Here is a 56,639-nt window from a genome sequence, read left to right as displayed (position 1 = left end):
CCTGGTCGTCGTGCCCGCCCTCTACCTGATGACGAAGACCGCCGGGGACAACCTCAGGTCCTACGTCGAACAGGGCGGCACCCTCGTCGTGTCGTACTTCTCCGGCATCGTCGACGAGCACGACGCCGTCCACGAAGGCGCCTACCCCGGTGTGCTGAGGGACGTCCTGGGTCTGACTGTCGAGGAGTTCTCGCCGCTGCTCCCGGGCGAGCGGGTGCGCCTGAACGGGCCCGACGGCTCCGAGCTGAACGGCGACGTGTGGACCGAGTTCGTGGTGCCGCGCGGCGCCGAGACCGTGTGGACGTACGCCGACGGCCTCACCGCGGGCCGCCCCGCCGTCACCCGCCACGCGCTCGGCCGGGGCACCGCCTGGTACGTCTCCACCCGCCTCGACGGGGAGGCGCTGGATGCCGTCCTCGGCCGGGCCGCCGCCGACGCCGGTGTCGCCCCGCTCGTCGAGCTGCCCCGCGACGTCGAGGTCGTACGCCGCGCCGGTGAGCAGGGCAGTTACCTGTTCGCCGTCAACCACACCGCCGGGGAGGCCAAGGTGCCGCTGGACGCGACCGGCACCGAGCTGCTGACCGGCGAACCCGTCGAGGGCCGCCTCACCGTGCCCGCCGGAGCCGTACGGGTCGTCCGGCTCGACGGCTGAGCCGACTCCCTGCCGCCCGTGCGAGCCGCAGGAGCCGCGGGCGGAGGGGCCGGCTCCGCCCAGGGACGCTCAACGGCCGCGGTCTCGGCGTTATCTACTGGGAGGCCACCTGGACCGCGGTCACCGGCAACGGCTGGGACCCGACCGACGCCTCCTCCGGCAACGCCTGTGAGAACCAGGCCCTCTTCGGCTACGACGACAAGGCGTTGTCGTCGTAGCCGAAGAGGGCCTGGTTCAGCCACCGCTGAGCTCCGACAGGACGGGCCCGGCCACCCGCCCGGTGGCCGGGCCTTCGCCATACCCCCGGCCCGACGGTGTGGCCGTACCGCCGAAGGCCAGGTCAGGGCGCGCGTCGGGCGGGCGGTGGGACAGCCGTGCGCCGGCGCACGGAGCGTGTTTCAACCGCACGGCAGTTCGATCCGGACAAAGGCGGCGAAGTGGGGGACATGGCGGCGTGCGCGGCCCCAGAGTGGGAACGCGCCGTACGAGCGCCCGTGAGGGGGACGTGATGTTGAGGACTCCCACCAGCGAACTGCGTCTGGAAATCCTGGAGTTGATGAAGGATCCGGCCGCCCATTTCCCGCCCGGACGGCTCGGCGGCACCGCCGAGGACGGGGTCACCGCGGAGGCCGTCGCCGTCCTGCTCGGCCTGCGCAGCGAGGCCGCCGCGACCCACCTCCGCTTCCTCGCCGACCTGGGGCTGCTGCGCGCCCGGCGGGTCCGGCGCAGCGTCCACTACCGGCGGGACGAGATACGGATCGCCGAGGTGGCGCGGATGTTCGAGAAAGGCTGGTAGGGCCCTCGGCCCCGGAGCGCTGCCGTCGGGCCTGATTCGTGCGGTGCGGGCGCCGTTCGGCTGCGAGGATGAGCCACCTTCCGACTCCCCGAAGGGCAGGAGCCGATGATCCCTCCCACGGTACTGGTACCGCGTCGACTGATCGCAATCGGCGGCCGCGGCCCCGAGGACGTCGTGGCCGACGCTCGCGGACGCGTCCTGACCGGCGTGGAGGACGGCCGGATCCTGCGCCTGGAGGGACTGGCGGAGCCCGACAGGCCCCGTGTCCAGGTGCTCGCCGAGACCGGCGGCCGTCCCCTCGGCCTGCAACTCCTCTCCGACGAAACGCTGTTGGTCTGTGACGCCGAACGCGGCCTGCTCCGCGTCGACCTCGGCTCCGGCGTCGTCCGCGTGCTGGCCGACTCGGTGGCGGGGGAGCGGCTGCGGTTCTGCAGCAACGTCGTCGCCCTGTCCGACGGCACGGTCTACTGCACGGTCTCGACGACCCGCTACCCCCTCGCCCGGTGGATCGGCGACATCGTCGAACACACCGGCACCGGACGCCTGCTGCGCCTCGCGCCGGACGCGGAGGAACCCGAACTCGTCGTGGACGGACTCCAGTTCGCCAACGGTCTCGTGGCCGCCGCCGACGAGTCCTTCCTCGTCGTGGCCGAGACGGGCGCCCGCCGTCTGACCCGGGTGGCGCTGAGCGGGCCGCGCGCCGGGCACACCGAGCCGTTCGCCGAGAACCTGCCGGGCATGCCCGACAACATGTGGCGCGACGCCCCGGACGTTCCGATCTGGGTGGCCCTCGCCGGCCCTCGCGTCCCACCGCTGGACCTCCTGCACCGCGCGGCCCCCGCCGTCCGCCGCACCGCGGCCGGGGCCGCGGTCCGCGCGCCCTTCCGCCCCACCGGCATGATCGGCGCCCTCGCCTACGACGACCACGGCACGGTCGTCCACCACCTCGCCGCGCGCCACTCCCGCTACCGCATGGCCACGAGCGTCTGCGAGACCGGCGGCCAGCTGGTGCTGGGCAGTCTCTGGGAACGGGGAGTGGCGCTCTGCGCGCGCCCCGCCGGGTGACCCGCCCGGCCCTGTGACCACCGCGCCGGGTGACCTGCCCGGCCGGTGACCACCGCGCCTGGTGACCTGCCCCGCCCAGTGACCCACCGCGCCCGGTGACGTATCCGCCAGGTGCCCTCGCCCACGCCCCGGCGATACGCTGGAGCCCGTTCGCGATCAAGCCCGCCGGGGAGAAACGTACGACCATGACAGCCCAGGAGACGGGGAGCGCCGCCGCCGTGCGGTCGGCCCGTCGGCGCGGTCAGGCACCCGTCGTCGCGGTGGTCGCCGTCGGCGGCGCGATCGGCGCCGCCCTCCGCTACGCGGCCTCCCTGCTGTGGCCCGCGCACAGCGGCGGCTTCCCCTGGACCACGTTCTGGGTGAACGTCTCCGGCTGTGCCGTGATCGGCGTGTTCATGGTGCTGGTCACCGAGGCGCGAACGGTGCACCGGCTGGTGCGGCCGTTCTTCGGCACGGGCGTGCTCGGCGGGTTCACCACGTTCTCGACCTACGCCGTGGACATCCAGCGGCTGCTCGACCACGGCCGGCCCGGCACCGCGCTGGCCTACCTGGCCGCGACCCTGCTCGCCGCGCTCACCGCGGTGTGGCTGGCGTCCACGGCCGCCCGGCGCCTCCTGCTGCGGAGCCCCCGATGACCGGCCCCGCCGGCAGGGCGCTGCGCCTGACCGTGTTCGTCGGCGAGGACGACACCTGGCACCACCGCCCCCTCTATTCCGAGATCGTCCACCGCGCCCATGAGGCCGGGCTCGCGGGAGCCTCCGTCTTCCGCGGCATCGAGGGCTTCGGCGCGGCCTCCCTGATCCACACCTCGCGCCTGCTCTCGATGAGCGAGGACCTCCCGGTGGCCGTGGTCATCGTCGACGCCGAGGAAGCCGTACGGGCCTTCCTGCCGCGGCTCGCCGACCTGGTCGGTGAAGCACTGGTGACCCTCGACGAGGTGGAGGTCGTCCGGTTCGCCGATCCCGGGAACGCCGGGGGAGGGGAAGGGGCGTGAACTGGCTCCTGGTCGTCGTCGGCGGCATGATCGGCGCGCCGCTGCGCTATCTGACCGACCGCGCGGTGCAGTCACGGCACGACTCGGTCCTGCCGTGGGGCACGTTCGTGGTGAACATCAGCGGTTCCCTGATCCTCGGGCTGCTCACCGGCGCGGCCGTGGCGGGCGCCGCCGGCTCCCACCTCCAGCTCCTGCTGGGCACCGGGCTGTGCGGGGCCCTGACCACGTACTCGACCTTCTCCTACGAGACCCTCCGTCTGACCGAGGACGGCGCCCGCGGATACGCCCTGGCCAACGCGGCCGGTAGCGTGCTCGTGGGCCTCGGCGCGGCCTTCGCGGGGGTGGCCCTGGCCCGCGCGGTGTGGGGTTAGCGGTCCGTTTCCCGCCGTCGGCCGGGCTGGTTCCCGCTGTCGGCCGGCTGTTTCCCCGCCGTCGGCCGGTGACTGATCCCGCGGGTCCGCTCCCAGGCCCTGCCCGAGGCCGCGGGAGCCCCGCCTTGACATCACCATCCACCCACGCGGAACATTTCTCCCGTGAACCTGTCAGACAGCCAGACAGGTGGAGCGGCCCCGCGGCGTGTCAGCGCCATGGAAGCGGTGCTCGCCCACCTCCGCGGCGCCATCGAGCGCGGCGAGTACGCGATCGGGGACAAACTCCCCTCAGAGGCGGAGCTGTGCCGGACCCTGGAGGTCTCCCGGCCCGTCCTGCGCGAGGCGCTGCGCGCGCTGCAGACCATGGGCCTCACGGTGTCCAGGACCGGCAAGGGCACCTTCGTCGTGGCCAACGCCGTCGAGGACCCTACCTTCGGCGACTACGCCGCCAGCGACCTGCTGGAGGTACGCCGCCACGTCGAGATCCCGGTCGCCGGGTACGCGGCCGTGCGCCGCACCCCGGAGAACCTCGACCACCTCGCGCACCTCATGGAGCGCATGGAGCGGGAGACGGACACCACCGCCTGGGTCGCGATGGACACCCTCTTCCACCTGGCCGTCGCCGAAGCCGCGCAGAACCCGGTCTTCCGCCGGGTCATCGAGGAGATCCGCGACGCCCTGGCACGTCAGTCGGCCTTCCTCAACGAGCTGGGCGGACGTCGTGAACAGTCCAACCGCGAGCACCGCGCCATCGTCGAGGCGCTGGTCGACGGCTCCGAGCACGACGCGGTCGCGGCCATGAGCCACCACCTCGACCGGGTCGAGACAAGCCTCACCGACATCGTGCGTGCCTCTCGCGCCGACGGCTCCGCCGAAGCCGACAGCTCTTCCGCCGAAGCCGACAGCTCCTCCGAAGCGGGAACCGCCGGAACCGAAGCCGCCGGAACCGCCGGAACCGAAGCCGCCGTAACCGAAGCCGCCGGAACCGAAGCCGGAACCGGGGTCGAGACCGAAGCCGGAGTCGGGGCGTGAACACCGAACGGGCCACCGCCCACCCACTCACGAACCAGGCAGTGATGAACAGCAACACCCTCGTGGACGCCCCCGTGATCCGGGAACCCCTCCACGCCCCCGTCGCCCACCTCGTCCGCGCCGGCGTCGTCGAGGGCATCCACTACGGCTCCGTCGTCGTCCTCGGCGCCGACGGCCGCGTCGAGTTCCAGCTCGGCGACATCGAGGCCGCGTTCTACCCGCGCTCGGCGCTCAAGCCCGTGCAGGCCGTCGCCATGGTGCGCGCCGGGCTGCCGCTCGACGGTGAGCTGCTGTCCCTCGCCGCGGCCAGCCACTCCGGCGAGGAACGCCACCTCGACGGCACCCGCCGCATCCTCGCCCTCGCCGGGCTGACCGAGGCCGATCTGCGCAACACCCCGGACCTGCCGTACGGCCCCGCCGTGCGCGACGCCTGGGTCCGCGAAGGCCGCCCGGCCTCCCGCCTCGCCCAGAACTGCTCCGGCAAGCACGCCGCCATGCTCTACACCTGCGAGCTCAACGGCTGGTCCCGGCACGACTACCTCGACCCGGCGCACCCCCTCCAGCGGGCCGTCGCCGAGATCGTCGAGGACATCACCGACCAGCGGATCGCCCAGGTGACCGTCGACGGGTGCGGCGCCCCGCTGTTCTCCGTCTCCCTGCACGGGCTGGCACGGGCCGTGGCGCGCATCGCCTCGTCCCCGCCCGGCACCCCCGAGGCGTGTGTCGCGGACGCCATGCGCGACCACGCCGAGATGGCCTCCGGCGCGGACCGGGACGTGGCCGCGCTGATGCGGGCCGTGCCCGGACTGCTCGCCAAGGACGGCTTCGAGGGCGTCGAGGTGGCCGCACTGCCGGACGGCCGGGCCGTCGCCGTCAAGATCGCCGACGGGGCGAACCGCGCGCGGATACCGGTCACCGCCGCCGCGCTGGCCCGGGCCGGCGTCGACCCCGAACTGCTCACCGCGTTCGCGGGGGAGCCGCTGCTCGGTGGCGGGCAGCCGGTGGGATCCGTGCGGGCCGTGCGCGCGCTGGACCGGCTTCCGCTGGAGTCCGCGGCGTAGCGGGGCGCGGCCGACCGAATGCGGCCCGCCGCGGGGCGGGGCCGCCCCCTGACCGCGATCTGCGGCCTGCGCGTCCACCGCCTGCGGCCTGAGTCTGCGATCCGCGACGCGCGATGCCGCCGCCCTCGCCAACGAGGAACTCGGGCTGCTCGCGCCCGAGAAGGCCGCCGAGATCCTCGCCGCGTGCCGGGGCCAGTCGACCAATGACGTGTATCCCCCGGCAGTCAAGATCGCGACGGAGCGTGGAGAACTCCATCGGCCCGGTCACCGCTCCCAGCCCGCACATCGGGTACACAGCCGCGACCGACATCGCCAAGGAGGCCCTGGCCGCCGGCCGAGGTGTCGCCGAACTCGTGCCGGAGAAGGGTCTGCTCCCCGCCGACCGGCTCGCCGCACTGCTGCGCCCCGAGGTCGTCGCGGGCAGCGCCGCCCCCGCCGTCTGGCCGCCGACCCACCGACACCGCACCCCGCCGTGGGCGGATCGCAGGCCCGCGGTGGGCCGACCGTCGTCCGGTCGGCGGGTGCGCGCCCGGACCGGCCCGGAGGCAGAATGGTGATCATGTCCGTCGCGTCATCGTCCCTGACCTACCAGCCGGTCCTGGAGCGCATCGCCGAGGAGATCGAGCACACCCCCGGCCGCGGTCGCCCCGCCGACTACATCCCGGCGCTCGCGGCCTGCGACCCGCGCCGCTTCGGCATGGCCGTCGCGGAGGTCGACGGCACGGCGTACGGCGTCGGGGACTGGCGCGAGCCCTTTTCCACCCAGTCCATCACCAAGGTCTTCACCCTCGCCCTGGACCTCGCCCGCGAGGGCGCCGAACTATGGGAGCACGTGGGCCGGGAGCCCTCGGGCAACGCCTTCAACTCCCTGGTCCAGCTGGAGTACGAGAACGGCATCCCGCGCAACCCCTTCATCAACGCGGGCGCGCTCGTCGTCACCGACCGGCTGCACACCCGTACCGGCGCGGCGGCCGAGGAACTGCGGTCCTTCCTGTGCGCCGAGAGCGGCAACCCCGACCTGGCCTTCGACGAGGAGGTCGCCGCGTCCGAGGCCGCGCACGGTGACCGCAACGCCGCGCTCGCCCACTTCATGGCCGCCTACGGCAACATCGACAACCCGGTCCCGGAGCTGCTGGAGCAGTACTTCCGCCAGTGCTCCCTGCGCGCCTCCTGCGCCGACCTCGCCCTCGCCGCCGCCTTCCTCGCCCGCCACGGCGTCCGCGCCGACGGCAGCCGTCTGCTCACCCGCAGCCAGGCCAAGCAGGTCAACGCCGTCATGCTCACCTGCGGCACCTACGACGCCGCGGGCGACTTCGCCTACCGCGTCGGCCTCCCCGGCAAGAGCGGGGTGGGCGGCGGCATCATCGCGGTGGTCCCGGGCCGCTGCGCCCTGTGCGTGTGGAGTCCGGGCCTGGACGAGCGCGGAAACTCGGTCGCGGGTGTGGCCGCCCTGGACAGGTTCACCACCCTGACCGGCCTGTCGGTCTTCTGAATCGTCGGCCCACTGGCCTCACCATCGGCCCACTGGCCTCACCATCGGCCCACTGGCCTCACCATCGGCCCACTGGCCTCACCATCGGCCCACTGGCCTCACCACCGGCCCACCGGCCCACCGACCCGGCCCACCCCGTCCGCCTCCCTTGCCCGGGAATCCGATCACGCTCCCGTCACGAACAAGCGACCGCGCCAACAGCCCCCCGTCGCTTTCCGGCCACCGGAAATTGACACGCTGCCGCAGTGTTGGCCATCACTCACCCAGTCGACCTACGCCGCTGCCAGGCCCTCGGCCTCACCGGAACCGCGTTTCTCGCAGCGGGCGGCGAGACGGCCGGAGCCCTTCCCATCAGGGAGTTGCTGACCCCGGCCGCACCCGGCGCGGCCCTCGGCCTGGTCGTCGTCTACTTCGGAGTCGTCCTGCTGATCGCGGCCTGGACCCTGCTGGGCCGGCTGGTCCACGGCTCCGAACCGCCCTCGCCGCGCGCCCTCCTGCTGGTGCTGGCCCTGTGGGCGACACCTCTGCTGCTCGCCCCGCCGCTGTTCAGCCGTGACGTCTACAGCTACCTCGCCCAGGGCGCGATGGTCGACGCGCACATCGACGTCTACTCCTACGGCCCCTCGCACCTCGGCGGCCCCCTCGCCGACGAGGTCGCCCCGGTCTGGCAGCACACCGCGGCGCCCTACGGCCCCGTCTTCCTCGCCACCGCCTCCGCGCTGTCCGCGCTGACCAGCGGCGAACTCCCCGCCGGACTCATGGGCATGCGCCTGGTCGCCCTGCTCGGCGTGGCGCTGATGGCCGCCGCGCTGCCCCGCCTCGCCCGGCACTGCGGCGCCGACCCCGCCGCCGCGCTGTGGCTCGGCGCCCTCAACCCGCTGGTGCTGCTGCACCTGGTGGCCGGCGCCCACAACGACGCGCTGATGCTGGGCCTGCTCGGCGTCGGCCTGGTCGCGGCCCTGGGCCGCAGGCCCGCCCTGGGCGTCGTACTGGTCACCCTCGCGGCCCTGGTCAAGGCACCCGCCCTGCTCGGGCTCGCCGCGATCGTCGTCCTTCAGATCCGCGCGGGCCGTACCCCGGCGAGGGCGGTGTTCACGACCGCGACGGCCGCCGCCGGTACGACCGTGGCGGCCACGGCCGTCGCGGGCACCGGCTACGGCTGGATCGGCGCGCTCGACACCCCCGTCTCCCCGCACAACTGGGCCCTCACCAGCCTCCTCGGCCGCGCCACCGGCGCCCTCCTGGAGCGCCTCGGCAGCGACCTCGCCCCGCTCGCCGTGCCCGTCTGGCACACGGCGGGCCTCGCGTTCACCGCCGTGGCCCTGCTCGTCATATGGGTACGCCTACGGCCCCGGCCGGTCTACGCGCTCGGCCTCAGCCTCGCCGCCGTCGCCGCCTTCGGTCCGGCGATCCGTCCCTGGTACGCGCTGTGGGGCCTGTTCCTGATGGCGGCCGCCGCCCCCAGCACCTCCGTACGCCACCGGGTCGCGGCGGTGACCGGGGTGCTCGCCCTGTCCGTGATGCCCAGCGGTGGCCCCGCGGACGTCGGACAGCTCGTGCTCGCCGTCTCCGGGGGTGTGCTGGGCGTCGTCGTGCTGTGGCAGGCCCACCAGGCCGCGCAGGCCCCGGCCCTCGGGCGCGCGGCGTGAGCGCCCCGCGCACGGACGACCGCGTCCGCCCATCGCTCCCGGCCGCGCCCCGCAGCGACCGCGGCCGTCTGCTGCTCGTCCTCGCGCTCGTCGCCGTCGTGACGGTCTTCAGCGCGACCGTGCCGCTGCTGCGCGACTGGTTCGACCTGCGCGTCTACCACGGGGCGCTGCACAGCTGGATCCAGGACGGCGACCGACTCTACGACTACCGGGTGCCGGGCACGACGTACGGCTTCACCTACCCGCCGTTCGCGGCCCTCGCCATGCTGCCCATGGCCTGGCTGCCGCTCACCGCGGCGATCGTGATCGCGCTGCTGCTCAACCTGGCGGCGCTCGCCCTGGTGCTGCGCCTGCTGACCGGCCGGGCCTGGCGGCGCTACGGCTGGTACGGCTGCGCCCTCGCCGCCTGTGCGCTGGCGCTGTTCGAGCCGTTGCGGGACACCTTCAGCTTCGGCCAGGTCAACGTGCTGCTGCTGGCCCTGGTCGTCGTCGACGGCCGGCTCCTCGCCACCGGTCGCGGCCGCTGGGCGGGCATCGGCATCGGTCTCGCCGCGGCGATCAAGCTGACCCCGGCGATCTTCATCGGACTGCTGCTGCTCATGGGGCGGCGGAGGGCGGCGGCCTCGGCCACGGCCGTGGCGGGCGCCGCGACGGCACTGGCGGCTGTGGCCGCCCCGGGCGCGTCGCACTTCTACTGGACGTACGCCCTGTGGGACACCGACCGCATCGGCCGCCTCGACTATGTGTCCAACCAGTCCCTCCAGGGCATCCTCGCCCGGCTCGGCGAGCCCGGCCGTACCGCCTGGGCGGCGGCCGCGCTGGTGGTCCTCGCCGTGTGGGCGGTCCGCACGCGCCGGGCCGCCGCGGACGGCGACGGGCAGGCCGCGTTCGCGCTGACCGGGCTGACCGCCTGCCTCGTCAGCCCGATCACCTGGGTGCACCATCTGGTCTGGCTGCTGCCGTCGTTCGTCGTCCTCGTCCGGTCCGGCCGGGCGCCCCTGGCGGCCTGTCTGTACGCGGTGATGTGCACCAGCGTGGTGTGGCTGTGGTTCGACGACGCGTCCGGCATCGGCGGCTTCCTCGGCGCCAACGCCTACGCCTGGATCACCCTCGGCCTGCTGCTGTGGCTGCCGGCCGGTCAGACCCCGGCCGTGGGGCGACGGCTCGCCAGCCGGATCACCAGCGCCACGATCCCGGCGCCGAGGGCGCCGGCCCCCGCGATCGCCAGCCCCACCGGCCAGCCCCGCGCGGACTTCGGCTCGTCGGCGACCGCGGGCGCCACGGCCGCCGGGCCCGGCGCGGGCGCGGCCTGCGGCCCGGCGACCGTCCGTGCCTTGAACGCGTCCAGCGAGCCCACCGCCTCGACACGGTCGGCCGCCTCGAAACCCCAGTCGAGCAGCGAGCGTGCCTCCTCGTAGACCGTGAAGGGGCCGCCCGCCTGAGGGTTCATCACCGTGACGACGAGGGTGCGTCCGCCCCGGCGGGCGGCGGTGACGAGTGTGTGGCCCGCGTTCGTTGTGTAGCCGTTCTTCACGCCGATCAGCCCCGGATAGCGCTCCACACCGTCGGAGCCGCTCAGCAGCCGGTTGGTGTTGCGGATCCCGTACGACGATCCGTCGCGCCCCGGGAACTCGGCGTCGACCGTGGCGCAGTACCGGGCGAAGTCGGCGTTGCGCAGCCCCGCGCGACCGAACACGGCGAGGTCGTACGCCGACGACACCTGGCCCGCGGTGTCGTACCCGTCGGGCGAGCGCACATACGTGTCCCGGGCCCCCAGCGCGCGGGCCCTGGCCTGCATCCGCGTGGCCGTCGTACGCCACCCCCCGCCGAGCGAGGCCAGCACCCGCACCGCGTCGTTTCCGGAGCTGAGGAACACACCGCGCCACAGATCGGACACCCGGTACGTCTGGTCCTCGGCCACCCCGACCAGGCTGCTGCCGGCGCCGATCCCCGCGAGCTCCTCGTCCCGCACCTGATGGCGCAGCCCCGCGGGCAGCAGCGGCAGGACGGTGAGCGCGAACAGCGTCTTCAGCGTGCTCGCCGGGGGCAGCTTGCGGTGCGCGGCGTGCGCGGCCAGCACGGCACCGCTGCCCGCGTCGGCCACCACCCACGACAGGGCCGACACGTCGGGCACCCTCGGCGCCCCGGCACGGGGCCGCACCTGCGTGCCCGAGCGGTACAGCAGCGAGGTCGACGGCGGCGCGGCCCGCGGCCCACCCGGGTCCGCACCGCCGGGGGCGGCGGCCGCGACCGGGGCGAGCGCGAGCAGGCCGGTCATCCCGAAGGCGCAGGTCGATACGGCCATCCGGGAGCTGCGGAAGGAAAATCCGATCGTCATACAGTCAACCTAGAAACGCCGCTCCCTTGTACCGCGCTGCCCTCGCCGACAGCGGCACGCGAGCACCCGGATGCCCTAAGGACCGACGCGACCCGGGACGGCACGAAACACCGAGACCGGTCCGGCCGTCCCCAGCGCCCCGACAGGCGACGCTCGCCCCGTCGCGCGGACGGTGCCTGCCGGGCACTAGTCCGACGGCAGCGTCGGCTGGATCCGGCGCAGGAACGTCGCGTTGTCCGGCGACTCCCGCATGCGCCCGAGCAGGGTCTCCAGGTGGGTGTGCCCGTCGCGCGTGGTGACGGCCCGGCGCAGGGCGCGCACGGCGGCCGACTCGGCCGGGGTCAGCAGCAGTTCCTCGCGGCGGGTGCCGGACTGCTGGATGCCGACGGCGGGGAAGACCCGGCGGGAGGCGGGCTCACGGTCGAGGCGGAGCTCCATGTTGCCGGTGCTCTTGAGCTCCTCGAAGAAGTAGTCGTCCGCGCGGGAGCCGGTCTCCACCAGCGCCGTGGCGAGGATCGTCAGCGAGCCGCCCTCCTCCGCCAGACGGGCGGCGCCGAAGAACCGCTTGGGTCCGAGCAGCGCGGCCGCGTCCACGCCACCGCTGAGGGTGCGGCCGCCGGAGGCGGCGGCGTTGTTGTGGGCCCGGCACAGCCGGGTCAGCGAGTCGAGGAGGATCACCACGTCCTCGCCGGCCTCCACGAGCCGCTTGGCACGCTCGACGACCAGCTCGGCCAGCGCGATGTGCTGCCGGGGCGTGCGGTCGAACGTCGAGGCGTACACCTCGCCGCGTACCGAACGCCGCATGTCGGTGACCTCCTCGGGGCGTTCGTCGAGCAGCACGACCATCAGCCGGCACTCGGGGTGGTTGCCCGCGACCGCGGCCGCGAGCTGCTGGAGCAGCACGGTCTTGCCGGTCTTGGGCGGTGCCACGATCAGCCCGCGCTGCCCCTTGCCGACCGGGGCGATCAGATCGACGACCCGGCCCGCCAGGCCGGAGGCGGGGTGTTCCAGCCGCAGCCGCTGACGCGGGTGCAGCGGGGTGAGGTCACCGAAACGCGGCCTGCCGCGCAGCTCCTTGGGCCTACGGCCGTTCACCAGGCCGACCTCGGCCAGGGCGCGCCGGTCGCCGAGCAGGCCCTCGACGACATCGCCCTTGCGTAGGGCGTGACGCCGGATCAGGGCCGCGGAGACCTGCGGGTCGGCGGGGGCAGGCAGGCAGTCCAGGCTGCGCAGATACCCCTTCCCGTCGCCGTCGATGTCCAGGACACCGGCGGCCGGCCGTACCGGGGGCTGCTGCACAGGGGGGTGTTCGAGTGTGGTGGTCATGAGAGGTGGTCCTTTCGAGGACGGCACGACGAGGCATGAGCATGAGGAGGGGAGATGCCGCGCGAGAACGTCATGCGGGCGCGGCGGACGACATCACCTCGGATACGGCGGAAACGCCCTGCTCACGAGGTGGTGCGGGGAAGCCGGTGTGCCTGGTCCGAGAGAGATCCGGCGGACGGGCGTACGGCGAAGGAGAAACGGAACACGCACCGGCGCCCCGGACGGGGCGTGCACAGATGCTGTTCGGACGATAGCACAGACGGTGCGCGGTGGTGGATCAGCGCGTCGCCGACAGGGCGTACATCAGCGGGATGCGCGGCTCCGGGAGCCGCCACCAGCCGGACGGGGTCGGCTCCATGTGCGGCCAGCGCGGCCAGGGCAATTCGTCGGTCTCGCGGAGCGTGCGCACGGCCAGTCCCACCCTGGTCAACGCCGTGACGACCTCCCCTATTCCGTGCATCCACTCATAGCTGTCGGTGGCCCCCTCGACTTCCGGCCCGTCGGTGTAGGTGCGGCGCGCGTCGCGGTGCACGGGCCCCGCCCCGGCCAGGTAGTCGTGGCGCAGCAGCAGCTCGGGGCCCTCGCCCGGCCCGGGCGTCGGGCCGAGGGCGTTGAGCAGGGGATGGAACTCCATGACGTAGAGCACCCCGCCCGGCCGCAGCAGCCGTGCCACGACGTCCGCCCAGGCGTCCAGGTCGGGCAGGTAGCACAGGGCGCCCTTGCCGGTGTAGACGACGTCGAACCGCCCCTCGCCGACGGTCTCCACGGCGTCGTACACATTGGCCCGCACATACGCGACCTCGACGCCCGCACGGGCCGCGATGCCCCGGGCGGCCTCGACCGAGGCGGCGGAGAAGTCCAGGCCGACGGTCCGGGCCCCGCGCCGGGCGAAGGCGACCGTCTCGGTGCCGAGATGACACTGCAGATGCAGCACGTCCCGGCCTGCGAGCTCGCCCAGGTCCTCCCACTCGAACGGCGCGAACCAGCGGGCCGGGTCCAGGTCCTGGTCGATGCCGTAGAAGCGGCTCGCGACGTGGACCGGCGTACGGGCGTCCCAGTTGGCCTGGTTGGCCCGCATCGGCCCGGCGTGCTCGTCGAGGGTCATGGGACCATCCTGGCCCAGCCGGCGAGCCGGTGGGTACGGATCGAGCCATCGGACACCCCGACGGGTGTTTCCCCGAGTCCGCCGAACGGGCAGAATCGAACGCCGCCCGGCGCAAAGCCCTCTCACCTCGCAGGAGTTCACCGGTGACCACCCCGCCCCATCGCCTGGACCCGGCCGGCGGCTGCCCGCACGCGGACAACGCGCGGCTGCTCGCCGACGGCGCCGTGGCACAGGTACTGCTGCCCGGCGGGATCGAGGGCGTGGCCGTGCTCGGCCACGAGGCGCTGAAGGAGTTCCTGGCCCACCCCGATGTCGCCAAGGACGCCCGGCACTTCACCGCGCTGCGCGAGGGCCGCATACCCGAGGGCTGGCCACTGGCGACCTTCGCCACCGTACGCGGCATGACCACCGCCGACGGCGACGACCACCGGCGGCTGCGCTCCCTGGTGAGCCGCGCCTTCACCGCCCGGCGCGTCGCCGAACTGAGGCCCAGGGTAGAGGAGTTGACCGAATCCCTGCTCGACGACCTGGCCCGCGCGGCCGTCGGCGACGGGGGAGTCGCCGATCTGCGCCGGCACTTCGCGCTGCCGCTGCCGATGAGCGTGATCAGTGAACTGCTTGGCGTGGCACCGGAGTTCCGGGACCGGCTGCACCATCTGTCCAGCCAGGTCGTCGCCACCGACATCGGCCCCGCCCGGGCCGTTGCCGCAAACCGGGAACTGGTGGCAGTCCTCGGCGCGATCACCGCCGCCAAGGCCGAGTCGCCCGGCGAAGACCTCACCAGCGCCCTGATCGCCGCCCGCGACGAGGACGGCGACCGGCTGGCCCACGAGGAACTGATCGGCACCCTTGTGCTGATGATCATCGCCGGGCACGAGACCACCCTGAACCTGATCACCAACGCCGTACGCGCCCTGTGCCGCCACCGCGACCAGCTCGACCTGGTCCGCGAGGGCGAGGCCGACTGGGGCGACGTGGTGGACGAGACCCTGCGCTGGGACGCGCCGGTCAGCTACTTCCCGTTCCGCTACCCGCTGCGCGACCTCACCGTCGACGGCACGGTCGTCCCGGCGGGCACGCCCGTGCTGGCGGGCTACTCGGCCGCGGGGCGGGACGCCGCCGCGCACGGCCCGGACGCCGGCCGCTTCGACGTCACCCGGCCGCGCCGCGTCGACGCCGTACGCCACCTCTCCCTCGGCCACGGCGCCCACTACTGCCTCGGGGCGCCGCTCGCCCGGCTTGAGGCGGGCATCGCGCTGGAGCGGCTGTTCACCCGCTTCCCGGACCTCGACCTCGCGGTCACGGAGAACGACCTCGTGCGGCACGCCAGCTTCGTCGGCAACAGCGTGCGGGCGCTGCCGGTGCGGCTCCACGCGTAGCGGCGGGTCTACGCTGACGAGGATGTTCAGTCCCGAAGGCCCCACCCTGCGCGAGCTGGCCGTACAGGCCCTGTCCTCCGTCGAGCGCGGCTACGACCTGCTCGCCCCGAAGTTCGACCACACCTCGTTCCGTACACCCGACTCCGTGCTGCGGGCGGTCGCCGCAGAGCTGCGCCGCGACGGACCGTACGAGGACGGGCTCGACCTGTGCTGTGGCACGGGTGCCGGGGTGGGCGCGCTCGCCGGGGTGTGCCGGCGCAGTGTCACCGGGGTGGACTTCAGCGCCGGGATGCTCGACGTGGCCCGACGGCGTGTCCGGGCCGGCGGGCCACGCCACGCCGACGGGCGACCGGACGCACCGGTGCCCGGATCAGGCACCGGGGCGTCGGTGCCACGCGCCACCCGGGCACCGGCGCCCGCGCCCCGGCTCGCCTGGGTCCGCGCCGACGCGCGGGCCCTGCCCTTCGGCCGGGACGCCTTCGACCTGGTGGTCAGCTTCGGGGCGTTCGGGCACTTCCTGCCCCGCGAGCTGCCCGGCCTCTTCGCCGGGGTGCACGCCGCGCTGCGGCCGGGCGGGTGCTTCGCCTTCCCCCTGGTCGCCCCGCCCCGCCCGCTCTCGGCCGCGTACTGGATGCTGCTGGGCTTCGACGTCGTGATGCGGGTGCGCAACGCCCTGTGGCGGCCGCCGTTCGTGATGTACTACCGGACCTTCCGGCTCGCCGACGTGACGAGCGAACTGGAACGGGCCGGATTCCTGGTCGAGTTGCGGGCGCTCGACGAGTTCGGGCGGCGCCGCGACGGCAGCCCCCGGGTCCGGGCGGTGCTCGCCCGGCGTCCCGCGGCCGGGGCTCAGCCGGCCGCGGGAACGGTGAACTCGTAGACCAGGGCGTCCTGTCGGGCGTCCACCAGCAGGTCGGTGATCTCCAGCGGCCGCGCGAACTGGTCGTGCACCAGCCGCGTCACCCGGACCGACGGCGTGTCCGGCAGAGGCGTGATGCTGTCGCGGTGGTGCAGGGTCAGTCCGGCCCGGCGCATCCAGTCGTAGGCGCGGCGCAGTTGGGCCGAGGCGGTGCCGTCCGCGCGGTAGCGGTAGCGGGCCAGCTCCTCGACCTCGGCGAGCGCCACCGCCGAGAAGGACGACACGGCGGTGCGGCGCCCGTGTCCGTCGGCGGTGGCCGACTCGTAGCGGTGGACCAGCGTCGGCCGCCGTGGGGCGAGTCCCAGGGCCTCGGCGTGTTCCGGCGGCGGGGTCTCCCAGGTGACGGTGGCCCGGTCGAGGTCCCCCGGGCCGCGGGAGCCGACCGGGAAGGCCAGCGCCGACGGCGGTTCGACCGGCGCGACGGGCAGGACGGCGTGGCTGCCGCGCCGGTCGGTGGAGACCTCCGTCGCGCCGCAGTACCTCCAGCGCCTGCCGTACGGTCTCCCGGCTGACGCCGAAGTGCTCCGCCAACCGCCTTTCTCCGGGCAGGCGTTCACCCGGCGGGATGGTGCCGTCGCGCAGCTCGCCGAGCAGTTCCGCGGCGATCCGCCGGTAGAGAGGATGTTCTGCGTCGACTCCTGCCGAGGGAAGAGGATCTTGGTCTTGCGGGGTGGTGCGGGCCATGCCGCGCCTCCTGTTGGTGACGTGCCGTAGCCGTGCGGGCTCATTGCGCCACCAGATCTAGCATTGGTCTAAACCAATAGGGAAGAGCGGTCTGATGGTTCGTCCGAAACCGTATGCCTCGCGCGGCCCTCACAGCGCGGTGTAAAGGGCCTCCACCAGGGCGGATTTACGCGGATCGTCGGCGAGGCGGGTGCCCATGCGGTTCATCACATAGCCCAGTGAGACCCCGGCCTCCGGGTCCGCAAGCCCGCACGAGGGTCCTCCCGGCGCGCGGCCGTCCGGCAACCGCTCACATGCGCACGGTCGGCCGTCATGCCGCCGTCATGCGGCCGTCAGGCGTACGTCCGACCGCCGTCATACGGCCGTCAGACGTACGTCCGCACCCAGCGCAGCTTGGCCGCGTCGTGGTACGGGCCGCCGCCCTCATGGTCGTTGAAGTCGTACACCTCGATGGCCTTGTCGGTGCCGCCCCAGGCGTTGAACGCGGCGAACACCGTCGACGGCGGGCAGGTCTGGTCCTCCAGGGCCGCGGAGAACAGGGCGGGCGCCCTGCCGCGGGCGGCGAAGTGGACGCCGTCGAAGTAGGACAGCGTGCGCAGCGCGTCCTCGGTGCGGCCGCGGTGCGTCTTGAGGTACAGGCCGACCTCACGGTACGGGTGCCGGTCCGTCAGCGTCGTGGCGCGCGGGAAGTCGCACAGGAACGGCACGTCCGGCGCGACCGCCACCAGGTCGGGCACCAGGCCCCCGACGGCGAGCGTGATGCCGCCGCCCTGGCTCGCGCCGAGCGCCACGGTCCGCGAGGCGTCAGTCAGGGGGTGCGAGCGGGCCGCCTCCACCGCGCGCACGGCGTCGGTGAACACCCGGCGGTAGTAGTAGTTCTCGGGGGCGTCCATGCCCCGCGTCATGAAGCCCGGGTACGCGGGCGCACCGCCCACCGGGTCGGCGGTGTCGCCGCCCCCGCCCCAGGCGCTGCCCTGGCCCCGGGTGTCCATCGTGAAGTGCGCCCGGCCGCTGGACGCCCACAGCAGGTTCTCGTGGGGCAGCCCGCGCCCGCCGCCGTAGCCGACGAACTCCACGATCAGCGGCAGCGGTCCGGTCGCGTCCGCCGGCAGCCGCAGCCAGCCCTTCACCGGGTGGCCGCCGAACCCGGCGAACGTCACGTCGTACACCCGCACCGTGGACAGCCCGGCGTCGACCGGCTCGAACCGGGCGTCCAGGTCGAACCCGCGCGCCTCCTGAAGGGTCCTGGCCCAGAACGAGTCGAAGTCCTCCGGGGCGGCGGACGCGCTGTGGTACTCGCGGAGTTCGTCGAGGGGGAGATCGAACAGGGCCATGCGGGACCGCCTTCGGCAGGGACGCGGATGATCGACCACACCGTACGTGGGAACGTGCACAGGGACCAGGCCCCGTGTCCGTCCCGCCGCAGGCCCGCGCCGTTCGTCCCCTCGTCCGTCCTCGCCTCAGCCGCCGCGGCCCGTCCACCGAGGCTCGACGCGCGCCCAGTCACGCCCCCACTCGGCCAGCCGGCGCCGGGCGGCCGCGCGGCGGAACAGGGTGTGGGCGACGAGGGTCGGGCCCGCCGTGCCTCCCGCGCCGCAGATGCCCATCGCGAAGGTGTGCTGCCACACCGAGGAGGCGTCCGGCGGCGGCGCGACGACCCGGTCGCGGGAGTCCAGCCACAGCTCGATCACGTCACCGCGCCGGGCGTCGGCCGGAACCGCGGCCCGCGTGGTGCGCTCGGTGCCCTCCGGCTCGCTCCAGCGCACCGTGGCGTGCTGGGTGACCGGACGGCCGCCCTGCAGCGCGGGCAGCGGCGGCGGCATGTCCCCGAGCACCTCGGCCCGTACCGGATGCCGCTCCGCGCGCAGCGCCCGCGCGGCGGAAGCGGCCCCGTCGTAGGCCAGCCGGCCCGCCACCAGCCCGGCCAGGGGCGCGCCCAGGACCAGCAGCACGGCCGCGGCCATCACCGTCCACGCCTCGACGACGTCCGAGCGGCGGCGCAACCGGTTCGGCCGCAATTGCCACTCTCGCAACCCGGTTCGCACACCGACCTCCTCGCCTCGGCGCGTGGAGTGCCCTCATCCCTCAAGTACCCGGACAACGCACATCGTTCACCGAAGTACCGGGATGCGGGCCGAGGACGGCCGGAAGTTGAGTAGTCGGATTTCGGACGTCCCGTGCGGCCGGGCGGCCGCACGGGTCAGCCGAAGCGCTCGATACGGATACGGTCCACCGGCTGGCCCGCCGCGACGAGCAGCCGGGAGGCGTGCTCGGCGAAGGAGTCCGAGCCGCAGATGTACGCCTCCCAGCCCCCGGCCGGCGGTTCGGCCAGGGGCCCCGCCAGATGCGCACCGGTCAGCCGGCCCACAGGCACGCCCTCGGGCGCGCGGCGGGTGAACACCGGCGTGGTCTCGGAGCCGTACTCGTCGGCGTAGATCAGGTCCTCGGGGCCGCGCGCGGACACCACCAGCCGCAGCGGCACGGTGAGGCCCAGCGCGCGGTGGTGGCGGACCATCGACATCAGCGGGACGACTCCGGAACCGGCGCCGATGAGCAGCGCGGGCCGGTCGCCGGGCCAGGCGAAGAAGCCGCTGTGCGGGCCGCGCACCTCGACGGTGTCACCGGGCCGGGCCTCGGTGTGGAACCAGCCCGAGACCTCGCCGCCCTCGACATGGTCCAGGGTCAGCTCGATGTGCCCGGAGCCGTCCGGCGCGGAGGCGAGGGAGTAGTGGCGCTGGGCGGTGTACCCGTCGGGCGCGGTCAGCCGCAGCTGGAGGTGCTGGCCGGGCACATGGCCCGCCCAGGACGGCACGGCGAAGCGGAAGGTGGCCGCGCGCGGGGTCTCACGGCGGATCTCGGTGATCGTCGCGCTCTGCCAGACCGTGGCCACATGCGTGGGCACGGAGATCCGGCCGGGGATCGCGAACCGGGCCGGGGGCGCGAAGGTCGTGTCAGTCACCGGTGAACCTCTGCTCTTCCCACGGGTTGCCGCGCTTGTGGTAGCCGTTCTGCTCCCAGAAGCCGGGCTCGTCGTGGTCGAGCAGGCGCACACCCGCGATCCACTTGGCGCTCTTCCAGAAGTACAGGTGCGGTACCAGCAGCCGGGCCGGGCCGCCGTGCTCCGGGGTGAGCGGCTTGCCGTCGAACTCCCAGGCGATCCACGCCCTGCCGCCGGTCAGGTCGGTGAGCGGCAGGTTGGTGGTGTAGCCGGTGTGCGACCAGGCCACGGCGTGGGTGGCGGAGGGCAGCGGGCCCGCCGCCGTCAGGAAGGTGTCGAGGGACACCCCGCCGAAGCGCACACCGAACTTCGACCAGCTCGTCACGCAGTGGATGTCGCCCTCGTACACCGAAGGGGACAGCGCGTGCGCCGCGTCCCAGTCCCAGCTCCGCGGCCGCTCGACCAGGCCGTCGACCCGGAAGGACCAGTCCGCGGGCGTGAGGTCGGGAGTGACCTCGGCGGACAGCACGGGCCAGTCGTCGCCCGCGTCGTACTGGCCTGGCGGTAGCCCGGGGCGGTCGACGCGCGGCCGCCCGGAGAAGCCTCGGGTGACGTTCATGGAGGGGTTGCCTGCCTACGAGATGACGCATTCGTGTTGCTTGCACATTCAACCGTACGTGCACCGTGACGTGGCTTCGGCCTCCGATCATTAAAGCCGTATGAACGGGGCGGGCCGCGGGAATACGGTTCCGGCGGCACGGGATTGGATCCGGCATGAGCGCACACGTCCTGGACAACCCGGCCCATGCCTCCCTGACCGGCCCCCACGCCCGATTCGCCGAGCGGCGCGGCCGGGTGCTGCGCTACCCGCTGGACGTGTCGCCCTGGCTGGCCCTGCCCGACGACCCGGACGCCCGGGACTGGGCCGACCTGGCGGAGCTCGCCGGGCCCGGTGCCGAGGTGCCGCTGCCGGCCTTCCGGGGGCAGGTGCCGGCCGACTGGGAGATCACCTTCGAGATGGACGGGGTGCAGCTGGTGGACGACGGCCTGGCCGCCGCGCCCGACCCGGAGGCCGTGGTCCTGGGGCACGCCGACGTCCCGGAGATGCTCGATCTGGTCGAGCGCACCCGGCCGGGCCCCTTCCTGCCGCGCACCATCGACATGGGCACCTACCTGGGCATCCGCCGGGGCGGCGCGCTGATCGCCATGGCTGGGGAACGCCTCCATCCGCCGGGCTGGACCGAGATCAGCGCCGTGTGCACCGACCCGGCCGCGCGGGGCGAGGGGCTCGCCGGCCGGCTGGTCCTGGCCGTAGCCCACGGCATCCGGGAGCGCGGCGAGACGCCCTTCCTGCACGCCAGCGCGAGCAACACGAACGCCGTCCGCCTCTACGAGTCCCTCGGCTTCCGCCTCCGCACGCGGACGTCGTTCCTGGCGGCCAGGGCGCCGCAGGGGCGGGCCGTGGGGGTGGTGGCGTAGACGTGTGCGGCGGGGACGGTCGTCAAGGGGCGGGGCGGGCCGTCGGTGCGCCGGCCTGGCCCGGTGCGGTCACCAGTTCCGGCGGGTTGTTCCGCCCCGAGCTGCGGAACGGCTTCTTCGGCGGCCTGCGCGCCTTCTGGAACGGCGCCGGGTTCGTGGAGGGCCTGCGCGGGCTGCTGTACCTCGACGGCGACGGGCTGGGCCGCGGCGTGGGGACGCCGGCGGCCTGGCTGCCGGCGGGCCTCGCGCTCACCGCCATGGCGGGGCGGCACGAACGCTCCACCGCGCCCACCTCCGTGTCCGGTGCCGTGCCGGAACCGAAGGCGGTGCGGGAGGCCGCGGAGGAGGAGGTCGAGGAGGCCGTGGCCGTGTGATCACTGGGCTAGGGTGGACACTTCCATGACTTCCTCTCTCTCCGAACCCGCGTCCCGCCCCGACCTCGTCGCCGCCCTGCGTGCCGCGGGCTGTGTCTTCGCCGAGGACGAGGCCGAGCTGATCCTCGCCACCGCCCGCACCCCGCAGGAGGCCGCCGGGATGGCCGACCGGCGCGTTGCCGGGCTGCCCCTCGAACTCGTCCTCGGCTGGGCCGAGTTCGCGGGTGGGCGGATCATCGTCGAGCCCGGTGTCTTCGTGCCGCGCCGCCGCACCGAGTTCCTGGTCCGCCAGGCCCTCGCCGAGAGGCCCGCCGCCCGCGTCGTGGTGGACCTGTGCTGCGGCTCGGGCGCGGTCGGCGCCGCCCTCGCGGCGGCCCTGGGCCCGGTCGAGCTGCACGCCGCCGACATCGACCCGGCCGCCGTGGCTTGCGCAGCCCGCAACACCGCCGCCGCGGGCGGCCGCGTCCATCAGGGCGACCTGTTCGAGGCGCTGCCCGGCGAACTGCGCGGCCGGATCGACATCCTGGCGGCGAACGTGCCCTACGTCCCCACCGGTGAGGTCGGCCTGCTGCCCGCCGAGGCCCGTGACCACGAGCCTCTCGTCGCCCTCGACGGCGGCGCCGACGGGCTGGACGTGCTGCGCCGCGTCGCCGCCGGGGCGCCCGGCTGGCTGGCCCCCGGGGGCCGCCTGCTGATCGAGACCAGCGAGCGGCAGGCCCCCGCGGCGAGGGATGCCTTCACCGCCGCGGGGCTGGCCACCCGGGTGGCCGTGGACGAGGAGCTCTACGCCCAGGTGGTCATCGGCACGTGGGCCGGGTGACGGCGGCTCACACCAGGTCGGCGAGGCGGTCGACCTGGGCCGCGTCGCGGCCGTAGCAGTAGCACATCACCTCGTCGGCGCCGAGATCCGCGAAGGCGTCCAGCGCCGCACGGACCTCCGCCGGGGTGGTCAGCAGCCCGGCGGCCATCCGGTCGGGCATGCCGGTGAAGGCGTAGTAGGCGTGCATCGCGCGGCGGGCGTCCTCGACCACCGTGTCCGGGCCGAGGGCGACGTTGACCTGCGCGACGATCCGGGGCGCGCCGTCCCGGCCGTACTCCTTCCAGAACGTACGGACGGTGTCGAACAGTCTGCCCGCCCAGGACGGCGGCGCGGCGGCGAGGAAGCCGTCGCCCCAGCGCGCGACGCGTTCGAGTGCGGCGGGCTGGAAGCCGCCGAAGAGGACCTCGGGGCCGCCGGGGCGCGCGGGAGCCGGGCCGATCGGGCCGGCGCCGTCGCCGTAGGGCTCACCCGCCCACAGACGGCGCAGCACCTCCATCTGGCCGTCGAGGCGCCTGCCGCGGGTGCGCGGGTCGGTGCCGGTGGCGCGGTGGTCGTCCTCGCGGCCGCCGACGCCGATGCCCAGGACCAGCCGCCCGCCGGTCATCCGGTCCAGCGTGGCGGCCTGCTTGGCGAGCAGCGCGGTGTCGCGCAGGGGTGCGAGCAGCACCTCGGTCTGGACGCGGATCCGGGTCGTGGCGCCGGCCAGCACGGCGAGGGCGACCAGCGGTTCGGGGTTGTCGTACACGAGGCGGTCGAGCAGGCCGAGCGTGCTGAAGGGGCCGCTGTCGGCGCGCCGGGCCCAGTCGGGCAGGGCGGCGGGGTCGGCGATGGGCAGGCCGATGCCGATGTGCATGAGGGGATTCCTCCGATGGAAGGGTCGGCAAAGTGACTTGCCGCCCCTCCGGCACCTCGGCGAGGTGTGACGCTCCCGCACTGCGGCGTACTTCTGGAGAGCGTCTCGTTGAAGTACCGCCACCGTAGGGGGCCTTGGGCGCCGGGGACAACCGGTTTCCTGATCGCCGGGTGTCCGGTGTGCGGGTTGAGCGTCCGCCGGGATTTCGTGTGCGGGGAGGCTGTCCGACGGCCGGGCGTCTGCCGGCATTTCGCCTGCCGGGTCGGGCGTCTGCCGGGAGTCGATGTGCCGGGAGTCGGCGTGCCGGTTGGGCGTTCGCTGGGACTCCGTGTGCGGGGAGTCCGTCTTCGCTGCGGGCCTGGGGGCATGCGGGGCGCCGGTCGGGTGTTCGCCGGGACTCCGTGTGCCGGGAGTCCGTCTGCCTGTCGAGCGTTCGCCGGCTTTCTGTCCGTGGTCGTGAACGCCGCGCGGCGTCCGTGCGTCGAAGGAGCACCACCTCACGGTCCCAGGGAGAACCCATGCGCATGCGCCCAGTCCGACTTCTCTGTGTCATCGCCGTATTGGCGGCTGGTGCCGTCACCGGCTGCGGCGAGCAGCGGTCCGACGGCGGGACCCGCATCACGGACGGCGACCGGACCGACGAGACGCGGGAGCGTGCCCGGCGGGTCGCCGAGGCGTGGGACGGCTCCAGGGCGGCGGACGTGTACCGGCGGGGCTTCTACCCGATGGCGGACGTGGTCCAACTGCCCGAGCACGCCTTCCGCAGCGGCTCCGACAAGGAGGCGTACCTCATGCGGAACTTCGGCCTGCGCGGCGACCTGCCCGCCTCGGACGCCGACAAGGGTGAGGTTGCCTGGGACGACGGTCGCTCGCTGACCCTGCCGATGATGGACGCGCGCGAGACGCTGGCGAAGCTGGACCGCGACAGCGGGGGCGGCCCGGAGCTCGTGGTGACCGGGGCGCGGCTCGGCACGATGAAGATGGTCACCAGCCGAGGCCCTGCGACGGTCCCGGCCTGGCTGTTCACCCTCGACGGTTACGACACGCCCCTGAAGCGCGTCGCCCTGAACCCCTCCGAGCAGCCCGAGCCGCCGATCGGGCCTGCGGCGGACACGCCGAGCAACGAGCTGTGGCCGCTCCAGCAACTGATGCGGACGTCGCGGGACGGCCGGTCCGTCACCGTCCTGGCCGGTCACGGTTCCTGCGACGACGGGCCCGCCGCCGAGGTGCTGGAGACCGACGGTTCGGTCGTGCTGTCGGGGTGGATCCGCGATCCGGGCGACGGGCCCTGCACCGCCGACCTCAAGCTCACCGAGGTGACGGTGAAGCTCGCCGGGCCGGTCGGCGACCGGGTGCTGCTGGACGCGTTCACCGGCCGTCCGGTGCCGTACGGGGACGAGCCGGGGAGCCTGCCGGACGGGAGCTGAGACCGCCCGGCCCGTTCAGTCCATGTCGCGTACGCGGGCGATGAGCAGGGCCACGTCGTCGTGGTTGTCCGGATGGTGCAGGGTGTGCACGAGCAGGTCGCAGACCTCGTCCAGCGGCCGCACGGGGCCGCGCAGCAGGTCGAGCAGGGTGTCGAGGCGCTCGTCCAGGGAGTGGCGGCGGGTCTCCACCAGCCCGTCCGTGTACAGGACCAGCTCGTCGCCCGGCCGGAAGTCGAACGCGGTCGTCGTGAACGCCACTCCGCCCACGCCCAGCGGCGCCCCGGTGGGCAGGTCGAGCAGCTGGGGGTCCTGGCCGACGCGGATCAGGGCGGGCGGCAGATGGCCCGCGTTGGCGATCCTGCACTGTCCGAGCGCCGGGTCGTGGACGGCGTACAGGCAGGTGGCGATGGCCTGGTCCAGGTCCTCGGTGATCCGGTCGAGGTGTTCCAGCAGCAGCGCGGGGTCCAGGTCGAGCGAGGCGAGGGTGGTGGTGGCGGTGCGCAGCCGGCCCATCGTCGCGGCCGCCGAGATACCGCTGCCCATCACATCGCCCACCACCAGCGCGGTCTTGCCGCCGTCCAGCGGGATGACGTCGAACCAGTCGCCGCCGACCTCGGTGGTGGCTCCCGCGGGCTGGTAGCGCGAGGCGACCTGGAGGCCGCCGGTCACGGACGGGTGGCTGGGCAGCAGGCTGCGCTGGAGGGTGAGCGCGGTGTCGCGGGCGTTCTGGTACCAGCGCGCGTTGTCGATCTGCACGGCCGCGCGGGCCGCGAGCTCCCGCGCGAGCAGCACGTCGTCGTCGGTGAACGGCAGTGGGTTGCGGGTGCGCTTGAGGTCCAGCGCGCCCAGCACCTCGCCCCGGGCGATCAGGGGCACCGCGAGGTACGAGTGGACGCCCGCGCGGCCCAGCAGCCCGGCCGACTCGCCGGAGCGCGCGATCCGCGGCAGATCGGCCTCCGCGACGTGCGGCAGCAGCATCGGGCGGCCCGTGCGCACACACTCGGTGATCAGCCGGTCGGGGCCGTAGCGAGTGATCTGTCCGGCCGGGTCGGCCGCCTCCAGCGCCAGCGGTGAGCGGTCGGCGCGCACGGCCAGAGCCCGGATCACGGCGGCCTGGGCCGGGCCGAGACTGGTGCGGCGTCCGGTGAAGACCGCCTCCAGCAGGTCCACGGCGGCGACGTCGGCCAGTTCCGGCACCGCCACGTCCGCCAGCTCACCGGCGGTGCGGTCCAGGTCCAGGGTGGTGCCGATCCGGGCGGAGGCGTCCGCGATGAGGGCCAGCCGGCGCCGGGCGGCCTCGGCCTCGATGCCCGCCCGGTACTGCTCGGTGACGTCCACGACCGACACGGCGACGCCCAGGACCGTGCCCAGGGAGTCCTCCAGCCGGTACAGCGACACGGACAGGGCGTGGTCCTGGTCCGGGTCCGCGGGGATGCGTCCGACGACCGAGCGGCCCACCACGGGGCGTCCGGTGGCCAGCACCTCGCGGGCGGCGGTCTGGAGCCCGTTCACGTCCAGGCGGGGGAGTACCTCGCCGGTGGTGCGGCCCAGGTGTTCGGCGGCCGGGACGCCGTCGATGCGTTCGAGCGCCGGATTGACGGAGACGTAGCGCAGGGTCGTGTCCAGTACGGCCAGACCGATCGGGGACTGGGCGACCATGCGGTCGGACAGCGCGACGTCCCGCTCCAGCCGGCGCACCGTCGTCTGATCGGCGGCCAGGCCGAGGGCGTAGGCGTCGCCGCGGTCGTCGAGCAGGCGCATGTTCCGGAACTCGACCAGCCGGGTGGAGCCGTCCTTGTGCCGCACGGGGAAGGCGCCCGCCCAGCCCTCGCCGGTGGCCAGCACGTCGGCGAACAGTTTGATGACGAGCTCCATGTGCTGCTCGTGCACCATGATCTGCGCCGCGTACCGGCCGAGCGCCTCCTCGGCCGAGTATCCGAACAGTTCCTCGGCCTGTGGGCTCCACAGCACGATCCGGCCCTCGTCGTCCAGCACGATCGAGGCCACTCCGATGACGTCCAGCAGCCCACTGGGCCGCGAGGGCCCGCGCACCGGCTCACCGCCCGCTGTCACAGGAGGCCCGGCTGCACCCATCGCACGCACCGCCTTCACCCGTCCTCCCGGCACGCGGTCCCCCGTGCCGACTCCCCATGCCGTACCACGCTCAACCATCTCTCATACGCCACCCCGCCCGTCTCCACCATCCCTCAGGGCGGGTGGTCTCGTCCCGATGAAACGACGGGACGGGGCTGTCCGGGGCGTATCGGGACCTTCGGGACGGGACCGGCACGGGTGGGGGGCCAGAGACGGGTGAGACGGCGGGCGCGGCGGTGAGCGGCACGCCTTTGTAGGCGTTGACCTGGGAGAACGTTGTCGCCGGACCGCCGGTCGACACAGGTGCCGTGCGCGGAGGGTGACGAGCCGGGACTCCGTGTCACGAGTTCGCCGGGTCCGTTCACGCGCGTTCGGCGGGTCGTGGCATCGCGGGGCACCGGAGGGCCGATCGGTGAGGTCGCGCTCGCACCGCGCGGACTCGGCCGCCCCGCCGTCTTCATCTGTGGGCATGGGGGCGCGGGGAACGGCGCGAGAATCCACGACGCACCCGCACCCGCAAGGGGCCACAGGCGCCCCGGCACCCTCTCCCGCGAGAACCCCTCTGAGCGGCTGACCGGCAACGCCCTCAGGGGGCGCGGGGAACGGCGCGAGAGACCACGACGCACTCGCACCCGCAAGGCGACACGAGCCGGGCGGTATCCGATGCGCACAGAACCCCGCTCGCTCTGGTGCCCAGCCAAGAAATCGGTGCTTTTCTTGGCATGTGGCCCCTTTCTCCGGAAACCCGCGCGGAACCGGGCCCCGCACGAGAGGAGCGATCACGATGGACCGCGAGCGACCGCACGAGGAGTCCGTCTCCGTCGAGATCAGCGGATGCAGCAAGGAGGACGCGAGGATCGTCTTCGACGCACTGTGCGCCTGCTTCGAGTCGGACCGAGGCAGCGACGACGTGCCCCAGCAGCTGCACGAGACCCGTCCGATGGTCTGGCTCGGCACCTTCGAGGTGACCGAGGCCCACCAGTGCCCGCCGCCCGCACGGCTGGCCGCGAGCGTCGAGGTCGACGCCCAGGGCGGCTACTGGGCGATCAACCGGCTGCGCACCACGCTGGACCCGCTGTTCAGCGTGCGGGACCTGGCCACCACCTCGGGCGACCAGGAGCGGGAGATGCACGTCCTGCTGGAAAGCCGGTGACCTCGGCCACACGCCCTCCACCTCGTTCTGCAACTAGTTGCATAATCCGTGCGCGGTCCTCTACAACAGAGGCACCACACCGCGCACGGAGGGCCCGATGAGCCGATACCCCCACCTGCTGAGCCCGCTCGACCTGGGCTTCACCACGCTGCCCAACCGGGTCCTGATGGGCTCGATGCATGTCGGCCTGGAGGAGGCGGAGCGCGGCTTCGAGCGCATGGCGGCCTTCTACGCCGAGCGCGCCCGCGGCGGTGTCGGCCTCATCGTCACCGGCGGCATCGCGCCCAACGACGAGGGCCGGCCCTACCCCGGCGGCGCCAAGATGACCACCGAGGCGGAGGCCGAGCAGCACCGGGAGATCACCGACGCGGTGCACCGCGAGGGCGGCCGCATCGCGATGCAGATCCTGCACTTCGGCCGGTACGCCTACCACCAGGAGCTGGTCGGCCCGAGCCCCCTCCAGGCGCCGATCAGCCCCTTCCCGCCGCGCGAGCTGACGGACGCCGAGGTCGAGCGGACCATCGACGACTACGCCGACGCCGCCCGCCTCGCCCGCCGGGCCGGCTACGACGGCGTGGAGATCATGGGCTCCGAGGGCTACCTGATCAACGAGTTCATCGCCGCGCGGACCAACCACCGCACCGACCGCTGGGGCGGCTCGTACGAGAACCGGATGCGCTTCCCGGTGGAGATCGTGCGGCGGGTGCGCGAGGCGGTCGGCGAGGACTTCATCCTCATCTACCGGCTGTCCATGCTCGACCTGGTTCCCGGCGGCTCCACCCTCGACGAGGTGATCACCCTCGCCAAGGCGATCGAGGCGGCCGGCGCGACGATCATCAACACCGGCATCGGCTGGCACGAGGCCCGCATTCCCACCATCGCCACCTCCGTGCCGCGCGGCGCCTACACCTGGGTCACCAAGCGCCTGATGGGCGAGGTGAGCATCCCGCTGGTCACCACCAACCGCATCAACACCCCCGAGCTGGCGGAGCAGTTGATCGCCGACGGGACCGCGGACATGGTGTCGATGGCCCGCCCGATGCTGGCCGACGCCGCGTTCGTGAACAAGGCCGCCGAGGGCCGCGCCGAGGCCATCAACACCTGCATCGGCTGCAACCAGGCCTGCCTGGACCACACGTTCAGCCTGAAGATCACCTCCTGTCTGGTCAACCCGCGCGCCTGCCACGAGACCGAGCTGGTGCTGTCCCCGACCCGGCTGCGCAAGCGCGTCGCCGTCGTGGGCGCCGGACCGGCCGGCCTCGCCTGCGCGGTGACCGCCGCCGAACGCGGCCACGACGTCACCCTGTTCGACGCGGCGAGCGAGATCGGCGGCCAGCTCAACGTGGCCCGCAAGGTCCCCGGCAAGCAGGAGTTCGACGAGACCCTGCGCTACTTCCGCCACCAGCTCGACGCCCACGGCGTCGACGTGCGCCTCGACACCCGGGTCGCCGCGGCGGACCTGGACGGCTACGACGAGGTCGTCGTCGCCACCGGCGTCACCCCGCGCACCCCCGACATCCCGGGCGTCGACCACCCGAGCGTCGTCGGCTACCTGGACGTGCTGCGCGACGGCGCCCCGGTCGGCGACCGCGTGGCGGTGCTCGGCGCGGGCGGTATCGGCTTCGACGTGGCCGAGTTCCTCACCGACGGCGGCGACAAGGCGAACGAGGACCCGCGGACGTACTTCCGTCAGTGGGGCGTCGACATGGACTACCAGGCGCCCGGCGGTCTCGCCGCCCCCGAGCGGCCCGAACCGCCGCGCCAGGTCCACCTGCTCCAGCGCAGGACCACCAAGGTCGGCGCGGGCCTCGGCAAGACGACCGGCTGGATCCACCGCGCCGAGCTCAAGCACCGCGGTGTGACCATGGTGCCGGGCGTGCGCTACGACCGTATCGACGACGCCGGACTGCACATCACGGTCGCCGAGGAGAGCACGGTCCTGGCGGTCGACACCGTCGTGCTGTGCACCGGGCAGGAGCCGCACCGCGAGCTGTACGACGCGCTGATCGCGGCCGGCCGCAGCGCGCACCTGGTCGGCGGCGCGGACGTGGCCGCGGAGCTGGACGCCAAGCGTGCGATCAAGCAGGGCACGGAGGTCGCGGCAGCCCTGTGAGGGGCGTCCCTAGGATGAGCCCATGTCACTCCCGCACGCGATCCTGACCGCCCTGGTGGAAAAGCCGTCCTCGGGGCTGGAGCTGACCCGTCGTTTCGACCGGTCGATCGGCTACTTCTGGTCGGCGACGCACCAGCAGATCTATCGCGAGCTGGGAAAACTGGAGGCCGAGGGCTACATCCGGGCCCTGCCGAGCGCCCAGCCGGCCCGTGGGCAGAAGAAGAGCTACGAGGTTCTGCCCGCGGGCCGCACCGAGCTGGCGCGCTGGACGGCCGCGGCCCAGGAGCCCAAGCCGCAGCGTGATGTGCTGCTGCTGAGGCTGCGGGCCGCAGCCGTGGTCGGCACCGAGGGCATCGAGGCCGACCTGCGCCGCCATCTCGACCTCCACCGGCGGCAGTTGGCCGAGTACGAGGAGATCGAGAAGCGGGACTTCCCGCCCGGCAGGGACAGCGACCGGGACCGCATCCAGCATCTGGTGCTGCGGGCGGGCATCGAGCTGGAGACCTTCTGGACGCGCTGGCTCAGCCAGGCGGTGGAGGAACTCGCCGATCTCCCGGACGGCGACTGAACACCGCGGTCACAGCCGGTACGGCTTCGACTTCCGGCGCAGGAACCACGCCGTGGCCCCCACCCCCGCCGCGACCAGCGCGCCGCCGCCGACCAGGGTGAGAGTGCCGTAGTCCTTCGTACCGCCACCCAGGCCGCCCATCACGCCACGTGAGGGCGAGGGGGTGACCGTGGTGGAGAGGGTGGGGGTGGAACCGGACGACACGATCACCGACTGGGTGCCCGCGGTGATCCCGCTGGAGCAGACCACGACGACCGTGTAGGTGCCGGGGCTGACGTTCGACCACGCGCCGGACTGGAGCGTGGGTGTGCCCGTCAGGGCCACCTGGCGGCCCTGGGCGAAGTTGGCCTGGCTGCCGACCAGCAGGGAGGCATTGCCCCAACTGCCGTTGATCAGACTGCAGGAACTGGTCGTGACCGACACCGTGGAGCCGCTGGTGCTCACCGAGATGCCGGACGCACGGGCCTCGGCCGGTGCCGCGGCGAGGGCGAGCGGCAGCGCGGCGGCGGCTGCCGCGGTCAGGCCGCGCAGAAGGAGCGTCGAGTTGCGCATGGAACTGTCCTCCGTGGGCACGGTTGGCGGTACATCCCTTGCGCCGCCGAGATAGGGAACGCCCGTGCTGCCTCAGGGGCAGCCAACGCGCCCCCGTGCCGCCCCGCACCCCGGCCGCCCCCGGGCAGGTGACGGATTACCTCGTCCGGCCGACAGACGAGCCCCCATCAGCCGACAGACGAGGCCCCGTCAGCCGACAGACGAGCCCCGGTCAGCCGTCAGCCGTCAGCCGTCAGCCGTCAGCCGTCCGACGTCCGCCCCGGCCCCGCCGTCCGTCCCGCCCCGGCGCCCGGCCGTCCAGCCCGGACCACGCCCCCGCGGCGTCAGCCGCCGTCCCCGGTCGTCACCGTGCGCTCCGCAGACAGCGCCCCCCACGTCCCGTCGGGCAGCCGCGCCCGCAGCCGCACCCGGCGTCTCTCGCCCGCGTCCTCGCCGGCGTAGAAGCTGTACGACGCCCGGTCCCGCGGCGGCTGTCCGCCGAAGACCAGTGAGGTGGCCGCGCGGCCGTCCAGCTGGACCTGGTACTCGGTGACGAGTCCGTCGGTGCGCGGCGGCATCCAGGTCAGGTCGATGTAGTACGCCCCGCCGGCGCGGTGGGTGGCGGCGCGGAAGTCCGCCGGGGCGGTCGCCGCGCCCAGGCCGTCGCCCGGCGCGGTGGTGAGCCGGACGGCACCGCTCGCGGGCGAGAGGTTGTCCGCCGCGTCCCGGGCCCGGACGGTGAAGGAGTAACGGGTGCCCGGCCGCAGTCCGGTGACCACGGTGGCCGTCTGCTCCCCGCCGACGCTGTGGATCTTCGTACCGCCCTGGTAGACCTCGTACGACGCCACCTTCCGGTCGTCCGTGGCCGCCGACCACGTCAGCTGGGCCGCGCGGCTGCCGACGGCCCGGCCGTGCGGCGAACCCGGCCGGGAGGGCGCGGAGTTGTCGGCGGCCGGGGTCGTGGCGCGCACCTGGCGGCTGGGCGGGCCGAGCCGTCCGTCGCGGTCGCGGGCGCGCACGGTGAAGACGTACGAGGTGCCGGGCCGCAGCCGGACGACGTCCACCATGTGCCGGTCGGCCGGGACCTCCGCGACCTTGCCGCGGCCCCGGTAGACCTCGTAGACGCTGACCGGCGGCTCCCCGGTCAGCTGGTTCCACATCACGTGCACGCTGGTCGCGCTGCCGGCCTCCGCGGTGACGCCGGTCGGCACACCGGGCGAGGGCGGCCGCTCGCCCCCGGCGTCCCGCGCGCACGCGCTCGTCAGCAGCAGGGCGCCGCACAGCAGTGCGGCGGGAACGGGAACGCGTCGCACGGCTCTGCCTCCCGGGGCGGCACGCGGCAATGGTCCGGACCAATATGGCCCCGCTGGCGCGATCACATCAAGAGGGGGTCTGGACGAACAGGTCCGCGGATTACGTATGCTGAACCACCTCACGGCCGAACTCTCCTCACAGGAAGGCGAGTTCAGGCCTGTGGCGCGGCCCGCTGTCGTCGCTGGTCCCCGCGCCGACGGCCGGGGTCCGCAGCCGGAAGCGGGCGGCGGACCCCGGTCTTTGCGCCCTCCCGCCCGCACTCCCGGCGGCGCGCCCCCCTTCCGGCCCCCTCGAAATGGCCGTGCGGCGCGAACGGCACCAGATTGGGCCGAGTGTCCGTCAGACCGCCCAGGAGAGGCTCTCTTATCGTGCGTGTCCAGTCGCTGACGCTGGCCGCGGCGTGTGCCGCCCTGTTCGCTCCGGTGACGCAGTCCACCGCGGGAACCGCCGCCGCGTCCATGGGCCTGTCCGGGCCTCCGGCGGCGCGTTCCGACGGGGGCGTGAGCGCCGCCGAACTGCTGGCGGAGGTCCGCGACTGCGCGCCCGTCTCGCGCGGCCGCTACCGCACCGACAGCGGCAGGTCCGCCACGGTCCCGGTCTGCGGCACCGAGGACGCCGTGTTCTGGGAGGCCGACCTGGACATCGACTGCGACGGGCGGCCCACCCCCCGCTGCAACAGCGGCACCGACCCCTACTTCTCCGTCGGCACGGTCTACGCGCAGTCCGACGGAAGCCCGCTGGACGCCGAGCGGCTGCCGTACATCGTCGTCCCCGTGCCGAGCGCCGTGTGGGACCACCGGGAGTCCGGTGTGGGCGGGGGCGCGGTCGCGGCCGTGATCTACCGCGACCGCGTGCAGTACGCCGTGATCGGCGACAGGGGTCCCGGTGACCTCATCGGCGAGGCCTCCTACGCCACCGCCGAGGCCCTCGGTATCAACCCCGACCCGCACGGCGGAGGCACCCCCTCGGGTGTCACCTACATCGTCTTCAAGGACTCGGAGGTGACACCCATCGAGAGCACGGAGGCCGCCGAGGAACTGGGTGAGCGGCTGGCCCGGCGGTTCGTCGGCGCGAGCCGTGACTGAGCACCGACACGGCCGCCCCGGCTCCCGCGAGACCCCCGCCGCAGCCGCCCCGACTCACACCTTGCGGTAGTCGTACGCCTCCGCGGCCGCGGCCGCCACCGCGTCCAGGTCCGCTCCCGTGCCGGCCGTGACCACCGCCGCGACCGCGCCCTCCACGAACGGGGCGTCGACCAGCCGTGTGCCGTCCGGGAGTTCGTCCCCCTCGGCCAGCAGGGCCTTGACCGTGAGGACCGCGCTGCCCAGGTCGGTGAGGACGGCGACCCCGGCGCCCCGGTCCACCGAGGCGGCCGCGGCGACGATCAGCTCGGCGCTGGTACCGAGCCCGCCGTCCTCGGTGCCGCCCGCCGGAGCCACGGGCACGGCCGTCCCGCCGCCGGACAGCCCCGACGCCAGGTCGGCCACGGACGCGGCCACCTGGGCGCTGTGGGACACCAGCACGATCCCGACCAGCTTCACGTCACTCACCCGCGGCCTCCACGAGTGAGGCGATCAGCAGGGCCGCCGAGGTCGCCCCAGGGTCCTGATGACCGATGCTGCGCGCGCCCAGGTAGCTGGCCCGGCCCTTGCGGGCCTGGAGCGGCGTCGTCGCCACGGCACCCTCCTCGGCGGCCGTGCGCGCGGCGGCGAAGGAGTCGCCGAGCGCGTCCACCGCGGGCACCAGCGCGTCGATCATGGTCTTGTCGCCCGGCGCGGCTCCGCCGAGCGTCATCACCGCCTCGACCCCCACGCGCAGCGCGTCGGCGAACTCCTTCCCGCCGACCTCCGCCACGTCCCCGAGCGCCTTGCCGGTGCGCCGCAGCAGCGTCCCGTACAGCGGACCGGAGGCGCCGCCGACCGTGGAGATCAGCTGCCGCCCGGCGAGGGTCAGCACCGCGCCCGGAGTGGCGGGCTGGTCCTTCTCCAGGGCGGCGGCCACCGCCCGGAAGCCGCGCTGCAGATTGCTGCCGTGGTCGGCGTCCCCGATGGGGGAGTCGAGTTCCGTGAGCCGTTCCGCCTCCCGGTCGACGGACGCGGCCGTCGCCGTCATCCAGCGGCGGAAGAAATCGGCGTCGAGCACTGGATCTCCTTGCGTGGTAGGTACGTTGCCGGGCCGTCTCACATGCCCCAGCGCAGCCCGGCCGTGCGCACCGGCGCGTCCCACAGCCGCAGCATCTCCTCGTCGATCTGGCACAGCGTCACCGAGGCGCCCGCCATGTCGAGGGAGGTGACATAGTTCCCGACCAGCGTGCGGGCCACGGCCACACCGCGCTCGCCGAGCACGCGCTGTACCTCGGCGTTGAAGCCGTACAGCTCCAACAGCGGTGTCGCGCCCATGCCGTTGACCAGCGCCAGCACCGGGCCGCGCGGGTCGAGGTCCTCCAGGACCGCGTGGACCGCGAAGTCGGCGATCTCGCCCGAGGTCATCATCGCCCGCCGCTCCCGGCCCGGTTCGCCGTGGATGCCGACACCCAACTCCAGCTCGCCGGGCGGGAGATCGAAGGTGGGACTGCCCTTGGCGGGCGTGCTGCACGCGCTCAGCGCGACGCCGAAGCTGCGGGAGCGCTCGTTCACCTGCCGGGCGATCGACTCCACGCGCTCCAGGGGCTGTCCCTCCTCGGCGGCGGCGCCCGCGATCTTCTCCACGAACAGCGTGGCACCCGTACCACGCCGGCCGGCTGTGTAGAGGCTGTCGTCGACCGCCACGTCGTCGTCGACCAGGACCTTGGCGATCCGGATGCCCTCGTCCTCGGCGAGTTCGGCCGCCATGTCGAAGTTGAGGACGTCTCCGGTGTAGTTCTTCACCACGAACAGCACTCCGGCCCCGCTGTCCACGGCCGCCGCCGCGCGTACCATCTGGTCCGGCACCGGCGAGGTGAACACCTCACCCGGACAGGCCGCCGACAGCATGCCCGGACCCACGAACCCGCCGTGCAGCGGCTCGTGTCCCGACCCGCCGCCGGACACCAGCGCGACCTTCCCGGCCACCGGGGCGTCCCGTCGTACGATCACCCGGTTCTCCACGTCCACGGTCAGCTCGGGATGAGCCGCGGCCATACCGCGCAGCGCGTCCGCGACGACGGTCTCCGGGACGTTGATCAGCATCTTCACGCGTACCTCCTGATGAGCCCTGCCGGTCAGTATCTGCCTTGCGGAGGAGAAGGTCACGTGGGTGTCACACACGGGCGGCACGCCGAGGCGCCCGGCGGCCGTCGCCGCGGCGCGGGGGCACGGGGCGGGCGGCCGCCGGAGATCGACTCGGTGTCTGTGAGGTTGTCCGTGAGGTCGGACCCCGCGACGCCGACGTGATCCGGACGGCAGCCCCTAGCGGGCCGCGCTCGTCTCGGGCGTCGGTACCGGGCGACGCAGCAGATAGACACTCGCGCCCGTCACCAGCAGGGCCATGCAGCCGATGAAGACGAGCCCCGCGCCCTCCAGGCCGATCGGCCCCACGAGCAGGCCCACGCCGATGACCGGTACCGAGATGCCGGTGTAGGCCACCACGAACAGTGCCGAGATGACGGCCGCCCGGCGCTCGGCCCCGGCCGCCTCGGCCACGGCGGCCATCGAGCCGCGGAACGACATCCCCTGCCCGGCCCCGCCCACGAGCGCGCTCAGCACCACCAGCGGCAGCAGGTCCCAGTACAGCGCGGCGGCGAGCAGGGCCAGCCCGCCGAGGAGCGCGACGCAGCCCAGCGGCAGCGAACGGCTCACCCCGACCTTGCCGACCAACGACTGCCCGGCCGTCGAGGCGAAGAAGGCCAGGGCGACGATCAGTCCGCTCACCGCGCGGTTGTGCACGTCCAGCGACTGGGAGAGGAAGGACGGGCTGACCGAGGTGAACACCCCGAACAGGGCGAAGCCCACGAAGGAGGCGACCGCCGCCGGCGCGAAGACGGGCCGTACGCGCGGCGGCAGCTCGGGTTTCTGCGGCCGTACGGTGCTCAGCGGGCGACGCTCCCGTACGGTCTCCGGCAGTTGGACCAGGACGAGCGCCGAGACGGCCACCAGGGTGAGATGCACCGCGAACGGCAGATACAGCGGCCAGTCGGCGTACTGCGAGAGCACCCCGGCGAGCAGCGGACCGCAGCCCAGCCCGCCCATGTTGGCGGCGGTCGCCACGAAGGTGGCACGCGAGGAGCCGCCGCGCGGGGCCAGCTCCATCACATACGCCGAGGCCGCCCCGGTGAACAGACCGGCCGACAGGCCCGACATCAGCCGGCCCAGGTACAGCCAGCCCAGGGCGTTCGCGCTCAGGAAGCAGACGGCGCTCGCCGCCGCGAAGCCCAGGCCCCACAGCAGCACCGGGCGTCTGCCCACGGCGTCCGAGGCGTTGCCCGCGAGCAGCAGCACACCGATGACCCCGACGGCGTAGACGGCGTACACGACGGTGACGGTGAGCTCCGAGAAGTCGAACTTCTCCTGGTAGAGGCCGTAGAGGGGGGTCGGCAGCGTCGTGCCGGCCATGCAGACGGCGAACACCGCCCCGGCGAGCAGGCACGGGCGCCAGGCTCGAAGATCACCGTTCATGAGACGACCGTATCGTCAGGGGCCGGGGCGTGCCGCCCGGTTGTCAGACGCCGGCCCCGCCGGCCGCGGCCCTGATCAGGCCGTCCAGCCAGGCCTGGTGGCCGTTGAGCATCGGATTGGGGAACTGCCGCGCCAGTTCGGCCGCGATCGGGCCGATCTGGGTCTCCTGCGTGAGGACACGGACCCGTCCGCCGGGCAGGTCCTCCACCAGCCAGGCGTGCAGCACCTCCAGCCGCTCCTCGGGCGGGCCGTCCTGGTCCGCGACCCAGGACACCCGGCCGGGGACGCCCGTGGAGGGCGCCTGGAACTCCACGACGCGGGCGTGCTGGGTGCGGACGGCCGGGAAGCCGACGGGGTCGAAGGTGAAGACGACACCGTCCTTCAGCACGGGTCCGCCGCCCTCCGGGAAGGTGACGTGGGTGATGTTGGCGTTGTACGACGCCCAGGCGGAGGTGTCGGTGAGGGGCCGCCAGGCCTGGGCCGCGGTGACGCCCCGGACGATCACCTCGTTGGAGACGAAGTTGTCGCCGGTGCCGGGCAGATACTTCTCGGGCCAGTTGATCGCGTTCTGGGTGGTCATGTGGGGGTGACTTTCTGTGAGCCGCGACGCGGATGCCGTCCCCACAGCCATACCCGCCCGCACCAGGGCGTATCGGGCCGTGGGGCCGGGAGGCGGTACGGCGGCCGCCGCAGCACAGTGAGAGCATGACGGACCCCGGCAGGCCGACGGCCGCAGCGGCCGTGCGCGGTCTCGATCCCATGGTGTCGCTGTCCCTGTGCGTGCAGGCCGGGCCCGGTGTGTACGCCCTCCTGCTCGGCGCCGGCGTGTCGCGGGACGCCGGACTGCCCACCGGGTGGGAGATCGTCTGCGACCTCGTGCACCGGGCCGCCGTGGCCCGGGGCGCCGACCAGGACCTCGCCACCGCCGACCCCGAGGCCTGGTGGGCCCGCCACGGCGACGGCGGACCGCTCGGCTACTCCGGACTGCTGGAAGCGCTCGGCGACACCCCCGCGGCCCGGCACGAGCTGCTGCGCGGCTACTTCCAGGCGGACGACGAGGACCGCCGGGACGGGCTCAAACGGCCCGGCGCGACGCATCACGCGGTGGCCCGGCTGATGGCGCGGGGCTGGGTACGGGTGGTGCTGACCACCAACTTCGACCGGCTCACCGAACAGGCCCTGGAGGCGGAGGGGGTGCAGCCGCAGGTCATCCACAGCCCGGACAGCCTGCGCGGCATGACCCCGCTCGCGCACGCGCCGGCCACCGTCGTCAAGCTGCACGGCGACCTCGCCGATCTGGAGGCCCGCAACACCGAGAACGAGCTGGGGGAGTACCCCGAGGCCTGGGCCGGGCTGGTGGACCAGGTCCTGGACGAGTACGGGCTGATCGTGTGCGGCTGGTCCGCCCAGTGGGACCACGCGCTCGCCGCCTGCTTCGAACGCCGTGCCACGCGCCGCTATCCCGTCTTCTGGTCCGCCCCGCACGGCGTGCGGGGCCGGGCCGCCGAACTCGTCGCCCGGCACGAGGCGGTGGTGATCCCCGACCTGACCGCGAAGGACCTCTTCCCCGGCCTCCTGGCCCGCGTCGAGTCCCTCGCCCGGCTCACCGACCCCCCGCCGACCCGCGAACTGTCCGTGGCCCGCCTCAAGCGCGCGCTGCCCGATCCGGTGCTCCGCGTCGACCTGCACGAACTGGTGGACGCGGAGACCGTGCGGGTCGTGGCCCGTCTCTCGGACCCCGGCCGCTATCCGCCGGACGCGGGTACGCCGTCCGGCCCGTCGGAGTACCGGGAGCTGCTGGAGCGCTACGAGAGCGACTGCGACACGCTGCTGCATCTGCTGGCCGTGGGGGTCTTCCACGACGAGGCGGGGGTGCACGGGCGGGTGTGGGTGCGGGCGTTGCAGCGGTTGCTGAACGTGCGGGACGGGGGTCCGCGTCTCTACCCGGCCCTGCTGGCCCTGCACGCGGCGGGTGCCGCCGCCGTGCTGTCCGGCCGGGACGACCTCCTCGGCCGGCTCCTGCTGGAACCGGTCGTGGCGGCGGCCGAGGCGGGCCCTTCCCGGGTGCTGTCCGGCGAACCCAGGCCCGCCGTCCTGGCCCTGCGCCCGGCAAGTGTGCTGGGCGACGGCGAACCGTTCGACGCCCTCGTGGACCCGCCGCCGCTCGTCCGGACCTCCCACAGCACCTGGCTGCGCGCCCGGCTCCGCGACGTCCTCGCCGAACCGGCCGCCGACAGCGACCGCGTGTACTCCGAGGCCTTCGACAGCTACGAGTACCTCACGGCCCTGCTCCAGGCCGACTTCTCGGAAACCCCGGAAACGCGGGGCGAATTCACCCTTCCGGACCGCTGGGACCCACACGGACGGCTGCGGGTCGCCACGCGGGTGCAGGCCCGGTTCTCGGAGGCGTGGCCGTTGCTCGGGAGCGGGGCGTTCGGCGGGGAGATCCATCGGGCGCACACGGCCGCGGCGGAGGTGGACGTGCTGTGCGCGCAGCGATATCGCGAGGCGGTGGGGCGGCAGCCGTTCCGGTGACGGGCAGTCGGACTCCGGTGGCGGGGGGTCGAGGGTGGCCCTAGCGTGAGCCGAAGTTCCGCATATGCGTGCGGAATACGCCAATCGAAAGGACAGCCGACATGACGGACATCGCCATCGACAACAGCTTCACGATCAACATCTGCGACGTCCCGGTCCACCTGCCTCACAGGGACGACGGTGAGTGGTCCCTGCGGGAGGTTCTCACGTGGGCCCCCGACAACTCCGACTGGCACCTGAAGAAGACGTGCGTGCAAGGGTGCAGCGGCACGGGCGGCTGCTCCATACTGCCCCCGGGGACGCTGATCGAGGTTCCCACGGACAACGCCATGGAGATTCGGTTCGTCGCCCCGGCGGAAGTCGAAAGACGGCGCGCGGAGGGCCGCTTGTGGCTGAACGACCAGGCGTGAGCGGTCACGCTCGTACCGCATCGGCCCGAGGCACGCCGCCGGCCGCGCCGGCATCGGTGACGATGCGGTCCTGGAACTCCGCGTGGCAGAACTGGTAGACGGGTCCTACCCGTCTGAGCACACTGAGCGATCGGGCATCCTCCATGAACGACAGCGGATGACGCGGCATCCGTCTGGCCGCGGCGAGTCGCAGACCGGCTTCCCGGTACGCGAAGTACGCGGTGCCGGAGACGGCCAGGAGCCCGGCGGCGAGCCCGATCGCCACATTCGCCTCCAGGGTCTCCAGCCCATGGGAGACGACGGACACGGCCGGGATGTCACTGGTCGCCAAGTGCCCCCCCGAGGTGACCAGCCACTTGAGCAGGGGCGGCACCAGGGCGACGGCGATGAGAGCGGCGGCCGCCGTGCGCTCCCCGCGCAAGGTGGACTGCGGCGTCTCCTGTTCGAGGTCGGCCGGCACCCGGGCCCAGCGCAGTACAGCCAGCGCCAGGCCGAACAGGATGCCGAAGAACGCGCCGAAGGCGCCGCACGCGACGGGTCTCGTCCACAGGGGAACCCACGCCTCCCACGTCGACACGAAGCACAGCAGGATCCCCAGGGGGACACCGATCAGCAGCCCCCTGCCGACGCAGGCGGGGATCAGCGCCCCCAGGATGCGGGCGGGAGCGCGGACGACCAGGCGCGTCGGCCGGGAGGAGCCGCCGGACAGGTCCAGGCCCGCCATGACCCCGGCGATCAGCAGGAAGACTCCGGAACGGAACGTCGCGCGCCGGCTGACGAAGGCGACGTCCTCGGACGGGGCGACGAAGGAGAGATCCGTGACGGGCTGTCCGGTCACCTGCCGAAGAGGCATGTACAGCAGAAGCCCGGCGGCCTCGGCGCCCAGCCAGAAGAGGAAGACGAACAGCAGGATTCGCCGCACCTGGGCACCGCGGTTCCCCAGCCCGCGCCCGCGAGACCGCAGCCGTCGGCGGATGGTGGCGACGCACAGCCCACCGAGGGCCAGCAGCACCATCAGAAGGGCCCATGCGAGGCCCGCTTTGACACCCGTGTACGGCGGCACGATCACCTCGATGTCCGTGTCCGCGCGTTCGAAGGCCTCCGCCCAGTATTCGACGAGCGCACCCATCAGGACCGCCAGCGGGACGACGACGGCACACCCGATCGCGACACGCCGCACGAACTCGCCGACCCCGTGCGAACCCGGCTGTCCTGAGACCTGCCCGCCGTCGCCGACGCGAGCGATCCTGAACATCACCGTCGCGGCTGCGGCCGTGGTCAGCGTGATGCCCAGGAAACAGGCGAAGCGCGCGACCGGTGAGAGCGCCCAGTGGAAGTGGTCCCCGGCCATGCACCCCGCCCCCAGCCCCACCACGGCCCCCGCCACCGGCCCCGACAACGGTCCCGCCGGATCCGGGCGCAGGGCGCGGTGGAGTTCCCACCACGCGATGTCGTCCGTGCCCTGGCGCTTGATGTGGGAGGCGAGGAAGGCGAGGGACGTGCGCGCGTCGTCGGCGTCCCAGCGGGCCGCGGCCGTGCGGCGCGCGTCGGGGACGGAGGGGTCCGTGGGGGTGGGGGTGGCCGAGAAGACCGCCGGCACCAGAGCGTCCAGGAGATGGTGCTGGAGGCCCTCCGCGTCGGCGAAGCGGGTCAGTTCGGCGGGATCACCCGCGGGTGAGGCGTACACCGTGCGGGCCAGCCAGACGTTCAGGGGGACCGAGAGGGCCTGGGCCACGGGGCCCTCGGGGCGGCGCGTGAGGTCCTCGATCACCGGGTGCCAGGCGGCGGCGCGGCGCGGCGGGACCACGCTGCGGAGATAGTCCGCCACGTCCGCGGGGGCGACCGGTTCCGCCACCACGACCGCCGCGGCGGTGACGACGTCCATGTCCGTCACCATCCGGTGGTACTCCGACTGACGCGAGGTCAGGATCAGCGGACCGTGGACCGCGATGGCGTGGTTGACGGCCGCCAGCGCACCGGGACGCAGTTCCGCGGGCAGCTCGTCCAGGCCGTCGAGGACCGGCAGGACACGCCCCTCGGCGACCAGCTTGCGAGCGGCGTCACGGCCGTACGTCTCGTGGTTGCGCAGGGCCGGATAGTCCTCGTGGATACGGCGGGCCATCCAGTCCAGCAGCGGCTCCCGGCGCGGGTTCCACGGCGCCAGGTCCAGCAGGACCGGGACGGGCTCGCCGGGCTCGGGGTCGCGCAGGAGTTCCTTCACGAGCAGCATCGCCAGCGCCGACTTGCCCGCGCCCGGGTCGCCCAGGATCACCAGCCGGCGCCGGGGCAGGGCCCGGAAGGCGGCCGCGAAGGCGGTGATGTCGTCGCTGCGCCCCGACAGGGTGCGGCCGACCATCCGGACATGGTCGCCCGCTTCCGTCTGGCCGCTGCGCCAGCGCACGGCCAGCGGATGGGGATCGAGCAGGCCGCACGCGGCGGCCTCCTCGGTCCACTGCCGGCGCACCATGGCGGCGAGCGCCTCCGCCGCCTGCTGCAACTCGGTCCGGGTGGCCGGGGCGGCGGGCCGTGACCGGTGCCACGACCAGCTGAACAGGCCGGCCATGGCGGAGATCAGCACGCTCAGGGAGGTCGCGGCCGCCTGGGCCCCCGCGCCTACCACGAGGGCCACCACCGTGACGAGCGCCGCGGCGCCGATCACCCCGATCAGCCACGGCCACCGGGTTCTGTCGCGGCTCATGACGGGGAACTGCCGGCTTCCTCGATGCCGTTGCGGAACAGGCACAGCTTGGCGTCCTCGGCGAGGAAGTACTTGTCGACCTTGTAGGCGATGGTCGCGAAGTCGAGCCGCCCGTCCCCGTTGAAGTCGCCGATGGCGATCCGCGCGGCGCTGTCCGAGGACACCCGCCACTTGGTGAACACCCCGGCCTCGACGTCCAGCACCTTGTAGTAGAAGACGCCCTGCCAGGGGTGCGGGCCGCGCAGCGCGACCAGGAACTCGTCGTCGCCGTCGTTGTCGAAGTCCGCGCAGACGATCTGGTGACTGGGACCCTCGCCCAGCTCGTTGGGGTCGCCGAAGACGTCGAGCACGATCCGCCGCCAGGTCGCCTCGGCCACCGGCGTGCCGGGGGTCTCCTTGACGTACGCGGCCACGGTGTTGCCGTGGAAGGGCTCGGTGGCCACGACATAGGCGTGCGGGTCGTCGCCGATCCGGCCCGCGCCGACGTCACCGCTGCCCTTGAACCCGGTCCGGTCGAACCGCTCCTGCTCGCCGTCGCCGATGTGCGTGGTGGTGAACCGGCCCTCCCGCTCGTCGTAGTGCAGCCAGGTCACGCCCTCCTCGGAGGCGAGCAGGATCGAGTCCAGGTGCTCGCTGCCGGGCAGCGGGTTCTTCTGGATCTCCACCCCGTGGATCATCCGGTAGTGGGAGTCGTCGATGATCCGCTTGTCCCAGGGCTGGCGTACGTCGTTGTGGGGGCTGAACAGCACGACCGGGACCAGCGCGTGCACATGATGGGCGCCCACGGTCGGCAGCGCCATCAGCTCCGGCTTGCGGGTCTGGGTGAAACGGCCGAGGCGCAGCCGGTGCATCGCGGTCTCACGGCCGATGAAGTGCCGCTTCCAGCGTGTCTCGGAGTCGAACTTGCCGGTGTTCTCGATCCAGTCGATCTTCCCGCCCTCGGGGTCGGGGTCGTCGATGCGGCCGCGTTCGCCGTACAGCTCGTAGCAGACGACGATGTCGGGGAAGCCGTTGCCGGAGATGTCGCCGTAGTGGGCGCCGATCGGCATGTGGAAGCCGTCGGCGACCAACTGCCGTTGCCAGTCAGGGTTGCGGTACCAGTAGATCTCGCCCAGGTACAGGCCGTGGCCGACCAGGTCGGGCCGGGTGTCGCCGTCGATGTCGGGGCACTCCAGCCAGTAGCCCTCGATGAGGTTGTCGTGCAGGACCTCCCGGGTGAACCGGGGGACGCGGATGCTCGGGGGGTGTGCGCCCATGGCGGGGTGCCTTTCCGGGTGGGGGTGCGGGTCTGTGCTCGTGGCTCTCGTGCGGTCCGGGTCAGGCGAGGGCCCGGCTCAGATAGGCGTGCGCGGTCTGCGCGTGGTAGAGCGGCGGATGCCCGTCGTCCGGGTCCTGTTCGGCCTCCACCACCAGCCAGCCCCGGTAGGAGTCGCCCGGCCGCAGGACCTTGAGGAAGGTGTCGAAGTCGACGTCGCCGTCGCTGTCGCCGGGCACGGTGAAGATGCCCGCCTCGATGTACTCGCGGAAGCTGCCGTCGGCCAGCGTGCGGTCCGCGCGGACGGAGCCGCGGACGTTCTTGAGATGGATGTGCGCGATCCGGTCCCGGTGCCGCTCGACGACCTCCGTCAAGTCGGCCCCCGCCCACGTGAGATGGCCGGTGTCCAGCAGCAGACCGACGTGCCGGGGGTCGGTGTCCCGCATCAGCCGGTCGACGTCCCGCTCGCTCTGCACACCGGTGCCCATATGGGGGTGGTAGGCGAGGGTGAAGCCTTGGCCGGCGACGATCTCGCCGAGCTTGTTCAGCCCGTCGCACAGGTCGGCCCACTGCTCGTCGGTGAACTCCGGCTTGTTGCTGCGCAGACTGAGCGCCTGAAGGTGCACGGACCGGCCGAACTCGGCGACACCGATCGTGGTGGTCCGCACCGGAGGGTCACCGGCGTTGAACTGCTTGAGGAACTCCAGCACCTTGAGCAGCTCGCGGGCGGTGCGCGCGGAGCCGTCCGGCACGGTGAAGTAGGTGCTCACCCACGGCTCGCTCACGCTGAGCCCACGCAGATGCATCGCCGCGGTCAGCGCGTCCACGTCGGGGGTGAAGGTGTGGCCGATGCTGCATCCCTCGAACCCGGCCAGCGCGATCTCGCTCAGGCACTGCTCCATGGGGATGTGATCGCCGATGAGCGGGAAGTCGTCGTTGGTCCAGCAGGTGGGGGTGATGCCCAGATGGATGCCCTCGGGGCGCGGGCGGGTCGGTGCCGGCATGATGCGGTCCAGGGTTCGCAGTGAGGGTGCGGTCAGTTTCCGGGGTGGCCCTTGACGATGGTGTCGGCCGCGTGCAACGCCATGGCGACGCTGGTGAGCGTGGGGTTGGAGGCGTTGCCGAAGGGGTGCAGCCCGTTGCCGCCCAGGTAGAGGTTGTCGATGTGCCAGACCTTGGAGTACTCGTCGACGACGCTGTCCAGCGGGCTGCGGCCCATCCGGGTGGTGCCCGCGATGTGCAGCGGCAGGCCCGGGGTGAGGAACACGGGCTCGGAGCCCGGCATGAAGCCGCCGAGCGCGGCGGCCGTACGCAGCATGTGCCGGCTCATGCGGTCCGTCTCCCGGCGTTCGCGGTCGTCGAGCCGGAAGGTGAAGGTGGGCTGCGGCATGTCGAAGGTGTCGCGGAGCCGACGGGAGAAGGTGACCTTGTTCTCCGGGCGCGGCCGGGAGATGCCGAACCAGCGCAGGTCCACGATCAGGCGCGGGTCCACGTTGGGCGGCACGGCCCCGTAGGTGAAGGCGTCCCGGTGGATCTGGCAGTGCCAGGGGCGGGCCGTGGTCACCAACAGGGCCAGGTTCGGGTCCCGTTCGCCGGGCGGGAACGGCACCGGGTCGGCGGTCTTGTCGCCTGAGTGCAGCCGCTTGAGCTGTTCGGCGCGGTACCGGGCGACCCGTTCGGCCGCGGCACCGGCCGCCTCGTCCTCGCCGCAGGAGGTCTCCCGCAGGATGTCCTCGATGTGGTCCATGTGCTGCTGCTCCAGCACCACCTGGCAGAAGACCATGGGCTGTTCGGTCAGATAGCGGCCCAACGCCGGAAGGGTGACACCGGAGTTGAACAGCAGCTGGGGCGTCGGCACGGCTCCGCACGCCACCACATAGGTGCCCGCCCGCAGCCGGATCTCCTCGCGTACGTCGCGCAGATCGCGCACCACGGCGTACTCGACGCGCTGGTGCTTGCCCGCACCCGTGATCTCCAGCCGGACGCACTGGTGCTCGGGCAGCAGCGTGAACGAGCCCCGTGGCGGCGAGTGGACCGGGTCGGCCAGGTCGCCGAGCACGGTGTCGGCGGCCGACCAGGTCACCGCGGAGGTGCGGTGCGAGTCGGCGCGGTCGCTGACGGCCAGGGGCAGTTCGGTGACGTCGGCGGACTCCTCCCCGGCCCGCTGGAGCACGCGCTTGACGAGCAGATGCCGGGCGGAGGAGGCGAACACGGAGGTGCTGCGCGCGAGCAGGGACTCCGCCTCGTCGTACAGCCTGCCCATCTCCTTGTCGTCGATGGGGTAGTCCAGGCCCGCGTGGCGCCGTTCCACCTCGGGGTGGAACCGGGGCACGGCACAGGTCCAGTGGGTGGCCATCCCACCCACCGCGTAAGTGGCCGCCGCCGCGGGCAGGTTGAGGTGCTTGCGCTGCTCCGGGTTCTGGTTGCGCATCGAGAAGCCGGCGTACTTGTCCGGATCGTAGGAGAACGCGGACGGGTCGAGCGTGAGCGCCGGTTCCCTGTTCGTCGCGGTCGACAGGGGCAGCAGATGGCCCTTGATGACGGAGACGAACAGGTCGATGTTCTTCTGGAACAGGTAGCTGTTCTTGAGGTGTTCGCCGTAGCGGCGGGACAACTGGGCCCCGGCGTCGATCATCAGGACGCTCTTGCCGGCGTCGACGAGCTTGCGGGCGAAGGCGCACCCGACGGGACCGCTGCCGATGACCAGTACGTCGGCCTCACCGGAGGCGGGCACAGGGATGTCGTTCATGAACGTCCTTCCCACCAGCGCGGCGGAGTGCAGTTCGCGGGTGAAGGCGTCTCGGCACAGGGCCACTGGGGCCTCCAACACCGTGGCACACCATGGACGCATGTGCGAGTTGTCATATGCCAAAGGCGCGATGGGGAATATGCCTCAGGCGTGACTCTGAGGGGCGGCCGCGGCCCCGGGCCCGGACGGCGGCTCGAACCGCTGGGCGGGCCGCGGCCCCCGGCCCCCGCACGGCGGCTCGAAACCGCTGGGCGCACACACGGGGCGGACGGCGCAGACGTGGGAGCCGAACATGGGCGCGTGTGCGCCCTGCCGTGGCCACGGGACGGCGCCTACAGTGTGGCTCCGCCCTGCGTCCCGCTGGCAGGGCGAGGCTCACCCCTTCGGTCACCGGCCGGCCCCGGCCGCCACCCGGGCCGCGGCATCGCCGCGGGGGCCGGGAGCGGCCTGCCGCGGGCACGTGCCGCTGACCACGCGCCTGACAGGCACCATCCGTGAGACCGCCCGGACCGCGCCGGCCTGCGCGACCTGGCGCGTCGCCGACCGCTGGAGGCCCTGTGTCCCGACCGTGCATCGCCCTGATCTCCGACCCCACGTCCTCCGAAGGCTGCGCGGACGTCCTCGCGCAGGCGGTGGACCTGCTCACCGGCGCCCCGCCGGTCCGCGTCGACTCCCGGCACCTCGCCCCGGGCGGCTCCGGCCGCGCGGTCCCGGACCCGGACGGGTTACGCCTGGTCCTGCCCGAAGAGGGGCTGGACCTGGTGCCCGACATCGTCGTCCTCTACGAGATCCCGCCGCACCGCAGGAGCCCGCTCGCCCCGCTCCAACTGCTGCTGGCCCAGCGCGACGCGGTCACGCTCGCCGCCCTGCCCGACGCCTGGCGGGCGGCGACCGAGAAGAACCTCACCGTCGAACGGTTCCGGCGGGACGGCGTCGGCCACATGGAGACCCTCGTGCTGTCCCGCCCCTCGCCCGAGGACGCGGCCGCCGCCCTGGACAAGCTCGGCGGCGACGCCTGGGCCCGCCCCGTCGTCGGCACCGGCGGCGACGACACCTTCCACATCACCGGTCCCGACGCCCTGCACCGCGCCGCGGACCACTACGCCCACCGGGGAACCGACTGGCTGCTGTCCCGTGACGCCGGGAACACCACCACCGGCGGCGCCCGCCACCAGTTCCGGGTCTTCGTGCTGCACGGCCGGGTCGTGCACGCCCGCGAGCACATCCAGCCCTCGCCCGACACTCCCTGCAACACCTGCCAGGGCGCCGTCCCCGTGCACATCGCCCCGCCCGACCTCGACCCGCGGCTCACCGAACTGGCCGTCGCCGCGACCGCCTCGGTCGGACTGCCCTTCGCCGGGGTCGACCTGGCCGTCGAGAACGGCGGGGTCGTCTTCGAGGTCAACGTCCAGCCCGCCTTCGTCGACGGCGAACTCCACACCGTCGCCGTGCCGTACATCCAGGCCCATCTGGACGCCCACGCCCACGCCCGGCGCGGCGGACCCGCCGCCCGGCCCGCCCCGCTGCGCGACCCGTCCCTGAACCCCGACCCGATGTGACATCGTGGCCTGAAGCCGATGGGGAGAGCATCAGGGGGTGGGCGGCGTGCCGGAACTCGGCAAGGGCGGCAACACGGCGGTGAAGGACGGGCCGGTGACGGCGGAACTGCGCGCCGAGGGCGAGCAGGTGGACCTCAGCGCGCTGCTGGTCACCGCGGACGGCAGGGTCCGCTCCGACGACGACCTGGTCTTCTACAACCAGCCCGAGGCCGAGTCCGGGGCCGTGCGCCATCTGCCCGCCGACTCCGCGGGACCCGAGCGCGTCGAGGTGCACCCCGGCGCGCTGCCCGCCGACGTCGACCGGGTCGTGCTCGTAGGCAGCTGCGACCCCGACGACACCTCCCGCACCTTCTCCGCCGTCCGTGACGTGCTCGTCCGGGCCCGGCAGGACGGCGCCGAACCCGTCGACTTCCGGCCGCCGCCCCTCCTGGACGGCGAGCGTGCCGTTCTGCTGATGGAGCTGTACCGCCGCGGCCCCGGCTGGAAGCTGCGCGCCATCGGCCAGGGCTACGCCGACGGCCTGGCGGGCCTCGCCACCGACTTCGGCATCGATGTGGCCGAGGGTGAGGACGGGAGCGGCGACGGGACCGATTCCGACGGCCGGGCCGAGACACGCGACGCCCGTACCGACGCGCACGGGGCCACGCAGGAGCGGCTGCCGACGCAGCCCGTGCGGCCCCAGCCCGTCCAGCCGCCGTCCGCCCCCATGAGCCTGCGCAAACCCCCGCTCGGCAGCGTCAGCCTCGACAAGGGCAGCCAGGCCACCATCAGTCTCGACAAGCAGGACAAGGAACTGGTCGTCACGGCCACCCTGGAGTGGGACGGGGGCAGCGACGAGCGCCGCCGCCGGGGCGCCGACCTCGACCTGTACGCCCTGTTCGTGCCCGCACACAAGGCCCTGCGCGGCTCCGGCACCCCCGGTACCGTCGTCAAGTCCGGCCACACGCCGCAGGGCGAACCGCTGCCCTCCGCGGGCTCCCCGGCCACGGCTAAGGGCGGGGCGAAGAAGGGCAAGAAGGCCGACGTCGTCTACTACAGCCGGCTGGGCGCGCTGAAGAACGCGCCCTACATCCAGCTGGACGGCGACGCCCGGGTCCCCGGCAAGGAGACCGTGCGGATCGTCCGCCCGGACCAGCAGGGGTACGTCCTGCTGTGCGCGTACTCCGCGGTCAGCAACGGCTTCGGCTCCTTCCGCAGCTTCGGCGCCAAGGTCGTCGTCACGGACGGACGGGGCTCCACGGTCACGGTGCCGCTGTTCGAGAACACCAAGACCCGCTACTGGGTGGCCATCGCCCTGGTCGACTTCACCGATCCCGACGGCGCCGCCATCCGGCACGTCGAGGCGTACAGCGGCCGGATGACCGAACGCCGCCCCGTGCTGCACCCCGACGGAGCCGTCGAGATGAACGCCGGGCCGGTGGAGTTCAAGCGGCGCTGAGCCCGGGGCCACCGGTACGCTCCGAAGCATGCGGATCTCCGTCTCGTCCGACATGGACGAACCCGTGGCCCGGCGGCTCGTCGCGGAACTGCGCGAGCGGGGCCACGACGTCGGCCTGCACGGCGCGCTGCGCGCGGGCGACGACCCGCGGTGGGCGGTGTGCTCCGCGGCCGCCGCCCGCGAGGTGGCCGAGGGCGGCGCCGACCAGGCGGTGGTCTGCTGCTGGACCGGCACCGGCGCCTCGATCGCGGCGAACAAGGTGCCCGGTGTGCGCGCGGCCCTGTGCACGGACGCCGGCACCGCGGACGGGGCCCGCCGCTGGAACGACGCCAACGTCCTCGCGCTCAGCCTGCGCCTGACCTCCGAACCCCTGCTGAAGGAGATCCTGGACGCCTGGTTCGCCGCCTCGCCCAGCGAGGACGCCGAGGACCGGGAGAACCTGGCCCGCGTCGCCCGCCTCGACACCGCCCGGACGACACCCGGCTGACCCGGCACCCGGGGGACAGGACCGTACGACGCCGGGGGGCTCACGACCGTAGGACAGCCGTCGGCAAGGAGGCGCTGTGACGGGCTGGACCTGGGAGTACGAGGGCTACGAGCCCGCCGACGAGCGGCTGCGCGAGTCGCTGTGCACACTCGGCAACGGCTACTTCGCGACGCGCGGCGCGCTGCCCGAGTGTGTGGCCGACGATGTGCACTACCCGGGCACCTATGTGGCCGGCTGCTACAACCGGCTGGTCTCGCAGGTCGCGGGCCGGGCGGTCGACAACGAGGACATGGTCAATGTCCCCAACTGGCTGCCGCTGCGCTTTCGCACCCACGGCGGCGCCTGGCTGAGCCCGGACACCGCCGAAGTGCTCGACCATGCCCAGGTGCTGCACCTCACCGACGGCGTGCTGGAGCGCCGCACACGCTACGCGCTGCCGGAGGGCGGCACGCTGTGGGTGCGGCAGCTGCGGATGGCGCACATGGCCGACCCGCACCTGGCCGCGCTGCGCACCGAGTTCACCGCGCACGGCCACACCGGGGAACTGGAGGTCGAGGCGGCCCTGGACGGCGGCGTGACCAACGCGGGGGTGGCCCGCTACCGGGACCTGGACGGCCATCACCTCACCCATGTGCACACCGGCACCGCCGACACCGACACGGCGTGGCTGCGCTGCCGCACCCGCACCTCCGACATCCGCATCGGCATGGCCTGCCGGCTCGACTGCGAGGAGCCCGTCACTGTACGGCACACCCGTTCGCGCACCGTCCAGTGTGCGCGCCTGACCGTGCGGCCGGGCCGTACCGCCACCGTCGACAAGATCGTCGCCCTGCACACCTCCCACGACCCGGCCATCAGCGATCCCCTGTTCGCGGCGGTCGCCCGGGTGGAGCGGGCCCCGGACTTCGACGCGCTGCTCGCCTCGCACCGCACGGCGTGGGCCCAGCTGTGGCGCCGCGCCGATCTGGAGGTGCCGGGCGAGGCCGGGCGCATCCTGCGGCTGCACATGTTCCACGTGCTGCAGACGCTGTCCCCGCACACCGCCGACCTGGACGTCGGCGTACCCGCGCGCGGTCTGCACGGCGAGGCCTACCGCGGCCATGTCTTCTGGGACGAGCTGTTCGTGCTGCCGTACCTGGACCTGCACTTCCCCGAGGTGGCCCGCGCCCTGCTGCGCTACCGGCACCGGCGCCTGGAGCAGGCCTGCACCGCGGCCCGGGCCGCCGGGCGGCGGGGCGCGATGTACCCGTGGCAGAGCGGCAGCGACGGCCGGGAGGAGACCCAGCGGGTCCATCTCAACCCGCGCTCGGGCCGTTGGCTGCCGGACCGCTCCCGGCTGCAGTACCACGTCGGCTCGGCCATCGCCTACAACGTGCTCAGGTACTGCGACGCCAGCGGGGACGTGGAGTTCCTGCACACCAAGGGCGCCGAGATGCTGCTCCAGATCGCCCGCTTCTGGGCGGACGCCGCCGTATGGGACGCGGACCTCGGCCGGCATCGCATCAAGCGCGTGATGGGCCCCGACGAGTACCACGACGCCTACCCCGACGCCACCGAGCCCGGCCTGGACGACAACGCGTACACGAACGTCACCGCCGCCTGGGTGCTGGCCCGCACCCTCGACGTGCTGAGCGGCCTGCCCGAGCCGCGGCGGCGTGAACTGGGCGAGCGGACCGGTCTGGACGAGGGTGAGCTGGAGCTGTGGGAGGAGGTCTCGCGCACGCTCTACGTGCCCTTCCACGAGGGCGTCATCAGCCAGTTCGACGGCTACGGCGACCTGGCCGAGCTCGACTGGAGCGGCTACCGGGCCCGCTACGACGACATCCGGCGGCTGGACCGCATCCTGGAGGCCGAGGGCGACACGGTCAACCGCTACCGGGCCTCCAAGCAGGCCGATGTGCTGATGCTCGGCTATCTGTTCCGGCCGGCCGCGCTGAAGGGGCTGTTCTCCCGCCTCGGTGTGCTGCTGGACGACGACATCTGGCGGCGCACGGTCGACCACTATCTGCACCGCACCAGCCACGGCTCCACGCTCAGCGGCCTGGTGCACGGCTGGGTGCTGGCCCGCGACCGGCGCGCAGAGGCCTGGGAGTTCTGCCAGGAGGCCCTGCGCGGGGACATCGCCGACGTACAGGGCGGCACCACCGGCGAGGGCATCCACCTGGGCGCCATGGCCGGCACGCTGGACCTCGTCCAGCGTGGTCTGACCGGTCTGGAGGCCCGCGACGGCGCCCTGTATCTGGACCCCGTCCCGCTGCCGGAGCTGTCCACCTACGGCTTCTCCCTGCGCCACCGGCGCCACTGGGGCATCCATCTGCTTCTGCGGCACGGACGGCTGGAGATCACCGTGCCGCACTCCGACGCCGGCCCCGTGGACGTACGGCTGCCCGGCCGCGAGGTCCGCCTCGAACCGGGGGAGACGGTGCAGCTGACGCTGCCCGACTGAGCCCCGCAGGGGAGGGGACCGCGCCGGCCGGGCGCCGGTCGGGTGAAGTGACAGGGTGCTGTGCGTGCCGGGGCGGCTCAGTGGGCCCCGAGTCCTCCTCCGCCGAAGGAGCCGCTGCTGCCCTTGCTCCACCGTGGTCGTTCCTTGTCGGCACTGGTACGGGTCTGCGAGTTGGACAGCTCGTACGGCGTGAGCGGGCGCTCGCCCTTGGGGATCTTCGGAATCTCCTCGGGTTCGCGGTTCTCGCGGATCTCGTGGACCGGGCCGCCTTCCGGCATGTGCGGCTGCTCCTCCGGCTTCGGCCGGGGCGGCTCCTCTTCGCGGATGCGGTTGCCCAGCCAGAAGCTGCCGGCCAGCAACGCCAGGAGAACGACGCCGACACCGAACAGCCCCAGGCTGAGGAGACCGCTCTGTTCGGCTAGCTGCATCGAAGCGGTACTCATACCAGCCAAAATACCCGCGTATCGGGCACGGAACACCCCCGGGGAGGCGGAGGGTGGCAGATGACGATGTGTGCCCGCCCGGTCGCACGAGGTGTTCGCGGCACCTGTGCGCGGCGGACACGAGCGCGGGCGAACCCGCGGCTGATCCCGGCGCGGCACCGCCGGCAGTTGCCGCCCAAGCACATTGCGCGGGCCTTGGCCCCGGCTCGGTCCGCGGGAGCCGGCCGTGGCGGAGACCGCCCTCTGGCCGCCGGTGATCACCTCGTGTTACGAAGAACCATGTCCGCACCCGAGGAAGCCCCCGCAGCCCGCTCCTACGACGCCGTGATCGTCGGAGGCGGCCACAACGGCCTGGTCGCCGCCGCCTACCTGGCCCGCGCCGGCCGGTCCGTGCTGGTCCTGGAACGGCTCGGCCACACCGGCGGCGCGGCCGTGTCCACCCGTCCGTTCGCGGGCGTCGACGCCCGGCTGTCGCGCTACTCCTACCTGGTCAGCCTGCTCCCCGAGAAGATCGTCGGCGACCTCGGACTGCGCTTCGCGGTCCGCTCGCGCACCATCTCCTCGTACACCCCGGCCGAACGCGACGGCCGCCCCACCGGACTGCTCGTCGGCGGCGGCGAACAGCGCACCCGCGAGGCCTTCGCCCGGCTGACCGGCGGCGAGCGCGAGTACGTGGCCTGGCAGCGGTTCTACGACATGACCGGCCGGGTCGCCCGGAGTGTGTTCCCCACTCTCACGCAACCGCTGCCCACCCGCGAGGAGCTGCGCCGCAGGGTCGACGACGAGGAGGCCTGGCGGACCCTGTTCGAGGAGCCGATCGGCGTCGCCGTCGAGGACCGCTTCGCCGACGACCTGGTGCGTGGTGTGGTCCTCACCGACGCCCTCATCGGCACCTTCGCCGACGCCCACGACCCCTCCCTGGCCCAGAACCGCTGCTTCCTCTACCACGTCATCGGCGGCGGCACCGGCGCCTGGGACGTGCCCGTGGGCGGCATGGGCGCGCTGACCGACGCGCTCGCCTCGGCCGCGCGCAAGGCCGGCGCCGTCATCGCCACCGGCCACGAGGCCGTCCGTGTCGACACGGACGGCCGTACGGCGGAGGTCACCTACCGCACGGCCGACGGCGAGGGCGTCGTCGCCGCCCGGCACGTCCTGGTCAACGCCTCCCCGCAGGCGCTGGCGGCACTGACGGGCGAGGAGTCGCCCGACCCGGCCGAGGGTGCCCAGCTGAAGGTGAACATGCTGCTCAAGCGGCTGCCGAGACTGCGCGACAGCGCGGTCGACCCACGCGAGGCGTTCTCCGGCACTTTCCACATCGCCGAGGGTTACGACCAGTTGGCCGCAGCCCACCGCCAGGCCTCGGCCGGTGAGCTGCCCGCCGCGCCGCCGTCGGAGATCTACTGCCACTCCCTGACCGACCCCACGATCCTCGGGCCCGACCTGGTCGAGCAGGGCCACCAGACGCTCACCCTGTTCGGGCTGCACACCCCGGCCCGGCTGTTCGAGCGGGACAACGACGGCGTCCGCGAGGAACTGCTGAAGCTCACCCTCGCCCAGCTCGACGCCCACCTCGCCGAGCCGCTCGCCGACTGCCTGGCCACCGACGCCGACGGCCGTCCCTGCATCGAGGCGAAGACCCCGCTCGACCTGGAACGCGAGCTGCGTCTGCCCGGCGGCAACATCTTCCACCGCGAGCTGTCCTGGCCCTACGCGCAGGAGCGGACCGGCCGCTGGGGCGTGGAGACCGGGCACGCCAACGTCCTGCTGTGCGGGGCGGGCGCGGTGCGCGGGGGAGGCGTGAGCGGGGTGCCGGGGCACAACGCGGCGATGGCGGTGCTGGAGACGCCCTGATTCCAGGACTCCGAGATCTGACACCCTGTCAGACAACCCCTTCCGTCCTCCGGGTGACTCGGGCATCCTGCGCCCATGCAGACCGAGCTGAGCCGCCAACTGGGCGTCGAGCACGCAGTCTTCGGCTTCACGCCGTTTCCCTCCGTCGCCGCGGCCATCAGCCGGGCCGGCGGGTTCGGCGTGCTCGGCGCGGTCCGGTACACCGCCCACGACGAACCTTCTCGCAGAAGCGCGAGCGCACCCACCGCCCCTGCGAGAACAGCCGTGTCTGATCGGCGAAGTGGGCCGATCGCGGGTTGGACGACTGCGAGTAGGTCAGCAGCGTGCGCGCAACCGGGCACCGGCTGCCGTCCCAGCCCACGGCCTGGATGTAGCTGGAGCCGGTGGTGACCTCGGTGTATCCGCCGCTCGCCGGGGTCCACACGGGCTCGACCTTGTTCCACATGCCCAGCGACTCCGTGCCGCCCGGCACGGGGATGCACCGGCCCTCGCGCACGACGAACTGGTGCTCCCCGAGCGGGGCGTCCAGTGCGATACCGGCGGCCCGCGGTTCGGCGACCGCGTCCGCCAGGGCCGTCGCGAAGCCCGGCGCGGAGGTGTTCAGGGTGTGCGGCGTGCGCACCGGGTCGGCGGCCGAGAACGGCACCTTCCACACCTGCGCGGCCGGCACCAGGGCGGTGAGCCTGCGCCAGAACCGGTCGAAGAGCAGGGCGCCCGGCTGCCGGGGTCCGTCGTACGGTCCCACCCGGCGAGCACCCGGCACGCCTCGGAGACGTCGACCGGCGTTCCGGTGCCGCCCGTCGGCGTTCCGCCCAACATCGTTGAGGAAAGGGGTGGTTGAGCGTACCAACAGGTAGGTATCGCGGGGACGGTGCTGCGCGACCTCGCCTCCGGGGTCCTTGACCTCGGTGTCCGGCGGGCCGAGGATCCTGTGGCATGAAGCCCGGACACGGCAGCACCGTCGACGGGGTGCTGCGGCGCAGCGCCCGCCGCACACCGGTACGCGTCGCGGTCGAGCACCGCGACCGCGCCTGGACGTACGAGGAGCTCGACGACGCGGTCTCGCGCGCGGCGTCCGTCCTGCGGGCCGAGGGCCTCGCGCCCGGCGACCGGGTCGCCGCCTACGGCCACAACTCCGACGCCTATCTCATCGCCTTCCTCGCCTGTGCCCGCGCGGGCCTGGTGCACGTCCCGGTCAACCAGAACCTCACCGGCGACGACCTGACGTATCTGATCGGGCAGTCGGGCAGCGCGCTGGTGCTCTCCGACCCGGACATCGCCGGCCGACTCCCGTCCGGAGCAAGGGTGTTGCCGCTGCGGGACGCCCAGGACTCGCTGCTCGCGCGACTGCGGGAGGCATCACCGTACGACGGGCCCGAGCCGCGCGCCGAGGATCTGGTGCAGCTGCTGTACACCTCGGGCACGACGGCGCTGCCCAAGGGCGCGATGATGACCCACCGGGCGCTGGTGCACGAGTACTTGAGCGCCATCACCGCGCTCGATCTGAGCGCCGGGGACCGCCCGGCGCACGCGCTGCCGCTGTACCACTCGGCCCAGATGCATGTGTTCCTGCTGCCGTATCTGGCCGTCGGCGCGACGAACGTCATCCTCGACGCCCCGGACGGCGACGTCCTGTTCGACCTCGTCGA

47 protein-coding genes and 9 pseudogenes (2 of these 56 running past the window's edge) are annotated in these 56,639 nt (G+C 73.3%); 32 read left to right on the top strand and 24 right to left on the bottom strand.

The annotated features are described in order from the left end of the window. From ABZZ79_RS16085 to ABZZ79_RS16025, 13 genes and pseudogenes are all read left to right on the top strand, one after another. Positions 1-652, top strand: the 3' portion of a protein-coding gene (locus tag ABZZ79_RS16085) for a beta-galactosidase (RefSeq protein WP_356689543.1). 1,370 nt of this gene lie to the left of the window's left edge; only the last 652 of its 2,022 coding nucleotides appear in the window; the start codon falls outside the window, past its left edge; it ends in the stop codon at positions 650-652. 71 nt (positions 653-723) lie between these two features. Beyond that, a pseudogene (locus ABZZ79_RS16080) lies at positions 724-870 on the top strand (glycosyl hydrolase 53 family protein); the annotation flags it as partial. Positions 871-1,160: 290 nt separating this feature from the next. Then, positions 1,161-1,448: a helix-turn-helix domain-containing protein gene (locus ABZZ79_RS16075; protein ID WP_356689542.1), complete on the top strand. Its 288-nt coding sequence runs from the start codon at positions 1,161-1,163 to the stop codon at positions 1,446-1,448. Positions 1,449-1,553: 105 nt separating this feature from the next. Continuing rightward, positions 1,554-2,513, top strand: a complete 960-nt coding sequence (locus ABZZ79_RS16070; RefSeq protein ID WP_356689541.1) for an SMP-30/gluconolactonase/LRE family protein — start codon at positions 1,554-1,556, stop codon at positions 2,511-2,513. Positions 2,514-2,698: 185 nt separating this feature from the next. Then, complete coding sequence (gene crcB / locus ABZZ79_RS16065) at positions 2,699-3,148, top strand: fluoride efflux transporter CrcB (RefSeq protein ID WP_356689540.1); 450 nt, start codon at positions 2,699-2,701, stop codon at positions 3,146-3,148. Next, a complete protein-coding gene (locus ABZZ79_RS16060; RefSeq protein WP_356689539.1) occupies positions 3,145-3,507 on the top strand; it encodes a DUF190 domain-containing protein in 363 nt (120 codons plus the stop codon). The genes crcB (ABZZ79_RS16065) and ABZZ79_RS16060 overlap by 4 nt, the downstream gene beginning before the upstream one ends. Next, positions 3,504-3,878, top strand: coding sequence for a fluoride efflux transporter CrcB (gene crcB, locus ABZZ79_RS16055; protein ID WP_356689538.1), 375 nt, complete (start codon positions 3,504-3,506; stop codon positions 3,876-3,878). The genes ABZZ79_RS16060 and crcB (ABZZ79_RS16055) overlap by 4 nt, the downstream gene beginning before the upstream one ends. Before the next feature lie 162 nt (positions 3,879-4,040). Further along, a pseudogene (locus ABZZ79_RS16050) lies at positions 4,041-4,730 on the top strand (FadR/GntR family transcriptional regulator); the annotation flags it as partial. Positions 4,731-4,954: 224 nt separating this feature from the next. Further along, entirely contained in the window at positions 4,955-5,971 is a 1,017-nt protein-coding gene (locus ABZZ79_RS16045) for an asparaginase (protein ID WP_356689628.1), read from the top strand. A gap of 239 nt (positions 5,972-6,210) precedes the next feature. After that, positions 6,211-6,411 (top strand): annotated as a pseudogene (gene aspA, locus ABZZ79_RS16040) (aspartate ammonia-lyase); the annotation flags it as partial. 110 nt (positions 6,412-6,521) lie between these two features. Then, positions 6,522-7,463: a glutaminase gene (locus tag ABZZ79_RS16035; RefSeq protein WP_356689537.1), complete on the top strand. Its 942-nt coding sequence runs from the start codon at positions 6,522-6,524 to the stop codon at positions 7,461-7,463. Between the two features lie 254 nt (positions 7,464-7,717). Further along, the gene (gene mptB, locus ABZZ79_RS16030) at positions 7,718-9,112 is read left to right on the top strand and encodes a polyprenol phosphomannose-dependent alpha 1,6 mannosyltransferase MptB (RefSeq protein ID WP_356689627.1); all 1,395 of its coding nucleotides are present in this window, start codon (positions 7,718-7,720) and stop codon (positions 9,110-9,112) included. Further along, positions 9,109-10,530 carry a glycosyltransferase 87 family protein gene (locus ABZZ79_RS16025; RefSeq protein ID WP_356689536.1) on the top strand — a complete coding sequence of 474 codons (1,422 nt, stop codon included), beginning with the start codon at positions 9,109-9,111 and terminating at the stop codon, positions 10,528-10,530. The genes mptB and ABZZ79_RS16025 overlap by 4 nt, the downstream gene beginning before the upstream one ends. Positions 10,531-10,565: 35 nt before the next feature. Here the strand turns inward: ABZZ79_RS16025 and ABZZ79_RS16020 are convergent. The 3 genes and pseudogenes from ABZZ79_RS16020 to ABZZ79_RS16010 all read right to left on the bottom strand — a co-directional run. Next, positions 10,566-11,390 (bottom strand): annotated as a pseudogene (locus tag ABZZ79_RS16020) (serine hydrolase); the annotation flags it as partial. A gap of 246 nt (positions 11,391-11,636) precedes the next feature. Then, positions 11,637-12,776, bottom strand: a complete 1,140-nt coding sequence (gene rho, locus ABZZ79_RS16015; protein WP_356689535.1) for a transcription termination factor Rho — start codon at positions 12,774-12,776, stop codon at positions 11,637-11,639. A gap of 277 nt (positions 12,777-13,053) precedes the next feature. After that, positions 13,054-13,881 (bottom strand): class I SAM-dependent methyltransferase, encoded by an 828-nt coding sequence (locus ABZZ79_RS16010; RefSeq protein ID WP_356689534.1) that lies wholly within the window; start codon positions 13,879-13,881, stop codon positions 13,054-13,056. Between the two features lie 143 nt (positions 13,882-14,024). Here ABZZ79_RS16010 and ABZZ79_RS16005 point away from each other — a divergent pair, with 143 nt between their 5' ends. Beyond that, entirely contained in the window at positions 14,025-15,260 is a 1,236-nt protein-coding gene (locus ABZZ79_RS16005; protein WP_356689533.1) for a cytochrome P450, read from the top strand. Between the two features lie 22 nt (positions 15,261-15,282). Then, the gene (locus tag ABZZ79_RS16000; RefSeq protein ID WP_356689532.1) at positions 15,283-16,140 is read left to right on the top strand and encodes a class I SAM-dependent methyltransferase; all 858 of its coding nucleotides are present in this window, start codon (positions 15,283-15,285) and stop codon (positions 16,138-16,140) included. On the opposite strand, the pseudogene ABZZ79_RS15995 reads toward ABZZ79_RS16000, so the two are convergent. The 6 genes and pseudogenes from ABZZ79_RS15995 to ABZZ79_RS15970 form a co-directional block, all read right to left on the bottom strand. Beyond that, a pseudogene (locus tag ABZZ79_RS15995) lies at positions 16,110-16,863 on the bottom strand (GntR family transcriptional regulator). The gene ABZZ79_RS16000 and the pseudogene ABZZ79_RS15995 overlap by 31 nt on opposite strands. Positions 16,864-16,992: 129 nt before the next feature. Then, positions 16,993-17,124, bottom strand: a pseudogene (locus ABZZ79_RS15990) (EstA family serine hydrolase); the annotation flags it as partial. Positions 17,125-17,228: 104 nt separating this feature from the next. After that, on the bottom strand, positions 17,229-18,197 hold the full coding sequence (locus tag ABZZ79_RS15985) for an acetylxylan esterase (RefSeq protein WP_356689531.1): 969 nt from the start codon (positions 18,195-18,197) through the stop codon (positions 17,229-17,231). Positions 18,198-18,323: 126 nt separating this feature from the next. After that, positions 18,324-18,908 carry a hypothetical protein gene (locus ABZZ79_RS15980; protein ID WP_356689530.1) on the bottom strand — a complete coding sequence of 195 codons (585 nt, stop codon included), beginning with the start codon at positions 18,906-18,908 and terminating at the stop codon, positions 18,324-18,326. 155 nt (positions 18,909-19,063) lie between these two features. After that, positions 19,064-19,783 carry a ferredoxin reductase gene (locus ABZZ79_RS15975; RefSeq protein ID WP_356689626.1) on the bottom strand — a complete coding sequence of 240 codons (720 nt, stop codon included), beginning with the start codon at positions 19,781-19,783 and terminating at the stop codon, positions 19,064-19,066. A 31-nt stretch (positions 19,784-19,814) separates the two neighbouring features. Next, positions 19,815-20,420 carry a sulfite oxidase-like oxidoreductase gene (locus tag ABZZ79_RS15970; RefSeq protein ID WP_356689529.1) on the bottom strand — a complete coding sequence of 202 codons (606 nt, stop codon included), beginning with the start codon at positions 20,418-20,420 and terminating at the stop codon, positions 19,815-19,817. A gap of 155 nt (positions 20,421-20,575) precedes the next feature. Here ABZZ79_RS15970 and ABZZ79_RS15965 point away from each other — a divergent pair, with 155 nt between their 5' ends. The 3 genes and pseudogenes from ABZZ79_RS15965 to ABZZ79_RS15955 all read left to right on the top strand — a co-directional run bounded on the left by ABZZ79_RS15965 (position 20,576) and on the right by ABZZ79_RS15955 (position 22,474). Then, positions 20,576-21,280, top strand: coding sequence for a GNAT family N-acetyltransferase (locus ABZZ79_RS15965; RefSeq protein WP_356689528.1), 705 nt, complete (start codon positions 20,576-20,578; stop codon positions 21,278-21,280). Positions 21,281-21,351: 71 nt separating this feature from the next. Then, positions 21,352-21,654, top strand: a pseudogene (locus ABZZ79_RS15960) (hypothetical protein); the annotation flags it as partial. Positions 21,655-21,679: 25 nt separating this feature from the next. Continuing rightward, positions 21,680-22,474, top strand: a complete 795-nt coding sequence (locus ABZZ79_RS15955) for a putative protein N(5)-glutamine methyltransferase (protein ID WP_356689527.1) — start codon at positions 21,680-21,682, stop codon at positions 22,472-22,474. 7 nt (positions 22,475-22,481) lie between these two features. On the opposite strand, the gene ABZZ79_RS15950 is transcribed toward ABZZ79_RS15955, so the two are convergent. Next, positions 22,482-23,327, bottom strand: a complete 846-nt coding sequence (locus ABZZ79_RS15950; RefSeq protein WP_356689526.1) for an LLM class flavin-dependent oxidoreductase — start codon at positions 23,325-23,327, stop codon at positions 22,482-22,484. 518 nt (positions 23,328-23,845) lie between these two features. Between ABZZ79_RS15950 and ABZZ79_RS15945 the strand changes: the two genes are divergently transcribed. Next, entirely contained in the window at positions 23,846-24,754 is a 909-nt protein-coding gene (locus tag ABZZ79_RS15945; protein ID WP_356689525.1) for a hypothetical protein, read from the top strand. Positions 24,755-24,769: 15 nt separating this feature from the next. Here the strand turns inward: ABZZ79_RS15945 and ABZZ79_RS15940 are convergent, their stop codons facing one another. Next, the gene (locus ABZZ79_RS15940) at positions 24,770-26,848 is read right to left on the bottom strand and encodes a SpoIIE family protein phosphatase (RefSeq protein WP_356689524.1); all 2,079 of its coding nucleotides are present in this window, start codon (positions 26,846-26,848) and stop codon (positions 24,770-24,772) included. Positions 26,849-27,632: 784 nt separating this feature from the next. On the opposite strand from ABZZ79_RS15940, the gene ABZZ79_RS15935 reads away from it, so the two are divergent. The 3 genes from ABZZ79_RS15935 to ABZZ79_RS15925 all read left to right on the top strand — a co-directional run bounded on the left by ABZZ79_RS15935 (position 27,633) and on the right by ABZZ79_RS15925 (position 30,682). Then, entirely contained in the window at positions 27,633-28,001 is a 369-nt protein-coding gene (locus ABZZ79_RS15935) for a hypothetical protein (RefSeq protein WP_356689523.1), read from the top strand. Between the two features lie 97 nt (positions 28,002-28,098). After that, positions 28,099-30,114: an NADPH-dependent 2,4-dienoyl-CoA reductase gene (locus ABZZ79_RS15930; RefSeq protein WP_356689522.1), complete on the top strand. Its 2,016-nt coding sequence runs from the start codon at positions 28,099-28,101 to the stop codon at positions 30,112-30,114. 22 nt (positions 30,115-30,136) lie between these two features. After that, entirely contained in the window at positions 30,137-30,682 is a 546-nt protein-coding gene (locus tag ABZZ79_RS15925; RefSeq protein ID WP_356689521.1) for a PadR family transcriptional regulator, read from the top strand. A gap of 9 nt (positions 30,683-30,691) precedes the next feature. On the opposite strand, the gene ABZZ79_RS15920 is transcribed toward ABZZ79_RS15925, so the two are convergent. Together ABZZ79_RS15920 and ABZZ79_RS15915 are read right to left on the bottom strand one after the other, a co-directional pair. Next, a complete protein-coding gene (locus ABZZ79_RS15920) occupies positions 30,692-31,234 on the bottom strand; it encodes a hypothetical protein (protein WP_356689520.1) in 543 nt (180 codons plus the stop codon). A gap of 323 nt (positions 31,235-31,557) precedes the next feature. Then, entirely contained in the window at positions 31,558-32,526 is a 969-nt protein-coding gene (locus ABZZ79_RS15915; RefSeq protein WP_356689519.1) for a fibronectin type III domain-containing protein, read from the bottom strand. Positions 32,527-32,895: 369 nt separating this feature from the next. On the opposite strand from ABZZ79_RS15915, the gene ABZZ79_RS15910 reads away from it, so the two are divergent. Beyond that, the gene (locus tag ABZZ79_RS15910; RefSeq protein WP_356689518.1) at positions 32,896-33,612 is read left to right on the top strand and encodes a glycoside hydrolase family 75 protein; all 717 of its coding nucleotides are present in this window, start codon (positions 32,896-32,898) and stop codon (positions 33,610-33,612) included. A gap of 54 nt (positions 33,613-33,666) precedes the next feature. Here the strand turns inward: ABZZ79_RS15910 and ABZZ79_RS15905 are convergent, their stop codons facing one another. From ABZZ79_RS15905 to ABZZ79_RS15885, 5 genes are all read right to left on the bottom strand, one after another. After that, a complete protein-coding gene (locus tag ABZZ79_RS15905; protein ID WP_356689517.1) occupies positions 33,667-34,077 on the bottom strand; it encodes a PTS fructose transporter subunit IIA in 411 nt (136 codons plus the stop codon). Next, complete coding sequence (dhaL, locus tag ABZZ79_RS15900; RefSeq protein ID WP_356689516.1) at positions 34,070-34,669, bottom strand: dihydroxyacetone kinase subunit DhaL; 600 nt, start codon at positions 34,667-34,669, stop codon at positions 34,070-34,072. Before dhaL ends, ABZZ79_RS15905 begins: the two co-directional genes overlap by 8 nt. Positions 34,670-34,707: 38 nt before the next feature. Further along, the gene (dhaK, locus tag ABZZ79_RS15895; protein WP_356689515.1) at positions 34,708-35,700 is read right to left on the bottom strand and encodes a dihydroxyacetone kinase subunit DhaK; all 993 of its coding nucleotides are present in this window, start codon (positions 35,698-35,700) and stop codon (positions 34,708-34,710) included. A 213-nt stretch (positions 35,701-35,913) separates the two neighbouring features. Beyond that, positions 35,914-37,119 carry an MFS transporter gene (locus ABZZ79_RS15890; RefSeq protein ID WP_356689514.1) on the bottom strand — a complete coding sequence of 402 codons (1,206 nt, stop codon included), beginning with the start codon at positions 37,117-37,119 and terminating at the stop codon, positions 35,914-35,916. Between the two features lie 43 nt (positions 37,120-37,162). Next, positions 37,163-37,699, bottom strand: a complete 537-nt coding sequence (locus ABZZ79_RS15885; RefSeq protein WP_356689513.1) for an SRPBCC domain-containing protein — start codon at positions 37,697-37,699, stop codon at positions 37,163-37,165. 125 nt (positions 37,700-37,824) lie between these two features. Between ABZZ79_RS15885 and ABZZ79_RS15880 the strand changes: the two genes are divergently transcribed. Both ABZZ79_RS15880 and ABZZ79_RS15875 read left to right on the top strand, forming a co-directional pair. Beyond that, the gene (locus ABZZ79_RS15880; RefSeq protein ID WP_356689512.1) at positions 37,825-39,654 is read left to right on the top strand and encodes an SIR2 family protein; all 1,830 of its coding nucleotides are present in this window, start codon (positions 37,825-37,827) and stop codon (positions 39,652-39,654) included. A 101-nt stretch (positions 39,655-39,755) separates the two neighbouring features. Then, positions 39,756-40,064 carry a hypothetical protein gene (locus ABZZ79_RS15875; RefSeq protein ID WP_356689511.1) on the top strand — a complete coding sequence of 103 codons (309 nt, stop codon included), beginning with the start codon at positions 39,756-39,758 and terminating at the stop codon, positions 40,062-40,064. A 4-nt stretch (positions 40,065-40,068) separates the two neighbouring features. On the opposite strand, the gene ABZZ79_RS15870 is transcribed toward ABZZ79_RS15875, so the two are convergent. The 4 genes from ABZZ79_RS15870 to ABZZ79_RS15855 form a co-directional block, all read right to left on the bottom strand. Further along, complete coding sequence (locus ABZZ79_RS15870) at positions 40,069-42,762, bottom strand: hypothetical protein (protein ID WP_356689510.1); 2,694 nt, start codon at positions 42,760-42,762, stop codon at positions 40,069-40,071. Further along, positions 42,759-44,018 (bottom strand): VCBS repeat-containing protein, encoded by a 1,260-nt coding sequence (locus ABZZ79_RS15865; RefSeq protein WP_356689509.1) that lies wholly within the window; start codon positions 44,016-44,018, stop codon positions 42,759-42,761. The genes ABZZ79_RS15870 and ABZZ79_RS15865 overlap by 4 nt, the downstream gene beginning before the upstream one ends. Positions 44,019-44,079: 61 nt before the next feature. Continuing rightward, positions 44,080-45,021: a myo-inosose-2 dehydratase gene (iolE, locus tag ABZZ79_RS15860; RefSeq protein WP_356689508.1), complete on the bottom strand. Its 942-nt coding sequence runs from the start codon at positions 45,019-45,021 to the stop codon at positions 44,080-44,082. 32 nt (positions 45,022-45,053) lie between these two features. Next, entirely contained in the window at positions 45,054-46,766 is a 1,713-nt protein-coding gene (locus tag ABZZ79_RS15855) for a pyranose oxidase (RefSeq protein ID WP_356689507.1), read from the bottom strand. A 557-nt stretch (positions 46,767-47,323) separates the two neighbouring features. Between ABZZ79_RS15855 and ABZZ79_RS15850 the strand changes: the two genes are divergently transcribed. From ABZZ79_RS15850 to ABZZ79_RS15835, 4 genes are all read left to right on the top strand, one after another. Continuing rightward, the gene (locus tag ABZZ79_RS15850; RefSeq protein ID WP_356689506.1) at positions 47,324-48,325 is read left to right on the top strand and encodes an alpha-L-glutamate ligase; all 1,002 of its coding nucleotides are present in this window, start codon (positions 47,324-47,326) and stop codon (positions 48,323-48,325) included. Between the two features lie 37 nt (positions 48,326-48,362). Next, positions 48,363-49,763, top strand: a complete 1,401-nt coding sequence (locus ABZZ79_RS15845; RefSeq protein WP_356689505.1) for a TerD family protein — start codon at positions 48,363-48,365, stop codon at positions 49,761-49,763. 28 nt (positions 49,764-49,791) lie between these two features. Continuing rightward, complete coding sequence (locus tag ABZZ79_RS15840; RefSeq protein ID WP_356689504.1) at positions 49,792-50,250, top strand: RpiB/LacA/LacB family sugar-phosphate isomerase; 459 nt, start codon at positions 49,792-49,794, stop codon at positions 50,248-50,250. A 76-nt stretch (positions 50,251-50,326) separates the two neighbouring features. Next, entirely contained in the window at positions 50,327-52,696 is a 2,370-nt protein-coding gene (locus ABZZ79_RS15835) for a glycosyl hydrolase family 65 protein (protein ID WP_356689503.1), read from the top strand. A gap of 77 nt (positions 52,697-52,773) precedes the next feature. Here the strand turns inward: ABZZ79_RS15835 and ABZZ79_RS15830 are convergent, their stop codons facing one another. Beyond that, positions 52,774-53,139, bottom strand: a complete 366-nt coding sequence (locus tag ABZZ79_RS15830; RefSeq protein ID WP_356689502.1) for a DUF6479 family protein — start codon at positions 53,137-53,139, stop codon at positions 52,774-52,776. Between the two features lie 279 nt (positions 53,140-53,418). Here ABZZ79_RS15830 and ABZZ79_RS15825 point away from each other — a divergent pair, with 279 nt between their 5' ends. Together ABZZ79_RS15825 and ABZZ79_RS15820 are read left to right on the top strand one after the other, a co-directional pair. Continuing rightward, complete coding sequence (locus ABZZ79_RS15825) at positions 53,419-54,990, top strand: NAD(P)/FAD-dependent oxidoreductase (RefSeq protein ID WP_356689501.1); 1,572 nt, start codon at positions 53,419-53,421, stop codon at positions 54,988-54,990. Positions 54,991-55,065: 75 nt separating this feature from the next. Then, positions 55,066-55,206 (top strand): annotated as a pseudogene (locus ABZZ79_RS15820) (nitronate monooxygenase); the annotation flags it as partial. Here the strand turns inward: ABZZ79_RS15820 and ABZZ79_RS15815 are convergent. After that, positions 55,148-55,803: pseudogene (locus ABZZ79_RS15815) on the bottom strand (penicillin acylase family protein); the annotation flags it as partial. The pseudogenes ABZZ79_RS15820 and ABZZ79_RS15815 overlap by 59 nt on opposite strands. A 123-nt stretch (positions 55,804-55,926) precedes the next feature. On the opposite strand from ABZZ79_RS15815, the gene ABZZ79_RS15810 reads away from it, so the two are divergent. Next, positions 55,927-56,639, top strand: the 5' end (the start) of a protein-coding gene (locus ABZZ79_RS15810; RefSeq protein ID WP_356689500.1) for an acyl-CoA synthetase. It continues 781 nt past the right edge of the window; only the first 713 of its 1,494 coding nucleotides appear in the window; the start codon lies at positions 55,927-55,929; its stop codon lies beyond the right edge, outside the window.

The organism is Streptomyces sp. NPDC006458 (assembly GCF_040612135.1).
GTDB lineage: Bacteria > Actinomycetota > Actinomycetes > Streptomycetales > Streptomycetaceae > Streptomyces.
The sequence above is the reverse complement of the archived record's forward strand: the minus strand, read 5'-3'. Positions and strand labels throughout refer to the sequence as shown.

Coding starts and splice junctions, on each gene's coding strand:
- ABZZ79_RS16075 (WP_356689542.1), top strand. CDS start 1,161: ATGTTGAGGACTCCCACCAGCGAACTGCGTCTGGAAATCCTGGAGTTG.
- ABZZ79_RS16070 (WP_356689541.1), top strand. CDS start 1,554: ATGATCCCTCCCACGGTACTGGTACCGCGTCGACTGATCGCAATCGGC.
- crcB (WP_356689540.1), top strand. CDS start 2,699: ATGACAGCCCAGGAGACGGGGAGCGCCGCCGCCGTGCGGTCGGCCCGT.
- ABZZ79_RS16060 (WP_356689539.1), top strand. CDS start 3,145: ATGACCGGCCCCGCCGGCAGGGCGCTGCGCCTGACCGTGTTCGTCGGC.
- ABZZ79_RS16045 (WP_356689628.1), top strand. CDS start 4,955: ATGAACAGCAACACCCTCGTGGACGCCCCCGTGATCCGGGAACCCCTC.
- ABZZ79_RS16035 (WP_356689537.1), top strand. CDS start 6,522: ATGGTGATCATGTCCGTCGCGTCATCGTCCCTGACCTACCAGCCGGTC.
- rho (WP_356689535.1), bottom strand. CDS start 12,776: ATGACCACCACACTCGAACACCCCCCTGTGCAGCAGCCCCCGGTACGG.
- ABZZ79_RS16010 (WP_356689534.1), bottom strand. CDS start 13,881: ATGACCCTCGACGAGCACGCCGGGCCGATGCGGGCCAACCAGGCCAAC.
- ABZZ79_RS16000 (WP_356689532.1), top strand. CDS start 15,283: ATGTTCAGTCCCGAAGGCCCCACCCTGCGCGAGCTGGCCGTACAGGCC.
- ABZZ79_RS15985 (WP_356689531.1), bottom strand. CDS start 18,197: ATGGCCCTGTTCGATCTCCCCCTCGACGAACTCCGCGAGTACCACAGC.
- ABZZ79_RS15970 (WP_356689529.1), bottom strand. CDS start 20,420: ATGAACGTCACCCGAGGCTTCTCCGGGCGGCCGCGCGTCGACCGCCCC.
- ABZZ79_RS15965 (WP_356689528.1), top strand. CDS start 20,576: ATGAGCGCACACGTCCTGGACAACCCGGCCCATGCCTCCCTGACCGGC.
- ABZZ79_RS15955 (WP_356689527.1), top strand. CDS start 21,680: ATGACTTCCTCTCTCTCCGAACCCGCGTCCCGCCCCGACCTCGTCGCC.
- ABZZ79_RS15950 (WP_356689526.1), bottom strand. CDS start 23,327: ATGCACATCGGCATCGGCCTGCCCATCGCCGACCCCGCCGCCCTGCCC.
- ABZZ79_RS15945 (WP_356689525.1), top strand. CDS start 23,846: ATGCGCATGCGCCCAGTCCGACTTCTCTGTGTCATCGCCGTATTGGCG.
- ABZZ79_RS15940 (WP_356689524.1), bottom strand. CDS start 26,848: ATGGGTGCAGCCGGGCCTCCTGTGACAGCGGGCGGTGAGCCGGTGCGC.
- ABZZ79_RS15935 (WP_356689523.1), top strand. CDS start 27,633: ATGGACCGCGAGCGACCGCACGAGGAGTCCGTCTCCGTCGAGATCAGC.
- ABZZ79_RS15930 (WP_356689522.1), top strand. CDS start 28,099: ATGAGCCGATACCCCCACCTGCTGAGCCCGCTCGACCTGGGCTTCACC.
- ABZZ79_RS15925 (WP_356689521.1), top strand. CDS start 30,137: ATGTCACTCCCGCACGCGATCCTGACCGCCCTGGTGGAAAAGCCGTCC.
- ABZZ79_RS15920 (WP_356689520.1), bottom strand. CDS start 31,234: ATGCGCAACTCGACGCTCCTTCTGCGCGGCCTGACCGCGGCAGCCGCC.
- ABZZ79_RS15890 (WP_356689514.1), bottom strand. CDS start 37,119: ATGAACGGTGATCTTCGAGCCTGGCGCCCGTGCCTGCTCGCCGGGGCG.
- ABZZ79_RS15885 (WP_356689513.1), bottom strand. CDS start 37,699: ATGACCACCCAGAACGCGATCAACTGGCCCGAGAAGTATCTGCCCGGC.
- ABZZ79_RS15880 (WP_356689512.1), top strand. CDS start 37,825: ATGACGGACCCCGGCAGGCCGACGGCCGCAGCGGCCGTGCGCGGTCTC.
- ABZZ79_RS15875 (WP_356689511.1), top strand. CDS start 39,756: ATGACGGACATCGCCATCGACAACAGCTTCACGATCAACATCTGCGAC.
- ABZZ79_RS15870 (WP_356689510.1), bottom strand. CDS start 42,762: ATGAGCCGCGACAGAACCCGGTGGCCGTGGCTGATCGGGGTGATCGGC.
- ABZZ79_RS15865 (WP_356689509.1), bottom strand. CDS start 44,018: ATGGGCGCACACCCCCCGAGCATCCGCGTCCCCCGGTTCACCCGGGAG.
- iolE (WP_356689508.1), bottom strand. CDS start 45,021: ATGCCGGCACCGACCCGCCCGCGCCCCGAGGGCATCCATCTGGGCATC.
- ABZZ79_RS15855 (WP_356689507.1), bottom strand. CDS start 46,766: ATGAACGACATCCCTGTGCCCGCCTCCGGTGAGGCCGACGTACTGGTC.
- ABZZ79_RS15840 (WP_356689504.1), top strand. CDS start 49,792: ATGCGGATCTCCGTCTCGTCCGACATGGACGAACCCGTGGCCCGGCGG.
- ABZZ79_RS15830 (WP_356689502.1), bottom strand. CDS start 53,139: ATGAGTACCGCTTCGATGCAGCTAGCCGAACAGAGCGGTCTCCTCAGC.
- ABZZ79_RS15825 (WP_356689501.1), top strand. CDS start 53,419: ATGTCCGCACCCGAGGAAGCCCCCGCAGCCCGCTCCTACGACGCCGTG.